The sequence below is a fragment of the Desulfurobacterium crinifex genome (assembly GCF_054656775.1).
In genome coordinates this window covers 1-56,161 of record NZ_BAAHXO010000004.1, presented here as the reverse complement: position 1 = coordinate 56,161, position 56,161 = coordinate 1, and the positions used below count along the sequence as shown (strand labels likewise).

The window sequence follows — 56,161 nt, the reverse complement described above, 5'->3', positions numbered from 1 at the left end:
TTCTACACGCTTAGCCCGTGCTTTATCCTCTCGCTCCAGGGTTAGCCCACGGGCAGGCGCCCTGGAGCCAGCCCTCTCTTTTCTCGGTTACCGCCCCGAGGGCGAGGGTGATAACCCAGCCCATCTCTCTGGCGCCCTACCCGGAGCCGATGGGCGGAGCTCCGGGGGACGTCGCTGCGTTAATTAGGCAGCGAGAGCAAGTTCTTCGTTGGCAACTATCTTGGGTGCCTTTTTTACGAGGTTGGCTCCTCGGCGTGCCACTACCTGAACCTCTGCATCCCCGTCGAAACCAGTCACCCCCATATTCTACTGTCCGAAGATTAAATATAGGCGTTAATTGCAAGTTTGCAAAATAAAAATCCCCCCACAAGGGGGGATTGAGGAAGGTTGGGAAATCAAAAGAGGAAGGGATTAATAAACTGTTATTTCTCCTTCAACGAGTTTTTTCCATGTGTTTTTCATATCAGAGAGGCAGTCTCTAACAATTTTTTCTATTGTAGGCTGGAAGGCTTCAGGTTTTTCTGAAGTCCTTACTTTAACATCAACAGCAAGTGGTTCGTTAACAGGTTTACCAATCTGGCTAACCATATAGCAGTATGCTTCTTCTATCTCTGGTATGTTTTCAACGACAGCTTTAGCTATTTCGTTCGCCGTGATATTGTAGAGCTTTCCGACGTGAGTGATTGGGTTTTTGCCGGCTGCTGCTTCAAGGCTCATCGGTCTGTAAGGAGTGATGAGACCATTTGCTCTGTTACCTCTTCCAACCTCTCCATCGTCTCCTGCTTCTGCTGAAGTTCCAGTAACTGTTATGTAAACATTTTGATTCTCAATGTCATCACCTGTGTTTATGTGGATTTCCACTTCTCTGTCTGTGAATTTCTTTGCTACATCATAGGCAATCTTTCTAACGTTTTCTCTCTTTTCTACGTAATCGTCTATATCCTTTACGTATCTGTCAACGAACGCGCAGGCAATTGTTATTTCCATCTTCTCGCCGATTCTTACACCCATTACCTTAATATCTTCTCCGATTTCAGGATGGACTTTTTTGAGTTCCTTGCTGTTCAACTTTTTCTCGATGTGATAGACAACGTTTTCAACATCATCAAATGGAGCAAATCCAACCCCAAAAGATGTATCGTTAGAAAGAGGTACTCCCTCTTTTAGCTGTCTCATGTAGATGTCTACAAGGTCAACAGAACCGGGTCTAATGTAGGTGTGAATTCTCACATCTTTTTCAGGATCTATAGCATGAATGTTTTCCTTTAGCCACTCTTTTGCACTTTCAACAGCAAGTTCATCTACAGGGACTTTTATTCCTTTGTATTCCTTGATTGCTCTACCAGAAAGAAAGATTTCTATAGGTTCTTTTACTTCTCCTCCACCAAATGCTGGTATAGCACTTCCACCAACAAGGAGGTTTTTATCAACGTTGTGGTGAAGAACGAATCCAAATTTTTCATAGTAGAATTTACAGAGTTCTGCTGATAGTTTTTCTGCCAGCGCATCGCATATTGTGTCAGGATGTCCAACTCCTTTTCTTTCAACAATTTCAATTTCAGCCTCGTAGACGGGCTGGGTGTCGAGAGGAGTAACCCTTATGTTCATTTAACTGCCTCCTACAAATTGATTTGGGATAGAGAAATATATCATCAAATTTTCAATTTGAGAAAATGTTTTGCTTGGAAAAAGAACAACTTCGGCAGGTTTCTTTTCGGGATTGTTTTAACGATTTTTGCATTTCAATACGAAAGGGATTGTGGGAGCAAAGCGATTAGTAAAACATCTTTGAGAATTATCCGTTAAGGAGCTTTTCAGCTTTTTCTATAACAATTTCCGGTTTCAGATCTCTCATACATCTGAAGTGTCCTTCCGGACACTTTTTACCGCCGTGAATTCCACAGGGACGACAGTAAAGGTTTTCGACTTCAGTGACAACTCCATTTCTGTAAGGGTAAAAACCGAACTCTGGAACGGTTGCTCCAAAAATGGCAACAACAGGTGTTTTAAAGCTGGTTGCCACGTGAACAGGGGATGAGTCGTTAGAGATGAGAAGTTCTGATTCTTTTATGACTGAAAAGAACTCTCTCAATGTAGTTTTTCCGCAGAGGTTGATTGTTCTCTTCTCTGCTATTTCGTGAACCTTCTGGCAGGCTTCGAGATCCCCTTTTGAACCGACCAGAACCACAGTTTTGCCTTTTCTCAGGAAGTATCTAGCAACGTCACCGTAATATTCGGGAATCCACATTTTGGTTTTCCATACTGAGCCCGGGGCAAGGACTACGTAGCCTTTTTTCAAATTGAACTTTTCGAGAGCAGATTTTGATTCGATGTCGGATATTGGGAGCTCCGGTTCTCTATCTATAACAATTGAAAATTCATCTTTTAAAGGCAATAACAGGTCGAGATTTCTATCAACTTCGTGAATTCCTTTTCTCTGTCTGTATTTAACTCTATCGGTGTAGAGGAAGCTGAATCCTGAAATGTTAAAGCCTATCCTTCTCTTTATTCTGGACAGGAAGAGAACTAAGGACGTCCTATGGGAACGATGGGGAGAGATCACAAGGTCAAAGTTTTTTTCTTTCAAAATCTTTGAAAACTCCAGAATTTTTTTCTTGTTATAGGGAATTATCTCTGAAACATAAGGAAATCCCCTAAAAACTGACTCAAAACCTTTTCTAACAACCAGAGAGACTTCCGATTCTGGAAAACTCTTCTTTACAGACTTTATGAGGGGAGATGTAAGTATTAGGTCACCTAAAAAAGCTGTCTGAAAAATGAGAATCTTCCTCAACTTCGCCTCTTTTAAAGTGGTCGGGGCAGGGGGATTTGAACCCCCGACCTCTTGCTCCCGAAGCAAGCGCGCTAACCAAGCTGCGCCATGCCCCGTTAGATTTAAAACTAAGGAACTTTTACGTTTTCTGGTTTTATTCTGGCAAATCTACGCTTTCCTACCTGGAGGATAACTTCATCCTTTAAAACATCAATTTTTGTATTTTCATCCAGAACCTTCTCCCCGTTTATCCTTACACCACCGCCCTTAATCTGCCTTCTTCCTTCCGATGTTGAGTTGACAAGACCAGCCTCTTTTAAAAGTCTTGGGAGCCATACAGGGTTTTCTGGAACTGTAACTTCCGGTTCTGGAATTTCCTCAGGTAGTTCTCTCTTTGAAAAGACCCTTTCGAAGTGTTCTCTTGCCTTTTTGGCGGCCTCTTCGCCGTGGAAGGTCTTGACGATTGTTTCTGCAAGTCTCTTCTTTACCTCCATTGGGTGGAGTTTTCCTTCTTTTACGGCTTTCTCCATTTCTTCTATTTCTTCCTCTGGAATCCTCGTAACGAGTCTGTAGTAACGCCACATGAGTTCGTCTGAGATTCTCATAACTTTGCCAAACTGCTCCTCCGGAGGCTCAAGGATACCGATGTAGTTTCCAAGGGATTTACTCATCTTCTGAACACCATCAAGCCCTTCAAGGATGGGCATCATTATGCAAACCTGCTCTTCCTGGCCATATTCCCTCTGTAGATGTCTTCCTATGAGGAGGTTAAATTTCTGGTCTGTTCCACCGAGCTCAACGTCTGCCTTTAGGACTACAGAGTCATATCCTTGAAGAAGTGGGTAAATGAACTCGTGAATGTGAATAGGTCTTTGTTCTTTGAACCTTTTGGCAAAGTCGTCCCTTTCGAGCATTCTTGCCACTGTGTATTTTGAAGCAAGCTTTATGAGGTCTGCAGCTGACATTTCGCCGAGCCATTCACTGTTAAAAACAACTACTGTTTTTTCTGGATCGAGTATTTTGAAAACCTGCTGGGCGTAAGTTTCAGCGTTTTTTAGGACTTCTTCTCTTGTAAGAGGAGGTCTTGTTTCAGACTTTCCTGTTGGGTCTCCAATCATTGCAGTGAAGTCACCAATTAGAAAGTAAACCTTGTGTCCAAGCTCCTGAAAGTCTCTCAACTTCCAGAGAAGAACTGTATGTCCAAGGTGGAGATCCGGAGCTGTAGGGTCGAAGCCTGCCTTTACGTGGAGAACTTCCTTTTTCTTGAGTTTCTCAAGGAGTTCCTCTTCTCCGATTATTTCTGCTGTTCCTCTCTTTATGACTTTAAGCTGTTCCTCTGGTGTCATCTTTCCCTCTCTTCCAAAAGGATTTCCATTGCTGTTTCATCACAGTTTGGAAACTTAACACAGTTTATGCAATCTCTCCAGATCTTATGTGGAAGCGAGTTTTTATCTATAACCCTGAACCCTAACTTTTCGAAAAACTTTACCTGATAAGTGAGTGTAAAAACTCTGTTTATTCCAAACTCTTTTGCTTCATCTAAGGCTTTTTTAACAAGTGCTGTTCCTATCCCTCTTCTTAGATGTCCTGGATCAACTGCAAGAGAGCGAACTTCTGCAAGGTCGTTCCAGAAAACTGTAAGAGCACAAGTACCAAGGACTTCCCCACTTTCCTCATAGACCCAGAAATCCCTTATGTGTTCATAGATACTATTTATTGATCTTGGAAGCATAAGCCCCTGCTTTGCGTACTCGTTTATGAGAAACTGGATTCTCTCAGCATCTTTCATCTTTGCCTTTCTAAGTGTACCTGTGAGCTCCGTTACCTTTTCCAATCTTAGCTCTCTCCCATTCTGAGAACTTTTACAGGCTCTGTCCTTGCTGCTTTCCTTGCAGGGTAAATGGTAGCAAGAACACTGATGATTATGGCTGCTACCGCTGCAACTATGCAGTCTGAAATATGGAGTTTAAATGGGAGATGGTCAATGTAATAAACGTCAGGAGGAAGAGGAATGAGTTTGTACTTTTCTCCCAAAATGGAGATTCCAAGTCCTATTGCTTCACCAATAACTGTTCCAACGATACCAATCATCAATCCCTGAAATATAAAAAGTTTCAAGATAAAGCTATCAAAAGCTCCAACTGTTTTCAGTATTGCTATATCCCTTGCCCTTGCGTTTACGTTCATCATTAAAAGGCTTGAGATATTGAAGGAGGCAACTATAACAATAAGTGTTAAAATCAGAAACATTGCGAGTTTTTCAAGCTTTAGAGCAGAAAAGAGGCTCTTGTTTAGACTTATCCAGTCCTGAGCTATAAAATCTTTGCCAAGGACTTCTTCTATTTTTGCCTCTACAAGCTTTGCATTTTCCGGGTCATCCAATCTCACCATTATTCCGGTTACAATGTCTCCAAGTCCAAACTTTTTCCTTACTTCATCTATGTGAGCAAGAATTAGTCCAGAATCAAACTGATACATTCCAACTTCAAAGATTCCAACAACTCTGAATGAGACACTCCTTGGAATGATTCCAAATGGTGTCTTTCTTCCCATTGGAGAGAGTAGGGTTATCCTGTCTCCTATGGTTACTCCCAGGTTGTCTGCCAAGATTCTTCCAATAACGACTCCGTCTTTTGCATTTTTGAAGAGCTGCCAATCGCCAATGAGTAGCTTCTTTGGAATGTCTGTAACTTCTGGTTCTTTATCTGGATCACAGCCTCTAAGGGATGCACTTGACGCTGAAGAAAACCCTGTTGATGTTGCCATAACAGGAATGTAGATAAAAGGTTCTGTCCCTTTGACGTGGGGTAGCTTTCTTATCTTTCTTTCAGCGTAGTCGTACTGGTAAAAAGCACCACTTCTTTTCATGACTATGATGTCGGCATTGCTTGAGAGAAGCCTTTCTTTTATTGCATCCTGAAATCCTGTCATGACAGCGTTGACTATTATCAGTGCTGCAACGCCGACAACAACTCCCAGAACTGCAATGAAAAGGGCAAAGGAGAGATAACCTTTCCTGGGTTTGAGTCCTCTAAGGACAAGCCATTTTATGAGAGTGTTCATATTCTGGAAGCCCCCTTAATCCCCCCTTTGCAAGGGGGGGAAATGAATAAAGTTCCCCCTTTTTTAAAGGGGGATAGGGGGATTTTAATACTTTATTTACTCGGTTTCGCAGATTTCTTCTCCACACTTCTTCTCAGGTCTCAATTGTGGGAAGAGGAGAACTTCTCTGATTGAATCTTTGTCTGTGAAGAGCATTACAAGTCTGTCAATTCCGATTCCTTCTCCAGCAGTTGGAGGCATTCCGTATTCAAGAGCTGTGATGAAGTCAGCATCGTATTCCATTGCTTCGTCGTCACCCTTTGCTTTCTCTTCAAGCTGCTGTTTGAACCTTGCTTCTTGCTCTGCAGGATTGTTGAGCTCACTGTAAGCATTGGCAATTTCCCTACCAAAGATGAAGAGTTCAAATCTCTCAACAAGTTCTGGATTTCCTCTTTTTTCCTTTGCAAGAGGTGAGATGGCCTTTGGAAAGTCAATAACGAACGTTGGTTGAATGAGCTCGGGTTCAACTAAGGCTTCGAAGAGCTCCTGAACTCTCTTAAAGTGGGAGAGTTTTTCAACATTTTCTATCCCAATTTCTTTTGCCTTCTGAAGTACTTTTTCCTCATCGTGGAGAAGTTCCTCTTCTGTCAGCCCTGTCTTCTTTGAGAGCTCTCCAAGGTAAGAGATCCTCCTGAAAGGTCTTTCAAATGAAATCTTTGTTCCCTGGTACTCTATCTCTCTAACTCCTTTTCCGAATATCTCGTCAAGGAGGTATTCAAAAAGCTCCTCAGTGAGTTCCATCAGGTCGTTGTAATCCGCATAAGCCATGTAGAACTCAACCATTGTGAATTCAGGGTTGTGTCTGGTGCTGATTCCCTCGTTTCTGAAGTTCTTGCCGAGCTCATAAACCCTTTCAAATCCACCGACAAGGAGCCTTTTGAGGTAGAGCTCCGGAGCAATCCTCAAGTAAACGTCTATATCGAGGGCGTTGTAGTGTGTGATAAACGGCTTGGCAGCAGCACCGGATGCTATCGGCTGCAGAACAGGAGTTTCAACTTCCATAAAGCCTTTGCTGTCTAAAAATTCCCTCAGTTTCTTTATTATCTTTGTTCTCGTTCTGAAGATTTCTCTTACTTCAGGGTTAACTATGAGGTCGAGGTATCTCTGTCTATACCTTTTCTCAACGTCCTTTAATCCGTGCCACTTCTCTGGAAGAGGTCTGAGGGATTTTGTTAGAGGTGTCATTTCAGAGACTTCAACTGTCAGTTCTCCAGTTTTTGTTCTGAAGAGTTTTCCCTTAATTCCAACGATGTCTCCAATGTCTATGAGCTTTTTGAATACCTTGTTGTAGAACTCTTCTCCAACAGTGTCTCTTCTGATGTAACACTGGATTCTCTCTGTGCCATCCTGGAGGTGGAAAAAGGCAGCTTTGCCCATGATTCTTATTGACATGATTCTTCCAGCGAGGGAAAACTCCTCAGCAGGGAGCTCTTCCTTTTCTCTCTCTTCTCCCTCTTTGTGTCTTCCAAACCTGTCAATGAGCTCTTTTGCAGTTGTAGTTACTTTATACTTATAGGCGTAAGGCTCGTAGCCAAACTCTTTCAGTTTTTCAGCTTTTTCTTTTCTCTGTTCTACTATTTTCTGTTCTAAGCTTTTTTCCTCTGCCATTCCTCTCTCCTTATACGTCCATTTTGTTCAGCCAAAGTTTACGAAAAAATTTCCTCAATGCTCAATTTTTAGACTCAAAGAAGTATAATTTCACAAAAGTTCATTGAAAATTAAATATATGGTGGAGTTTAAAATTGTTTAAGCTTTTGGAAGCTATCGGTCGAGCAACGATCAACTTCCTTGAATTCTGGGGTAATTGGCTGATTATCTCAGTAAAGGCAATAATGCTTGCCTTCAGGAAACCTATAAGATTTCAACACTACGTATATCATCTTGCTACCATTGGAACAGGTTCCCTTCCTGTAATTGCAATTACCTCTCTTTTCACTGGAGGCGTTATCGCCCTTGAAACGTACGAAGCTTTCCACAGGTTTAACGCCGAATACATGATTGGAGGGGTTGTGGCAATATCTATGGCAAGGGAGATGGGACCTGTTTTATCGGCACTCCTTGTTACCGCAAGGTCAGGTTCTGCAATGGCCGCAGAAATCGGAACTATGAAGGTTACAGAACAAATAGATGCACTTCAGATGATGGCAGTGAATCCAATCAAATACTTAATCACTCCAAGAGTTTATACATCGGTTATTGCTGTTACACTTCTAACGATCGTTTCCGATATTGTAGGTTACATCGGCGGTTATATTGTCAGCGTATTTGTTTTTGACATCAACAAAACCCTTTACATGAGGTATACCCAAAATCTTGCAGAGATGAATGATGTTTACCATGGGCTTATCAAAGCTGCTGTTTTTGGATTTCTCATTGCAACAATAAGCTGTCTCTACGGATACTCTACTCGAGGTGGTGCAAAAGGAGTAGGGGAGTCTACAACAAAAGCAGTCGTCGTTTCTTCCATAGCAATTCTCATATTTGACTACCTGATAACCTTTATCCTGAGGTTGTTCGATCTATGAAAGAGGTAATTGTTGTTGAAAATTTAAGGAAATCCTTTGGAACAAACGTTGTTCACGACGGTGTTTCATTTACCGTTTATGACGGTGAAATCTTTGTAGTAATGGGTCCATCTGGAACAGGAAAGAGTGTCTTACTAAAGCAGATTGCAGGACTTATGAAACCGGACAGTGGAAAAATCGTTGTATATGGAATGGACATCTTAAACCTTGACGGAAATGAACTTGTCAAATTTCGGGAAACTCTAACTTACGTTTTCCAGAATGGTGCTCTCTTTGACTCACTTCCGGTCTGGTACAACGTTGCTTTTTACTTGGTTGAAAAGAAGGGAGTTAAGGAAAAAGAGGCAAGGGAAAAAGCGAGACACTATCTTTCTCTTCTGGGACTCTCTGGAACAGAGGATCTCTATCCATCTGAACTCTCAGGAGGTATGAGAAAAAGAGTAGCACTTGCAAGGGCGCTCTGTATGAATCCAAAGTGTATCCTCTTTGACGAGCCAACCTCAGGTCTTGATCCCATTATGACGGTGGTTTTTGACAGGTTGATTTTGAGGTTAAAGAATGAATTTAAGAAAACGTGTGTTGTTGTCAGTCATGACATAAATAGCGCTTTCAGGATTGCAGATAGAATTGCTATTCTCTGGAACGGAAAGATAGTTCAGATTGGAACACCTGAAGAGATAAGAACTTCTGAAAATCCAGTTGTTAAACAGTTTATCAATGGAGAGCCGGAAGGTCCCATAACAGCAATGATGGAGCAGAATCATGGGGAAGTTTAGCTTTGAAGCGAAAGTGGGAGCATTTGTAGTCCTGAGCTTAGTGGGACTCGGAGTGATTGCTACGACCTTAGAACCTTTAAAGTTCAAAAGAGAGATTTCAAAAGATCGCTACTATCTTCAGTTTAAAAATGTAGCTGGGCTTGAGAAAGATGCGCCGGTCAGAGTTGCTGGTGTTACAGTTGGAAGGGTAGTAGATGTTAAAGTAAAAGGAAATGTAGCAATAGTTGAAATCCTTTTTCTGAAACCTGTCAAACTCTATAAAAACGCCACGGCAAGAATAGAAACAATGGGATTGATGGGAGAAAAGTATATTGAGCTTAATCCTGGATTTCCTCCAGCTCCTCCTCTCCCACCTGGAACAACTATAGAAAACACAAAGGGCACTGCTTCCATGGACGAATTGATGAGTGTTCTCTATGAGACTGTTGAGAAGTTTAACAACGCACTGATAACTCCCGATGGTAAGAACAGGCTTTCAATTATCATGGATAAAGTTTCCCATCTTACCTCAAGTATTGATAAAACGGTAAATACGCTAAACAGCATAATGGAGGAGAATAGAAAGACAATTAAAGAAGTGCTTGAGAATGCACTTGCCCTCTCAACAACTTTAAAGGAAGAATTACCACAGATTATGGACAACATAAACTCTCTCACCACCCAGCTTTCTGAGATGACTGTTGAAAACAGACAGGATATCAGGGAAACGATTGTTAGTTTGAAAAGGGCTTCAGAGAAGGTACCGGAAATTGCAAAGAGAATAAATAAGTTGACAGTCCAGCTACAGAAAATCCTCAGTGAAGATAACATTGAAAATATAGAGGAAATCACAGAAAACATCAAAGCGTCAACAGGAGAACTAAGAACACTCCTCGCCAAAGTGAATGAAGGTAAAGGAACAATTGGTAAGCTCTTTAACGATGAAAAGCTGTACGAGAACCTTTCAAAGACAACGGAAACGCTTGGCAAACTGGCAGGCAAATTTGAAAAAACGAAAACTTTCATAGGATTTAGCGGAGATGTAAATACCAGAACTGGAGATACAAGAGGGGTTCTCTCCTTTAAAATTGTTCCTTCAGGGGATCACTATTATCTTTTTGAAGTTGTTGGAGACTCTCAGGGAAGAATGGATAAGAAAGACTACTACATAACCTATGATGGTACAACTGAAAGAAAAGAAGAGATGGAAAGGAGCTACAAAACTGAGTTTACTCTTCAATATGCAAGGGTCTTTGATGACAACTGGATACATCCCGGGAGCAAGTTTGTTTTGAGAGGAGGACTCAAAGAGAGTACCGGTGGGATTGGTTTAGACTATATCTATAACGATAAGTACATGTTCTTCTCTGATCTGTGGGATACAGGAAGGGAAGAAGCTGATGGAGATAACATTCCACCACACCTCAGGATAGGTCTGAGATACAATTTAAATAAGAACTGGTACGTTTATTTTGGTGGAGATGAACTTTTCTATCACAAATATAGAGGATTTTTCTTTGGTACAGGTGTTCTGTTCGGTGATGATGATCTTAAGTATCTGCTCGGTTCTATTCCAGGAGGTATAAGGTGATTGCTGTAATCGATTACGGAATGGGAAACCTTAGAAGTGTTAGTAAGGCTTTAGAGCACGTTGGAGCAGACGTTGTTGTAACAGATGATCCACAGAAGATAAAGAGTGCAAAAGGATTGGTTCTTCCCGGAGTTGGTGCTTTTAGAGATGCTGTGAGAAACCTTAAAGAGAAAGGTTTATGGGAAGCCATAGTTGAAGAAGTTCATAAAGGAAAGCCGTTTTTGGGTATATGCCTTGGACTTCAGCTCCTCTTTGAGAAGAGCTACGAGTTTGGAGAAGCTGAAGGGTTTGGATTCATCAAAGGGGAGGTTGTAAAGTTTGAGCTTTCTGAAGAGTACAAAATTCCTCATATGGGGTGGAATCAAATCTACAAGAAAAAAGATTCTGTGCTTCTTGAAGGGATAAAAGAAGGAGAGTTTTTTTACTTTGTTCACTCCTACTACGTAAAGCCGGAAAGCGAAAAAGTGAAGCTGACAGAGACCGATTACGGAATCTGTTTTACCTCTTCAATCGAGAAGGAGAACATTTTTGCTACCCAGTTTCATCCGGAAAAGAGTCAGAAGGCGGGTTTGAAGGTCTTGGAGAACTTCTATAGATTTGTAGAGAGAGATTAGGAGGCTTAAGTATGGAAAGGCGCAGAAGAGGTTTTACCCTTATTGAGCTTATGGTGGTAATTGTAATTCTTGGTCTTCTTGTAGCGCTTGTTGCTCCCAAGTTTTTGAAAAGGGGAGAAGAGGCGAAGGTCACAACAACAGAAGTTCAGATGAAAAATATCGAACAGGCTTTAAAACTTTATAAACTTCACAACTCTTTCTATCCAACTACAGAGCAAGGTCTAAAGGCGCTTGTAGAAAAACCCGAGGAAGATCCTGTTCCTAAGAACTGGAAAGGACCTTACATAGAGAAAATTCCTAAGGATGCTTGGGAAAATGACTTTATTTATATTTCTGACGGTAAACAGTTTAATCTTATATCTCCTGGTCCTGACGGTGAAGAAGGAACAGAAGACGACCTGAAGGTTAACGGCTGATGGTTGTTTATGGGATCAATCCTGTAGCTGAAGCTTTAAGGGCTGGATATCCTGTTCTGAAGATATACGTTGAGGAGAACTTCAGAGACAGAGAGAGGATACTTCCTGTTGCAAGAAGAAAGGGAATCAAAGTAGTAAAAGCTCATAAGAAAAAGCTTTCGGAGATTGCAAAAACAGAGAAACATCAGGGTATAGTTGCTGTTATTTCACCTGTTGAACCTAAGGAGTTTGAAGAGCTGGTTCAGAGAACTATCGAAACCAATGGCTGTCTCCTTTTCCTTGACAGAATAGAAGATCCTCACAATCTCGGCGCAATCTTCAGGTCGGCGGATGCGTTTGGAGTTGCCGGAATTGTTCTTCCAAAGGATAGAAGTGTCACGGTAAATGATACAGTTGTTAAAGCCTCTACAGGAGCTGTTTTTTACGTTCCTTTTGCAATTGTTCCAAGCTTTTCAACAGCTCTCAAGAAGTTTAAAGAAGCAGGAGGCTGGCTTGTTGGACTTGAATCTGGGGGAAAAGATATAAGCAGATATTCTTTTCCATTTCCCTTAGGACTTGTTGCTGGTTCAGAAGGAAAAGGATTATCCAGGACCACAATCAAGCAGCTTGATGATATCGTTACGATTCCAATGAGAGGACACGTTAACTCTTTGAACGTTTCAAACGCAGTTGCGATCGGACTATATTTAGTATCTCAACAACAGAGCAAGTAGGGAGGAAGAATGGAGAACCTTAAAGGTAAGCTTGTTTTCATTCAAACAGCAGGAGGAGAGAGCATAATACCCTCTTCAGGGATTATAGGAGTTCTTGAAGAAATTGGTGAAAAGTATCTAAAGGTTAAAGATGCAGGAATTTTTGCACTTGTTCCTACAACGAAAGGAGCTCAAGCGACTATCATGCCACTCGATCCAACTGCAAACGAGCCTGTGGAAGCTTTTATCATGAAAGCTCAAGTAGTAGCAGTTGTTCCTGTAGGAGATAAGTCAAGGCTTAAAGAGTTTCATCAGCAGTTTAAGGCTGCTGCAGCAGGAATAGAACTTCCAAGCACTGGCTTTGACCTGTCAAAGATCAAGGAATTTCCAAAGGATGGCAAAGGAGGTTTTTCTATCACCTAAGCTATCCCCAATTAAGATAAGAGGAATCTTGTAGTCCTCATGGAAGAACTACAAGCTGGTTCAACAGGTACCCGATCATTGACTCTCCCTCTTACCCACTTGTAACGGTAGAGGGAGAGGTATTTACTACACCGTTTTCAGCGCAGTATCAGAAACAAAATTCTTGACACAATTAAGGAGCTACTTACGCATTTTTTACCTTTCCAGAAGGATTAAGTACTCTATTTTTTATACGTCGAAGATAGGCAAATGGAAGACGAAACCCATCTGCAGGAGGATACGCATGCTTTATGTAATTTGGATGGGGAAAGAGTAGATGGAAAAAATAGATCAATTTTTTATGCCATGGAGTGGATTTAGAAAAATGAAGTTTAACGAATTTTAAAAGATTTTTATAATCATTCGGTAAATTTTTATAAAAAAGGAATTCTTCTTCTGATGGTTTAGGATATGAAAAAATATTTTTATGCATTTCTGAGAGTTCCAGACTAAAGAACTTGCTGAGTATATGTAAAGAACTTATAACAGGAATTAACGTTTTCTGTTGTATACATCTATTCCATAGCCTATTCCAGTCCTCAGATGTTTTGAGAGCTTTTGTTAGTAGAAATAGGTCATACAGCCATATAATTCGTAGTGATTGGTTATCGTTTAAATAGATACTTAGTGCTCTATGGATTAGAGCATCTATTGAAGAAAATGCTTTGAATTCAATTAATCCTGTTTTTACATCAGTTGCAGATTCAAATAAATCATCTATATTTATACTTTCCTTTACGAATGAGAAATAATGTAAATGCCAGTGAAATTCTACCTTAAAATATTTTCTGGTTTTATGTAGAAATACTTCATCTTTTGAGAAATCTCTACAAAGAGAATATCTTTTATCAAGTCCCACATAACCAAGCTTCTCCATTATTCTTCTTGCTTTGGGAATGTCTTCAGGCCTTAATAGAAGGTCGATGTCTGAAAAAGGCCTTGTAGCAGGATGGGGATAATAGGTAAATGCAAGATGTACTCCCTTTAAAACTAAGACATCTATTCCTGAGTTTTTAAAAGAGTAGAGAATCTCTTTCAGTTGTTGTTCTGCAATGAGTATATTGATCTTGCTCATTAGAAAAGTTTTTTTCAGTTGTTCAATTACTTCTGGCTGTAGATTTTTTATCTTTCCTGAGTTTTTAAGTTTAAAGTAGACTAACGGAGATATCCAGTGGGATTTAAAAATTTTTGTTAGAACTCCCCAATTTTCAATAGACCATTCAGTTTCACTTTGTAAAGAAGCAATGATATCTTTAATAGTATTTTCAGATATATTATTAGCAAATGCGATTTCTGGATACGGATACTCCTGACCCATTATTACCTTCCTTTTTCAAATTTTTATCTAAAGCAGCAGTTATTTTTTTAAGGACGTTTTTATCTACGAAGAGTTTAAAGGGTGGGTATATTTTCCAGAAATTTTTATCAGGATAATAAGTGGCTACCTTCCACTTTTTGTAAAAAAGAACAATGTGGAACCTTTCTGTGTGTTGTTTCCCTACAGCAAATATTTTGATTCTTTTGTGGATAGAGAGTAAATGTCCAATACGGATCTTTGAAAAAAAACTGTAGATAGGACGGAAAAGTAGATAAAACATTCTTTTCATAAAACGTTGTATCCTGAAAATTCTTCTATGGATTCTTCCTTTAATACCACAGGCTATTTTTCTGCTGCCTGTTTTTACTATTTTACCTTTTATCATCTCGCAGGATATGAGCCAGGGATCAGGAGAAACGTTGTTGTCACCCATAGTGATAAATTTATCTTTTTTAATACCAACTATTCTGTGAACGATATAGAAGTTCTTATCAGGAATAGAAAAAATAACGATATCTCCTATCTGAGGTTTTTTACCATTGTAGGGAGTAACTATTAATCTGTCTCCTTCCTTAAGGGCAGGATACATACTCTTTCCTTTATAAACATAGCTTAAAAAGTCTTTTTCACTCATAACGTAATAACCTTATCTATTTCTTTCCAGAATTTACCTTCAAGGGAAATAAAAAGTTTAAAAGCAGGAATCCTTAGACTCAACTGACAAACATTATTGAAAATTTCTTGGTAGAGATTTCTTTTTTCTTCTTTTGGTATGCTGTCTATTATTACCTTGAATGCTTCTAATGTACGGGTGTATAGCAAAAGTGCTGATTTTCCATTCATTATAGGTAAAACTCTATCTTCTTTTGATTGTTCAAGGAAGAAAACAGCCTTTAATGAAACAGGTTTCTGTAATTTAGAGATTCTTCCATATAGAAGATACTCTCCCATATTTGCAACGGGATAGGCTTTATATCCTTTAAACGGTACCACCAAGGTTAAATCATCGCTTAAAGCCTGCCACGGATGGGGTATTCTTCTGCAGGCCGTCGATTTTCCTATACCACTTCTTCCAGCAAGCAAAAATCCCTGATCACTTTTCTTGATTAAGGCAGAATGCACAAGTAAAGCTCCTTCCGATATTAGTTTTTCATAAAGAATAAGTGCTGCCAGGAAGATGGATGTACGTTTATAAATATCTTCTATCCCTTGCACCTGAAAGACAATATCTTTATTTTTTTTATTGATCCAGGCTTTTAAGGTTTTGAATTTTCTCTCTGACCAGTCAGAATTAGCATGGAACTTTTCTTGTAAACTAAAATCTATTTTTGAGAATTTATATTGCTCTTTGCTGTGCCCAAGTAAGTGTAAAAATTCGTTTGCCCATTCCTTAGGTTCTTTACAGAGAATGATTAAATTAGACAACGTATCCTCCTCTATAAGGCAAATTTTACATCAATTCTGTTATAGCACACTAAATCATTGGACGATATTGATTAAACTTAAGACAATCTTCAAAGGAGGCTATAATGGGAAAGAGGAAGATTTGTTGTGTCAATGATTTTGTGTAAGTCAAACATTTTCCTTAGTTTCCAGAAACCCATTTACTACCTTGTTAGACAATCTGTCATTTAACATTGCTACTTTTAGGTAAACAAACTTCTCAACGTGAAGGTAAGGCACCTATTGCCTTCACCTTTTTCCTGATTTCCTTTATTGTCCTCTTTATCAGATTAGTAACGGACTCAGGATATTTGAGAAATGTTAAAAGCTTATAAAACGCATGTTCCCAGACTTTACCACCTTTGGGTACTTGCCTTTCCACTTGAACTAATTGAAAGCACTCAAAGCTTTTTCTTCTGAAATGGACTGATATATCCTTTTCAAGTCCTTGGCTATTTTCTTCTTATTCTTTGCCCTTACTTTGTTAAGGGTGTTCCTCACTTTATGAACTACACATGACTAAAAATCAGTTTTGGGAAAGTAATCCTTTATCTTATCCTCAAGTCCGGGTACTTCATCAGCTACAAATACTCTCCTTTCGTAGAGCTTCTTTACCACCTCTTCCCAGCTCTTCGCCCCTTCTCTAGGGTTAACTTCAAAATCAAGGATTTCTCTGTATCTGTCTTCATCTATACCAAGGGCAAAAAGGACAACTTCTTTTTCAACTGTGTTTCTTCTCACTAAAAGATGCATCCATCAAGAATTATGACTGAGTATCTCTTCTTGAGTATCCTCTGTTTCCATTTGTTTATTTCCTCTATTAAGTTCAAACACAGATTCAAGGGCTTGTGCAACAGATCTTACACTCATGCCGGAGGTAAAATTCCAAGGACTAAGTCTTCAATGTTTATGTCTTTCGTTTTGTAGGTATCAGTTTCGTTCTAAAGTTTCCTTCTCTATCTCTTGGAATCTTCAGATTCTCAAGCTTTCCAAGGGCTATATCAATATTCCTTTTATAAAAGCCGTTCTTTGCTCCGCCGTTTTCTTTCAGCAATCATTACAGTTTCCAGTGTTTGTTTTACTACTTCTTTGGTCAGGTCTGGTAAAATCTTCTGTAATTCCAACTCTCATCTTCTGGGGATTGAATTTCTTTAGTGTTGTTTCCCAGGAGGTTATCCCAATTTTTTAGCTTACACAAAATATCGTACACTATCCTAAGGTATGTGGAAAAATTGTGGATAATTAAGACCTTACTAAATGGAGGTGTAGTATGAGAAAATTGCTAATACTTGGACTAATAACATTGACATCCTTTTCTATTCTTCCTTTTGCTTACGGAAAGGGTATTAAGCAGGGCAAACAACTAAACATTGCTCATATCCGTATTTTCTTCAATGATGGAACATTACTTACCACATGTAACAAGATAGAACATTCTATACCCTCACAATCTATTACCTGCTACACAAGGGATAAAAAACTGATAATTCCAACTACATCTATCAAATACATAGAAATTCCTTTAAAGAACGGCCTAAAAAATGAGAATTAATCTTGGAGGACTTCTTTTAGCGGATTATCTATCTTTTTCCATCCCATGTTTTTCTACTGGTAAATATAAAGTTTTTGAATGTCCCTTGTTGTAATTCCCTTTGAATACAGAGTTACTGTTTTGTTTTCAAGGAAGTCTAACATTTCTTAACTATTTGAGGTTCAGATTTCCATTTTTTGTTCCTGGTGGGTCTATTTCTGCTTCTTCTACTGATGTTTTACAGTCTTTTGGATGGTTTCATTCCTGGCAGTCGTTTGAGTTTGAAGTCTATATAAGAAACCTTCTATTTTCTCCTAAGTATCACTAACTCCACTAACACATGTTTTTGTAGCTATTCCACCAGAGAGACATTGAAGTGCATCAGAAAGTCCACTTGTGCACGTGCCTACTGCTTCTTCCTCATTATCTATTTCGAAAAGTTTTGGTGGTTCATAGACAGGTTTTTGTTGCTCTTTTTTCATGGCTTTCCTCATTCCTGTATTCTTAATATTTAATATATTAATCTTGTTTCTGGAAACAAGCCTTTTTTATATGCTTCTTCACAAAACCAGAATGGAGAAAATATATCTTTTCCATGATGATAATTTGCTGCGATACAGGTACCAAGACAAATAGATTTCATAATACAGCCGCTACAGACACCTTTTAATTGAGACGGGAGTCCTGTACGAATCTGGTTTAAAAATTCGGAGTTTAACCAGACATCTTTTAGCCTATCTTTGGAAGCATGTCCGAAATTAAGTTCAGGTAAGATTTTTCCTATACCACAGATACTGTATGAACCATCTGCTAAAACTCCAATAATGTTTTTTATCTTGCAGATACCAATATTTTTTCTTTTGAAAATTGAACTGAGAGGTTTGAAAGCTAAAGGATAATCATAATAGAGTTTTACTTTTTTAACAGAATGCGAAAGTTCATTTTCAATCCATCTTCCAATAGATATCAATTCTTCTATTGATAAACTTTGAGAAGAATCACTTGCAGATCCTACAGGTTGAAGTATGTTAAATTTAAGAGTAGCTACTCCGAGTGTTTCTGACAGATTTATCAGAGGTTCAATTTGATCTCTGTTTTTTTTCATAACGGTCATAATAATTTGAACTTTTATTCCAGCTTCTATCAATTTAGTAACATTTTCAACTATAGTCTGAAAGATTTCTTTTTTGCCTCTGATTTTTTCATGAACTTCTGAAGTTGCACTATCGAGACTTACAGAAACCCGTACACCTGGGAAGTTGGCAAGCAATTCCACAATTTCAGACGATATAAGAGTACCATTTGTTTCAAGAAATAGGGAGAGATTTCTATTTTTGATAAAAACGATCATATCCTCAATTGAAGGATGTAATAGAGGTTCTCCACCAGTAAGCTTTACAGATGAAAGACCGAGAGGAATTGCCTGTTCTATGATGGATTTAAAAAGTTCAAAATCGAGAAAAAGTGGATTATCTTTTTCTCTATTAGCTGAAATCCAGCAATGAATACAGTTCAAATTACAACCTGATGTAACATAAAAGTAAATTGTTCTAAGGGGATAAGATCTTTCTCTTAACATATCTCTGGTAGCCTCCCACCATTTTCAAGAAAAAGTCTCAGACAAGAGCTTGGATCTGGATGAAAAACACTACCTGTCAGGTTAAAAGCAGTAGCCGGACACCCACCTGTACAGTAATCTATATAAGGACAGTCCTTGCAAAAATCAAATTCCCTAAGGGAAATATTAATCCTTTCTCTTAGTTCTTTAAGCAATGGGTGTTCATTCCAAATTTCTTTAAGGTCATCCTGATTGATTTTCCCAAGTTCAATGTGAGCCAGCTGAGTACACGGGATAATTACTCCATCGGAACGAACTGCTATGCTTTTGAATACGCCACCACAACCGGTAAGACAACCACCATTAGGAAAATTTTTTAATCCTTTCTTTCTTGCCTCTTCCATTCGTAACCACTGAATGGCTTCGGCTAAAGGACCAGCCAGTGCTTTTATTCTTCCATTATACTTTTTGTGAAGTCTTAGAAGGGTTTCCATAGCCTTAGTTCTATCGTCAGTATCTAATTGAATTTCCTCGGCATTCTGGCGACACATTCCCATATAAGAGGCAGCATTGGTTGAAAAATTTTTTAACCTGAGTTTAGATAAAAGCAGTTCAGAAATAGCTTCAAGATTATTAAGATTGTATTTATTAATAGTTACTCTAACTGTTACTGGAACATTATATTTTGAAAGTAATTTGATACCTTCTATGGCAGATTTAAAAGTACCCTTTCCTCGTACTTTATCATGCATTTCAGAGGTAGAACCATCTATAGAAACTTGAACAAAATTTAAACGATTGGTGGAACCAAGGAAGATGGATATATCTTCTTTAATTAGGGTTCCATTCGTTAATATACTGAACCGCATATTGTTTTTAATAATACCTTCTAATATCTCTCTTATATCTTTTCTTAAAAAAGGTTCACCACCTCCAAGAGTTACACTTAAAACAGTATATTTATTTAACTCTTTGAAGAAAATTAGCCATTCTTCTGCTGGAAGATCTGTGTCTACATCAGAATAACTTGTAAAGTGAGAGCAATATTTACACCTTAAATTACAGCTGCTTGTTATAGCAATTTCCACTTCTCTTGGTGTAGACATAAGGCGTATCATTACTAATCTTCTCCTGACAGTTCATAAACCACTAATCCATTTTCAGAAAGAGCTGCTATAAATCTTTTTACCTCTTCATCTACATTGTCAGGTACATTTCTGAAATTTTTCCTAACTTCTTCAACAATATCATTTACACTGTGCTTTCCATCCAGTAGTTTCCATACAAAAACTCCTACAGGATTAATGCCGAATCCTTTTCCGGTATTAGGATTAAAAAGAAGTGCCCAATCGTCAAACTCTTCCCTTAGCAAAACATCAGGATTAGCTATAGGTTTCTCCATTATTTACCCCTCCCGGAAAAAACGTAAATTCATAATAAAACTTAATCATTTTTCTAGATACACTTAAGTTTAAAAGTAATCGAGGTAGCTTATATGCATAATTATAAACATTCTTTTCGCCTCGCAAAGTCTGGAAGATTACAACAAATTCTGTTCAAAAGATGCTATAACATGCATAGTTTCTTCCTCCCTACGTTAAGGCTATAGCTATGTGGCAGCTTAACGCCTTTTCGCTCTTACTGTAATTCCTTGTTCTCCTTTTTAAAACCCTGTCCCTTAAAACCGCATGTAAACTCTCGTTTTTGTTCACTCTCCCACCTTTTTCCCTTTCTATCCTCGCCTCAGGTAAGTTCTCTACGTACACTTTGTACCCATCACAATAGTACTTCTCAGCAGAAGGTATCTTTTTCCATAACTTTTAAAAAAGTTACTTCATCCCTGTCTCCAATTTCATACGTAACTATCTCTTGGTCTCCATCTCTTATAACTGCAGTCCAAATGTACTTCGAATTTCTTTTCTCTCCTCTTCGAACTCCTACATACGTCCACATCTTATCAAAAGAGATACTCTCTACACCTTTAAAACCTTTCCTTTCCCCTACTGCACTAAACCTCTTTTCATTTAAATTTTTCAATCTCTCTCCTTTTCTGTGAAGCCAACAGGATATAGTTCCTTCTGGAATATTCAGCGTCCTTGCTACTGTACTTATACTCATTCCCTCGGCAAGCATCTTTAATGCCAGCAGTTTGGTTTCTGGAGGATAGTATTTTCTTTCTGCGTTTGGTGTGAAGGTTCTTCCACAATCATTACAACGGTATCTTTGCTTGCCCTTTTGATGACCGTTTTTCTTGCACCAATTAGATCCGAATCTGGACATCTAATGTCGTGTCTGTACTCTCTCGGTCTTCCTTTCTTTCCTCTCTTGGCTAAATCATTTTAGCATCTATTGCACTGAATCCCGATTACAAAGGAAAAAGTTTGAACCCTCCCCCTCTCAGGGGGAGAGGAAGGAGGTCCAAAAAATTAAGGAGGAATCTTCAAACACCCCCCAGAATATCATTTCAACTTTCTGACAAAGTAGTAGGTCTCAACTCCATTGGACGGCTCTAAATCAACCTCTTCATAGGCTTTGTAGATGTAGTTAAGTCGCTCTCCATGCTGTGGTGGAGAAAGCAGGATGTCCCTTCCCCTCGTTATTCCTATCCTGCGGTCGTCAAGATGTCCAAAGAAGTACTCTTTCTTTTCTGGATGCTTGGCAGCTTCCGATGCGTCTATCCCATAGGTGTAACCTTTTGGAAATGCAAGCACCCAGCAGTGGTAACCTTTTATCTCTCCATCTTTATTTACCGGAAGTCCTATCTCAAAAACCGCCGGAACATTAACAGCCCTTGAAAGGGCAATGAAGAGTGAGTGAAAGTCTGTACAGTTTCCTCTCTTAGCATCGCAAGCCCAGATGGCGTCTCCCCTTCCCCAGCCCTTTCCAGACTTGTCGTACTTCATGTTGGAGACAACATAGTTGTAAATTGCTTTTACTTTTTTGAGGTCTGTCTTCTCTCCCTTAGTTATTGAAAATGCCATCTTCTTAAACTTTGAAACCGGAACCAATCTATCTGAAAGGTAGTATCTGAGAGGAACAGGGTATTCCATTTCCTTAGGTTTTACCTCTTCTCTTTCTACTACAGCCGTGATCTTTATCTCAACCGGCTCTTTCAGTCCTCCCTCTTTTCTAATGTAGATAAATCTGTTTCCGTATTCGTCATCCCTGTAAAGAAGATACGTAAATGGTGATTCCACCTTTAAATCTCTTACCTTCTGCCACTCATTCTCATAGGGAACGGGAATCCAGACTTCAACAAGCTTTGCATCTAGCTGAGGCTTTAAGACTACCCTCTCTGTGAGTTCATAGGTTGCTCCAAAACTCTGAGAAGCAAGCAGAACAAAAATAGCAATTAAAAGTTTCCTCATAATTCTATTCCTCCTAAACCTTTTCTATTCTAACCCTTGTACTGCTGAAGTCAGGAATTCCTCCAAGAGGCTCTACTAAAGGCAGATTGTGCATCTTTTCATCCAACCTTGTCAGTTTGTTTGGAGTGATTCCAATACCTCTTTTTGGATCCGGAATGATTCTGTCCCCTTTAACCACTTTCCTGCCACCAAGAAAGACATCCTCACCATCAACTACAGAAATTGGAGATGCCCCGTGCTGCCAGTGGCCAAAGTGGTGGGAATAAGCAACTGTCCCGGGACGAACGAGGTTTGTAACTTTCACAGTTGTGATAAGACCCTCCGGATATGACCTTGAGTAGATTTTCACTCTATCACCGTCTTTGAGTCCAAACCTCTCGGCATCTTCAGGGTTCACCTTTAGGCTGAAATCCGATTCATAGATGAGAGCCTGCTTGTAACAGATGGTTCTTGACTGGGTGTGAAGTGCCGATTTGTAGGTAATTATTGTAAATGGATAGTTCCTATCCAGTTCCTCTATCGGTATTCCGAAGTAGTCGGTAGATGGTTGATATTTAACAGTTCCCCAGAATCTCTCTCCCGTCAGACTGTTCTTGCTTGTTCCAAGCTTTTCATTCCAGATGCAGATCCTTGGAATGCCGAAGATGAAGTTCCCATTTTCATCAAAGACCTTATCTGTTGGCTTAAATACACCTCCTCTTGCAAGAACTGTACAGACTTTTCTCCACTCTTTTTCAGATAAGATGTCTTTGTGCTTTGAAACAGGATAGTTTCTCTCAATGTACTCTATCTCTTCCTCTGGAGCATCCTTTACTTTAGCGTTAGAGGCAAGATTTGCAATGCCTCTCAGGTAATAGTCCTCCGGCTTTATAAGAGGATAGAGCTTTCCATCTTTTCCGGGAATAGCTTTCTCTCCATAGCCTGGAAGATTGAGGTATCTTGCAACGTCGATGAGGAAAGTCTCCATGCAGAAAGGTCTTCCATCTTCCGTCCTTCCAGTCATTGGTTCTAAGATTGGAGTCCTAACCGCTGTGAACCAGCAGCCTGGAGCATGGGGAGTAAGAAATCCGTAGTGTCCCTCAAGGTATGTAATGTCTGGAACGATGTAATCGGCATAGATGTTAGACTCGTTTATGGTTGTATCTATTGAAATGTGGAGTGGAACTTTATCGTGGTCTTTCAGGGTTTCAATAAACCTTCTTCCACCCGGCATGCTGTAGACAATGTTAGAGAAGTAGGTTATGAGAACCTTTATTGGATATGGGTACTTCTGGTCGATTCCGGAGATTGCGGAAACAGAGAGGCCACCTTTTGTGAAACTGAACCAAGGAAGTTTTGAAGGATAACCTTTCTTCTTAAACTCAGTTGACTTTTCATACTTTGCCCTTTCCCTTGAAATCTTAACACCCATAGGTTTTCTTGCACCGGGGAAGCTCTTGAGGTCGTAAAGTCCTTTTTGCCAGTTTGCAGCTCCTTTACCTTTACCAAGATAACCACCTTTCCTGTTTATGTTACCGACTAAGACGTTTAGCATCGAAAGGGAGTAACTTGCATACGTTCCTCCAACGTAGTTTCCACCACCGTGGTAGGCAAAGGCTGCAGCGTATGGGGCATGTTCCCAGAACTCCTTAGCAATCTTTTTAATCTTTTCGGCAGGAATTCCACACTCTCTTGAGTAGAAATCAAGAGAGTGTGTAAATACGCTCTCTTTCATCAGCTTAAAGGCTGTCTTGACCTTAATTCCGTTAACCTCCCCTTCCCACTCGAGAAGAGCTCTACTGGTAGTGTCTGTAGGAACCGGTCTTAGGGTTTCCGGGTCTATAACGATTTCTGTATCAGGCTTTCCTTTCAAGCCCTTAACGTCCTTAACTCTTAGCATTCTCCCAGCTTCAGGATGTTTTTCATCAACGATTACAAGATGTGTGGCGTTTGTATAGACATTTCTCTTTGCTTTCTTTGCTGCCTTCATTGATGGAATGGAGAGGAAATCCTTATCGTACCAGCCGTTTTCAAGCATTACTCTTAGTAGTCCAAGGGCTAAGCTTCCGTCTTTTGTCGGTTTTACAGGAAGCCAGTCGTGGGCATGAGCAACTGCTTTTGGAGCTCTTGGATCTATGAGAACAATTTTCAAATCCTTAGATGCAATTCTCCTTGCAATTATTGAACCTGATGTGTTTACACCCGGCTGAAGTGCTGAATAAATGTTGGCTCCAAATATCAGCATATACTTGCAGTTCCAGAAGTCTGCCTTTAGCTCAACCTCTTTTCCATCTGTAAGGGCGTAGTTGCCCATTCTAAACCCAATTCCACAGATGTCTGTATGGCCTATGTAATTCTTTGAGCCAATAGATTTAAACAACCACCTCTTTATGAAGTGACTCCTTCCTCCTTGAGACCTTCCTGTAAACCAGACAATCTGATTCCTCTTTGGACCAAGCTCTGGTGCTTCTGGATTGATCAGATCATCTGAAAGGACGTCTTTTATACCGGGATAGTACCTGTTATCGCCAATCTCCTTAAAGAGGTATCCTCCTTCGCTGACTTCCCTTATCAACTGCTCCCAGCTTATCGGTTTGAACTTTCCAGAACCCCTTGGACCTACTCTCTTGAGAGGCTGGGTTATCCTATAAGGGTTGTGGAGATAGTCGTTATCCATCTGTGGTTTTGCACACGTTGTTGCAACAGAGTTAAAACTCTTTTCAACTGAGGTATCATAAGGAATCTCTTTCCCCGCCCTGTTGTAAGGGTGATATGGATTTCCATCAATCTGAACAAGCCTATCTCCCTTGACCGTCACTCTCAGTCCACACCTTGCGTTGCAGGCAAGACAAACTGTGTTAACAACTCTTCCCCCTTCAGGTTTTCTTGTTTCAGGGAAAACAAAAACGTTCGCCTCCTTAGGTCTAAAGACAAGCTCTGCCTGAAGGTGTTTGAGAAGTAGTTTCCTCGCTTCAGGTCTTGATTCAAGAAGTTCTGCAAGTTGTCCTTCTGGCTTTAAGATGTTTCCAAATACAAGAGCTCCACTTGGACAAACAGAAACACACCTTGGAACATCTCCTTTTTTCAAAATCCTTTCAAAACAAAGGTCACACTTCTTAGCTTTATCATTTTCATCAAAGGTTATAGCGTCGTAAGGGCAAACATCTACACAATTTTTGCACCCCGTACATTTCTCTTCTTCTATGTAAACAATCCCACCTTTCTTAACGGAAATCGCATCAAACGGACAGGCTGAAACACAGGGATGATCAATACATTCCTTACAGATGTTCTCCTGATAGAACGTTAATTTTACCTTTGGATATCTACCTATTTCCTTTTCCTTTATCCAGAAGAGATTTACTTCAGGTTCTGTTTCAAGTCCGTGTTCAAGTTGACAAGCTGCCATACAGGCTTTACAGCTCATACACTTTGTCTGATCAAATATGAGAACAGGCTTAAAAAACTCTTCTCCCCTTGAGGTTTTAATTTTGAACGTTCCACTAAACAGAACTGTAAGACCGGCAATCTTCAGGAACTCTCTCCTCTTCATAGATTTAACCTCTTCCGGCTTTTTTTTCTTAATCTTAACAAGATTTTAACTATCAAACAAATAGTATTTTTCTATTGTATTGTGGCTTTAAATTGAAAAAAACGATATACATCTCTCATCGCGTATTTTCTGAACACCATTTGATAAAATTGAAGAAATCCCCGAAAAACAAAGGAGAGTGCGATGAAAAAAGGCTTGGTTCTCTTAACTTTCCTCCTCTCCGCAACTGTAGCTCTGTCAGGTTGTGGTAAAAAAGAGGAAACCAAAAGTGAAGTTGAAAGCAAAGCTCCAAAGCCAATTACAGAGCTTGCCCACGAAAACATGGGAGATCATGAACATCACCCATCTATGAACAAGCTGCCTGAAGGACATCCTCCAATAAACAACCAACTACCTCCCGGTCATCCACCTATGAACAATCAAATGCCACCAGGCCATCCTCCTATGGGAGCTGAAAAAGAGCTTGCAGCAATGCATTCAGGAAAACACCTTACTAAGTTTGACAGACCAATTAACATTCCTGAAGAAGTTGTTAAAACCTGGAAATACGCAACAGTTAAGATCGTCGACAAGACAACAGGAAAAGCAGTAAAAACAGAAAAAGTCACAAAAGGAGCAGAAATAAAGTACGACGGTCTCGACATCAAGGTTCTCTATATCGTTCCGCACCTTGTTCTTGATCAGGGATACACTTCTGGTTCGAACGAACCGAATAACCCTGCCATACTCATCGAAGTTAAGTCAAATGGAAAGGTTATATACGCAGGTCCTATCTACCAGAAATTTCCAACAATGTACAACATTAACCACCCAAAGTATGAGTTGAGACTCGCAGGTATATCAAAGAATTAATCACTTTTTCAGCTCCCTCCTTTCTATTTGAAAGGAAAGGCTTTAAATTTAAGCTTAGAAACAAGGAAAGGAGGGAGCCATGCCTGTTAAAGACCTAATTCAGAGAAAAGTTGTTACAATTGAACCCGACGACACCGTAATGCTTGCCGCTCAAAGAATGAAGGACAAAATGGTCGGAAGTCTTGTTGTCCTGGACGGAGACAAACCAGCAGGAATAATAACCGACAGGGACATAGCGATAAGGGTTGTAGGAGCAGGTAAGGATCCGACCACCCCTGTTAGAGAAGTAATGACAAGAGATCCAATAACCATAAGGGATGATGCAAGCTTCTTTGATCTTACAAAAGCCTTTAGAGAGGCAGCAGTTAGAAGGCTGATTGTTGTAGATAAGGATGGAAAGCTTGTAGGTCTAATTTCTATTGACGACATACTTGAACTTCTCACAACTGAATTTGCAAATCTCATAGTAGCCATAAGGGGATAGAAGCTGTAGATGAACATAAAAGTTGAAACAGAGGTATTTGAAGGACCATTAGATCTGCTGGTTTATCTGATAAAGAAACGGGAAGTCAGCATCTACGACATCCCTATTGCAGAGATTACCGAAGAGTTTCTCAACTACATATACAGCATGCAGGAGCTAAACATTCCTCTTGCCTCTGAGTTTCTTGTAATGGCTGCAACCTTAGCGAAGATAAAGTCGGAGCTCCTGATTCCACGAGAAGACGATGAGGACCCAAGAGAAACAATTGTTCAGATAATAGAGGAGTACCTCAAATCTAAACGGGCTGCTAAGGAACTGGAAAGGTTAGAAGAAAAAGCATCGAAATACTTTACAAACGACCCTTCAGACTTGATATTTCAGTTTCAGGACAAAATAAAGATAGCCAATACGGTAGAAGACCTAAGAAGAGCTTTTGAAAACATCCTGACAGAGAAGTTTCAGCCACAGATCAAAGTTGGAATAAACATATCCAGCGAAGCCTTCAAAGTTTCAGTAAAGATAGAAGAAATCCGATCCTTGATGAAAGAAAAATACCTGATTCCTTTCTCAGATTTTGTAAAGAAAAGCTCCTGTAAGCTCGAGCTAATTACTTACTTCCTTGCAATTTTAGAACTATCAAAGCTTGGAGAAATCTCAACCTTCACAGATGGTGAAGAGATATTCATCTCAAGACTCTTTAAGATTAGCCTCAATAATATCCGCCTTGCTCCGCAAGAAGAGAACTCTACCTATGTAGGCAACTCTATCAAGACTACATCCTGAATACTCAACCACAATATCCTGCGGAAGTTCCTTCCTCAAAAGTTCTGCAACATAGTTATCCCTGAAATCTGACACTTTTAAATTCAATCCCAGTTTCTTCATTATTCGATGAAAAGTAACCTTCACAGTCCCTGGTGAAACACCTAAAAGTTTATCTTCAGGCAGTTTTCTTCCCTTCAACTCCTTCAGCTTCTTGTTGATTTTCTCCTCCAGAACAAATCTTTTCACCCTCCCCTCTTCAAGGATAGGAACTCCTAAAAAAGAGCCGTAGGATGATACTTTAAGAAGTGAAATTTCTGAGGGAGCCAAACCGAGATGAATAATGAGAAGTAAAGAAAGTTTTAACTCATCAGACCTTAGAGTTTTCACCTCATTTTCAATATTGTTTATCGTCTCCTCTCCTATTTCTCTAAATTCTCTAAATTCACCAGATAGAGGAAACTCAATCTTTAAATCCAATCTTACATTCCGAAACTTCAGAAAACGTTGAATGGCTGAAACTGCCGTTCTGAAACTTCTCTTAGTTCTATATCGGGTAGAAAGGAAAGACTGCAACTTATTCTGATCAAAGTTCTCTTCAGAAAAACCGTAGAACTCCAGAAATCTCTGGAAATATCCAATTACCCGTCTGTAAGTCTGGATCGTGTTTTCCGAGTAACCTTCATCTTTGAGTCTCTGGAGAAAACGTTCCATTCTTCACCTGTTCCGTAGAGATAGTTGTAGAAGAAATAATTTGTTAGAACCTTCTTAACATAACCTCTGGTTTCCTCAAAGGGAATATAAAAGTCGGTGAAAATAATCAAATCGTAAGGTGTCTTCACAGTTCCAAACTTCTTTAAGGCTCTCTTAATCCTTGTAGGTCCAGCGTTGTAGGATGCTGCTGCAAGAGGAAACAACTCAAACTGATCTATTAATTCTCGGATATAAAAAGAACCAAACCTATAGTTTGTTTCTGCATCAAACAGATAATCTACCTTAAAATCTTCAACATTTAGCTTCTTAGCTATGTACTCTCCGGTAAAAGGCATTATCTGCATCAATCCTATGGCTCCAGATCTTGAAAGGGCAAACTGGTCAAAAAGGCTTTCCTGCCTTGCAAGGGAAAGAGAGATAACATCATCCCTAAAAACTGGATGTTTTGGATAGAGAACATAGAGAAGATAAGGGTACTTCTCCAGCTTTTTTCTACGAGAATACGCCTCCTTTATAGCTCTTCTATAATCGCCACAGAAATAATGAGCAAGCGCGACAGATGGTGATTTCCTGCCAATAAAGTCTATTATGTCGCATCTGTTCTCTTCATAGAGATATCTGATTCCTTCATCGGCAATGTCCTTTTTGTCTGGAGGAGAAGAAGGAAGAAGTTTTATTCCTTTCGAATTGAGAAGTAATGAGTAGAAATCAGGCTTGGTGTATTTGAACCTTTTCTGCTTTCCGAAAAACTTTCTTGAGAGAGCTACCTCCCATGCTCTGTACTTCTCTCCTCTAAGAGTGGAGAGCTCTTTAAGAGCTCTATTAATATTGCCATTTAAAACGTAGTACTTAACCCTATACTCTTTAAAGAGTTTTTTATCAAACTTTTTTACAACATTTAAAGCCTTTCTAAAAAATCCCTGATCAGTGTAGAGAAATTTATCGAGAATATAAACAGAAATTCTCCTTTTTAAACCTGGAGAAATATTAGAGTTAATAGCTTTTTCAAAGTAGTAAAACTTCTCTACAGGAGATCTTGAAAGGTAAGTTAAATAAAAGAATCTTTCAGGTCGCAGTGAAGCCTCAAATTCTTTTTTTGCAAGATTATTCTTTCTCTGTTTCATAAAGAAAATTCCCTTCAAAAGATGGTAAAACTCATCTCCTTCAAGATATTCAAGGTAGATTTCTGCAATTTCAAAATCCCTCTCCTTAAGAGCAGTCCGGACTTTCTTTCTTAGAATTTTCGGTGTGAAGAGATAGCCTGTTCTTCCTGCATTCAGTGTCAGTATCCACTCATCAAGCCGATTTGTTTTTGAAAAGACAGATTTGAAAATCTTTTTCGCCTCTTCTTCATTTCCTGTTTTCTGATAAGCAATTGCTTTTTCAATTGCAGCAAAAACGTTTTCAGGGATTTCTTTTATCTTGGTAATTTTTTCAAATTCCCCTTTTTCAAAACAGGAATCCACAAACAGGAGAACTGCCAGTTTTTTCAGCTCGGTGTCCTTAAAACTTTCATAGAAGTGTAGGGAACAGATTTTATCAGGATTACCAAGAAAGTTGAGAAATTCCTCTGCCTTTCCCTTAGAGAGGGCAAAAGCGTTAGATACAGAAATTAGCAAAAGTATAATTACCCATACACTTTTCATGTCATTCAAAATTATAGCCTTTCTGGAGAGAGAATGGAGTTTCAAGTTCTGGCTACAGACGGTAGAGCAAGATATGGAAAACTCAAGGGAACACATGGAGAAACCGAAACTCCCTGTTTTATGCCAGTTGGCACACTGGGAGCGGTTAAAGGTGTTACATGGAACAGAATATCTGAAATGGGATACTCTCTTGTTTTATCCAACGTTTATCACCTTTACCTGAGACCTGGAATAGATCTTGTTGAGAAGGCTGGAGGACTTCACAGGTTCGTAAATTGGAATGGTCTAATACTAACAGATAGCGGCGGCTTCCAGGTTTTTAGCTTAGGAAAGCTGATGAAAATTACAGAGGATGGTATTTACTTCAAATCTCACATCGACGGCTCTGAACACTTCTTCTCTCCTGAACTGGTTGTTCAGTTTGAAGAGAGGATGGGAGTCGATATCGGTATGGTTCTTGATGAATGCACACCTTATCCTGCAACTTACGAATATGCAAAACACTCGATGGAAAGAACTGTAAGGTGGGCATTACGAAGTGTCAGGGCAAGGACAACAGATAAAACTGCCATTTTTGGAATTGTTCAGGGTGGCGTCTATGATGATTTGAGGATAAAGTGTGTAGAACTCCTGAAAGATCTTCCATTTGAAGGCTTTGCAATAGGTGGATTAAGTGTTGGAGAACCAAAGGAGGAAATGTACAGAATTACAGAACTTGTAGCTCCTCTCCTTCCAGAGGAAAAACCAAGATATCTGATGGGTGTTGGAAAACCAGAAGACATCATAAAGGCTGTTGAAGCCGGTGTTGACATGTTCGACTGCGTAATCCCAACAAGAAACGCAAGAAACGGAACTCTCTTCACTTCAAGAGGAAAGATAAACATTAAGAGTGCAAAGTACAAAAATGATTTTTCTCCACTCGATCCAGAGTGCGACTGTTACACTTGCAGAAACTTTACAAAAGCCTATCTGAGACACCTTTACATCTCAAAGGAAATAAACTCTGCCATTTTAAATACAATTCACAATCTCCACTTCTACAACAACCTAATGAAGAGAATAAGGGAAGCAATAAAAAACGGTAAATTCCAAGAATTTAAAAAAGAATTTTTCTCTAAGTACTCCATAGGAGGATAAAGGTTTTTATCCTCCACCTTTTAAATAATCCAGAACTTTCTTCATACCTTCAGGTAGTGGAATCTCAAACTCCATCCACTCTCCAGTTGTAGGATGCTTAAAACCAAGGTAGTATGCACAGAGGGCATGCATCCCCATTTCTTCAATAAGTTCTCTCAAGGTTTCATCTTTTATACGAGAAGGTTTATAACCATAGGTTCTATCACCGAGCAATGGATGACCTATATGGGACATGTGAACTCTGATCTGATGGGTTCTGCCAGTTTCAAGTTTACACTTGATATCTGAAACGTTGTGTTCAGGAAATTTCTCTAAAACCCAGTAGTTGGTTATTGCCTCCTTTGGAGATGTTGTGTTTGGTGAAAATTTCTTCCTGTCAAACTTGTCCCTTCCTATCGGAACAACTATTCGATCATGGTCTCTCTCTGGAATACCAAGAATTAAAGCCCTGTAAAACCTTCCAACGGTTCTATTTTTAAACTGTTCAATCAATGATTGCTGCGCCACATCGTTTTTTGCAACAACTAAAAGACCTGCTGTGTCTTTATCAAGTCTATGGACAATTCCTGGTCTCAGCGTTCCGTTAATTCCTTGAAAATCTTTAACGTGATAGAGAAGAGCATTTACAAGAGTTCCTGAGTAGTGGCCGGGAGCCGGATGAACCACAAGCCCTGCAGGTTTATTTATAACTATTACGTCCTTATCTTCATAAACTACATCAAGAGGAATATCTTCAGGTTGCAAGTCTAAAGGAACAGGTTCCGGGATTTCAAAGGAGACAGTTTCTCCTTCTTTAACTTTGTAAGAAGGTTTCTTAACGATTTTCCCATCAATACTGACTTCACCGTCTTCTATGAGGTTCTTTGCTTGAGAACGTGAAATATCGGCAACAGAAGCTATAAACTGGTCAAGCCTCGTTCCTTTCTTTTCACTATCAACTACAATTTCCGGCATAACTTCTCCTTCAGAGGTTTTGAAGTCTTTAATTTAGGCTTTTAGAAGCTATATTTAGTCTAAATCAATTAGAGGAGTACTCCTTGAAAAAGGTTAAATGTCCAAACTGCGGAAAAGAAACTACCTGGGAAAACAACCCATTTAGACCTTTCTGTAGCGAAAAGTGTAAGCTGGCAGACCTCTCAAAGTGGCTTAACGAAGAATATGCTCTTGTTTCGGAGGAGCCTGTAGTTGAAGAAGAAACTGACTCCCGCCCTTAAACAATATCTGGAACTAAAAGAAAAGTACAAAGATGCCATCCTTATGTTCAGAATGGGCGATTTCTACGAGATGTTTTTTGAAGATGCAGAGATTGCTGCAAGAGAGCTGGAAATCGCCCTCACATCAAGAGCCTTCGGAAAATCATCAGAAAGAGCTCCCATGTGTGGAGTTCCATACCATGCAGTTGAGAGCTACATAGGAAAGCTGGTCAGAAAAGGCTACAAAGTTGCAATCTGTGAACAGTTAGAAGAACCGAAACCTGGAAAAAAAGTCGTTGATAGAGGCGTTGTAAGGGTTATAACTCCCGGAACCTACTTTGAGGATGAGAGTGAAGACAGATTTCTCCTCTCTGTCTATCCTTTCAGAGAGAAGTTCAGTATTGCCTGGACAGAGCTCTCAACAGGAGACCTCTACTTTACAACGGTGGATTCAGAAGGTTTCAAATCGATACTTTCAAAGTTTAAGCCAAGGGAAATTATCGTCCCTGCGGGCTTTTCAAACTACAACTTGATAAAAGAAGTTATCCTCGAAAGTTTAATCCAGGAAAAGGAAAGAGAATATTTTGAAATAAAAGAGGTAACTTCCCCTGAAATAGAGAACGAAACCGAGAAGAAGGCACTTTCAGGGCTTCTTGAGTTCATTGAAGAGACCCAGCTCGAATTCACGCCAAAAATTAAACACCCGAAAAGGTACACCGGCGAAAAGTACATCTACCTTGATCCCCAGACCCAGAAAAACCTTGAACTGGTTGAGCCAATAAATGGAAAACTGGAGAATGCCTCCCTCTTTGGCGTTCTGAACAAAACAAAAACTGGAATGGGAAGAAGACTTTTAAAGTTCTGGATTCTCCATCCATTGAAAGAGAAAAGAGAAATTGAACAGAGACTTGATGCTGTAGAAGAGCTGAAAAACAGTTTCCTTGTGGCAGATGAGATTTCTGAACTTCTTTCTAAGGTTTACGACATAGAAAGGCTCCTCTCCAAGATAACTTCTGGAATCGCCAGCCCGAAAGATCTGGCATCTCTAAGGAACTCGCTGAAAGTATTACCTGACCTGAAAAAACTATTATCAGACTTTAAATCCCAACTTCTTTCACGGATTTACAAAAACTTTGATGACCTATACGACATCTACTGCGAGCTTGAAAGGGTTCTCGTTGAAAATCCACCATACACATCCCGAGAGGGAGGATTAATCAAAGAAGGAGTAAACCAAGAGCTTGATGAACTGAGGAAGATAAAGAGTGAAGCTGAAAAAATTCTTAAAGAGATTGAAGAGAGAGAGCGGAAGAGAACAGGCATTACAAGTCTAAAAGTGGGATTCAACAACGTCTTCGGTTATTACATAGAAGTATCAAAACCCAACCTCCACCTTGTTCCGGAAGACTACATCAGGAGACAGACCCTTGTAAATGCAGAAAGGTTTATAACTCCGGAGCTCAAAGAGTTCGAAGAAAAGATCCTCTCAGCACAGGAAAGGATAGAGAAAATAGAATACCAGCTGTTTGTTGAACTTCGGAAATTCGTTTCTAGGAATGCAGAGAGAATCTCAGAAACCGCGGAAAAGATCGCCACAATTGACGTTCTTCTCTCTTTCTCGAAAGTAGCAAACGAAAGAGGATATACAAAGCCAAAGATAACGAACAACTATTCTATAAGAATCAAAAATGGAAAACATCCGGTTCTGGAAAAGTTCTTAGAAGAAGATTTCATTCCAAACGACACAGAATTAACAGAAGAGAACTTCATCCTCATAGTCACAGGACCAAACATGGGCGGAAAGTCCGTATTCTTGCGTCAGACTGCACTGATAACTGTTATGGCTCAGATAGGTTCTTTTGTTCCAGCAGAAGAAGCGGAAATCGGGATAGTTGACAGAATCTTCTCTAGAGTCGGTGCAGCCGATAATCTGAGCAAGGGACTCTCCACCTTTATGATGGAGATGGTAGAAACTGCCAACATCCTTCACAATGCAGGCAGAAAAAGCCTTGTTATCCTTGACGAAATAGGCAGAGGAACAAGCACCTACGATGGAATGAGCATAGCGAAAGCTGTTGTTGAGTACATCTCAAGGAGAATCGGTGCTAAAACCCTCTTTGCAACTCACTACCACGAGTTAACAGAGCTGGAAGGAAAGGTCAAAGGAGTGAAGAACTTACACGTTACAGTTGAAGAAATTGATGGAAAAATCATCTTTACGCATAAAGTCTATCCTGGAGCCTCTGAAAAATCCTACGGAATCCATGTTGCAGAACTTGCAGGTATCCCGAAAGATGTCATAAACAGGGCAAAAGAGATTCTTCACCAGCTTGAAGGAAGGAATGAAACGAAAAAAATAGAAAAACCGGTCGAAGAGCTCCCTCTCCTCAAGCTTGCAGAGAAAAAAGAAATCACCTGGAATTCAGAACTTGAAGAAAAACTGATAGAAGAACTTGAATCAATAGAAATCTCAACAACCACACCCTTAGAAGCTCTTATGATCTTATCCAGGCTAAAAGAACTCGCAAAGACGATAAAAAGAAGAAACTAATTTCACTTTGTGTAATGATATAATCAATACATAATTGCTCTTTGAAAAGTGAATACAGTTTCCGAATGTTTTGTGTAAGAAGTTATATTAGTTTATTTTGAATAACCGATGAACAGCGTATTGTGTTTCAAAGGTTTAAAGCCTGTATTGACGAAACAAACTTGTTTCAAGGTTTATTAGATTTATACACAAAACTCAACTTTCAGAGCGATTGAAACACAATACTTCATTTTTGCACCTGTTGAAATGCCCTAAAAAGTGAAAGGGATTGCGACCCGCCCCACATAACTGGAAATTCAATTGCTATCCCGGTTCTAGTTGAAATGCCCTAAAAAAATGATAGGGATTGCAACACAAAAATAGGATTCTTTTTTATAACCTTGTTGACCGCGTTGAAATACCCTGAAAAGTGAGAGGGATTCTCTTCCTTTTTCAGGGGGGAGTCTGAGGGGGGAAGTCTGTTCCCCCCTCACGGTTGTCTGCCCTAAAAAGTGAAAGAGATGAGCTGAAGGGATGGAAGGTTTTCAATCCAGAAAAGAACTATACTTTTTATCCACTTCTTCGGTATAAATCCTCTTTTTTGCGTCTTTGTAAACAACAAGAGGGGATTCCACAACAATTCCCTTTCCACTATTCTTCCTTCCCTCTAAAAGAAAAAGGTTCGCCTCTTTGCCAGGTTCAGGATGGATAAATCTCAATCTCTTTGGTTCAAGTTTTTTCTCCCTCATCAGAGAGATTGCATCAACAAATCTCTGAACAGGAAGAATTATGTAGAACCTGCCTTTATTTTTCAGTAGATAAGATGCTGCCTCAATGAAATCCTCTAACTTAGCAGTTATTTCCTGTCTTGCTATTGCTCTATGGTCCTTCTCGGCAATATCTCCTCTTCCTACCTCAATAAAGGGAGGATTTGTTATAACAACGTCAAACTCTCCCGATTTGAAAACCTTTTTTACTTCTTTTACATTTAGGTGCAGAGCAGAAAACCTTTCAGAAACTCCATTAATTTCGGCGTTTTTCTCTGAAATCTCTATGTTCTCTTCAAGTACATCTATAGCGTAAGCTTTGATCCTCGAATACTTCTTCAGGAGAAGAATAGGAATTACACCACACCCTGTTCCTAAGTCTATTATTCTTTCGCTGCCCTTCAGTTTAACAAAATCCGCAAGCAAAAACGTATCCGTTCCAAAACGAAAACCGTCTTTTCGTTGAATAAAGCAAGTTTGTTCGTTTAAGAAAGTTGAAACGTCATAAAGCTCCTTATCAATCACCTTCTTTTCTTCCTCAGCCACACAGCTTATTCTTTAAAGAAAGAATGTATCTCTTAATCTGCTCTATCCATCTCAGAAAATCATCGGTATCGTCAAAGTAATAGTTTGCAACGTCTCCAACAACATGCTCAAAGTCGGCTGGTCTATTCTTCAGGAAGTCTTCTATCTCTAAAAGAAGTGCCTTTGCGTTTTCGCAATCAGTGATCTCCTCTCTCACCACATCCCATTCAGATCTTCCTTCCTCCACACCATAAGCCAAGGAAGAAAGTAGAGAATAGAAAGAAGGATATCTCTCCTCAAAGAGCTTTTCCTTCTCGAAATCCACCATTTCCTCCCCTATTAAATAGTAGCTAACTAAAATTTTATTTCACTTTCCATCCTTTAGACCTGTTGATTTCATAGTGGTAAATCTCTAACTTTCCATAATGTCCTAAACATTTCAGGAGGAAATTATGGCACAGTTTATAGATAGAGCAAAGATATTTGTTCAGGGTGGACACGGTGGGAATGGCTGTGTTGCATTTAGAAGAGAAAAGTTTGTTCCCAAAGGGGGTCCTTCCGGCGGAAACGGTGGAAAAGGAGGAGATGTTATTTTAGAAGCAGACAGGAATGTTCACACACTTCTTGACTTCAAATACAAGCGTCACTACAAAGCCGAAAGAGGAAGACACGGAGAGGGGAACAAGCGAACAGGAAGAAGCGGGGATGATTTGATAATAAAAGTTCCTGTTGGAACAGTTATCAGGGATGTTGAGACAGGAGAGGTTCTTGGTGATCTGACTGAGCATGGACAAAGGCTTGTAGTTGCAAAAGGTGGAAGAGGTGGAAGAGGAAATGCAGAATTTGCAACTCCAACAAGAAGAGCTCCCGACTTTGCAGAGCCCGGCGAACCTGGAGAAGAGAGGTGGATTGAGCTTGAACTAAAACTCCTTGCAGATGTTGGACTTGTTGGATTTCCAAATGCAGGAAAATCAACATTCCTTTCAAGAGTTACGGCGGCAAGACCGGAAATTGCAGACTACCCATTTACAACTCTCAGACCAATCCTCGGCGTTGCTAAGGTTGGAGATTTCTCTTTTGTTATTGCAGACATTCCAGGACTGATAGAGGGAGCTCACGCAGGAAAGGGTCTGGGGCATGAGTTTTTGAGACACGTTGAAAGAACAAAGCTTCTCCTCCATCTTATAGACCTTACAGATCTAACAAGAGATCCAAAAGAAGCCTTTGAGAAGATTAATAAGGAACTGGAGCTCTACTCTCCTGAACTTGCAAAGAAGCCCCAGATAGTTGTAGGAACGAAAATCGACGCCCTTGTAGATAGGAGTAAAATAGAAGAGCTGAAGAAGTACTTTGAGGAGAAAGGTTATCCTTTCTTTGCAGTTTCAGCAGTAACCGGTGAAGGAATGGATGAACTCATGTGGTTTGTTGCAAAAAAGCTAAAGGAACTGGAAGTTGAAGATGTTGAGTAGTGTTAAAAGAATTGTAGTAAAGGTCGGTTCACAACTCCTTTCAGGAAAAGAAGGGATAGACAGGAATTTCATTAAAGAGCTTGCCAGACAAATTTCAACCCTCACTAAAAGCGGAAAAGAAGTTGTCCTGGTAAGCTCCGGTGCTGTCCTTGCAGGAATAAAGGCATTGAAACTTAACAGAAAGCCCTTTTCTCTTCAGGAAAAACAGGCTCTCTCAGCCATTGGACAACCCTACTTGATGGCTGAATACAGGGAAGCTTTCAAAGATCATGGAATTGAAATTGCCCAAGTGCTCCTAACAGCAGAAGATCTGAGGTCAAAAGAGCGATTTATAAACGCTAAAAACACGTTAAATGCCCTTATGAAATTTGGAGCTCTTCCGATAGTCAACGAAAATGACACCGTTTCTGTAGAGGAGATAAAGATCGGAGACAACGACAATCTCTCTGCTCACGTTTCTGTTGTTTTCGACGCAGATCTTCTAATAATGCTCACTGTAACAAACGGTCTTTACGACAAAGATCCAAATAAATATCCCGATGCAAAACTGATTCCTGTTGTTGAAAATCTGGAAGAGCTTAAAAAAATCTGTGATTTCACGGGAAAGACCAGTTTTGGTACAGGTGGAATGTGGACAAAGGTTGAAGCAGCAGCCAAGGCTTCTAAAAAAGGAATTCCAGTCATAATAGCCGGCGGTAAGGAGAAAGACGCCATCTTGAGGATTCTCAAAGGAGAAAAAATCGGAACCTTCTTCATGCCTGCAAAGAAGTTAAGGGCAAAGAGCTACAGAATCCTATACCTGATGAAACCAACAGGTAAACTCTACATAGACGAAGGAGCTGTTAAGGCAATAGTTGAAAACGGTAAAAGCCTCCTTCCAAGGGGAGTAAAAAGAGTGGAAGGAAATTTCAGAAAAGGAGATGCTGTAGAAATCTTTGACACCTACGGTAATCTCATTGGAAAAGGAATAGTAAGGTGCAGTTCAGATGAGATTGGTTCTTTTAGAAAAACATGTGTTCACAGGGATGATCTGGTGATTTTGAAGGAGGGATAGATGAAAGCAGGTGAATATGTGAAATCAGGATTGAAAAACTTTGTGGAAGAAATACCGCCAACGTATGAAAACCTTGGTAGCGCGAAGGAAGGATGCCACAGAGTAGAATTCTACGGAAGGGTTGAAAATGATATTCTCAAAGACGTTAAGTACAACTCTTCAAAGAGGTGTAAAAAACTGTTAGCAATCGCAGACCTTGTAGCCGAAAAGCTAAAAGGTCAAAAGGTAGATAACTTAAAATTTAATGACGATGATATTCTGGAGTTTTTTGACGAAGAGAAAGACAAAAAGAAGATGGAAGATAGACTCTCAATAATCAAGAAGGCTCTGAACATTTGATATAGGAGATTATCTCCGCCAAAAAATCAAGGAAGAGAAAGAGTTTTAAGAAGTTTCCCTTTGTTCCAAACCCAACCGCCACACCGTGCTGAATTGCATGGCGGTTTAAAGATCCCTCTCTATAGTCAACAAACCTCACCCAGTCCAGAAATCCGGGGATCTCACCCTTACCGAAAATATTTTCAATTATGAGTTTCATTGCATATTGAATCGTTACAAACTTCCTGTTTCTTTTTCTAATTAAACTTTCAAGATCTGCTTCAATTACGTTACCTTTAACAATCGTATCCCATATAACCCCTTCAGTCTGTGGAAACAGACCGTAAATTCCAAGCTCAATGCAGTTAAGCTGATAAGCTTTGAGGATGTCTCTCAATATTTTTTCCCGTTTTCTGAAAGCTTCCAGTTTAAGCCAGTTTTCAAGTCTTGAGGTTAAGAATTTTTCATCGGATCTTTTTGATATCCAGCTTGAAAACTCCTTAGGTTCTCCGGGAAACTCCTGAACGATGTCAGAAGGAACTATCCAATCAAGCAAAAAGAGTTCCTTTAAGAATCCTCTATTTCCCGCTTCCAGCAAATATCTTACAGAAGCTTTTTTAATGACATCCTCAAACTGCGACCGCCAGTCAGACAGTCTCCTTTCCCACTCCTTTTCAGTTTCAGACAATTTCTTTTTTCTGAAGGCTCTTCTCAGAGCACTGTAGATATTCTTTGCTTCTCCCGGAGAGAAGAATTCATCAAGCTGGTTCTCTTTAACTATTCTGTATATTATCCTTTCCTGCTCTTCCTTTGGTATTTTCTTGATTTCCCTTCTTTTCAGTTTCCTTTCAGATAAAAGCTCGAGAAGTTTAAAGAAAAACTCCCTCGCACTCCCCTCCCTCTCCGCTTCTGATAGTATCTCTTCTGGAACCTTGAAATCCATCACCTGTCCAGAACGTGCTTTGGAAGAACAAAGCAGATAAACTCTCCTTTAAAAACCTCTTCATCTTCTCTTTTTACAACAACATCAACTATTCTCTTCTTTCCTTCTTCTGAAATAACCTTTGCTATGGCCAGAACTCTTTCTCCAACTTTTACAGGCTTTAAGAATCTTACGTTTGCTCCACCGAGCACAACGTTAGGATGATTAACAGCTAACATTGCCGCATAATCTGCCTGCCCAAAGATGAAACCACCGTGGACAAGTCCCTTTTCATCTGCTGCCATTTCCTCTGTTGTCTCAAGCTCCACCTCAGCGTAGTTTTCCCCCAGCTTTACAGGTTTTCCACACAACCTCTGATCGATTTTCTCATGGGTTTTGATTTCCATCACACCTCCTACTTACAGTTTTCCACACAGAACTTCTCAGGGTAAAGTTTACCTCCACACGATACAAAGCAATTATCATAGATCCTCTGACATCCACAATTACTGAGACACTTCAAAGACAATCTGTTAACCAGTCTGTCAAGATCTGGCTTAACTGGTCTTACAGGCTTTCGGGGCTTTTCTCTTTCCATAGCATTTAGTTCTTTTTCTAAATCCCTTTTTCTGCGACAGGCATATTTGTCGTGATCCCTATTACAGACCTTTTTAAAGAAGAGATAATCCCGATAGATTTTCCTATATCTGCCGTTCCATGAAGAGAGTTCTTCACTGTAAACGCGACACTCCTCAGCATAGGCTTTTAGTTCCACGTTGTATGACTTGAGGAGCTCCTGATAGAGCTTTGTTGCGCTATTATAAGCCCCTTTCAGGCACTCATTGTAGAGCTTTCTGCAATTCATCTGGCACTTATTGAATTTCTCTTCACAACTCCTCAAACAATTTTGAGCGTTATGGTTCTCTGGAGGAATGTATCTATACTTGACTACAAACTTCGGACTTCCACAGCCCGCAAAAACAAACAGAAACAGAACAACGATCAAAAACATTTCTCTTTTTCCAGCCATGATCCAATTCTAATACTTACATGTGAAAGTTGTCAAAATCGCCATTTTGACTATCCTTATCACTGAAACCCTAAACTTTATGTACGGAGTAGTTCTTATGGAAAGGGCAATTATCGAAAGACTTGAAAAGATAGCAGAAAAGTTCAAAGAGATAGAAGAGAGCCTGGGAAAACCAGAGATCATTGCTGACCAGAAGAAGTTTCAGGCTCTGGCAAAAGAACATAAAGAGCTCCAGCCAATTTATGAAACATATATGGAGTACAAAAATACAAAGCAGGGAATAGAGGAAGCCATTGAGATAATAGACATGGGTGAAGAACCCGAGCTGGTTGAACTTGCAAAAGAAGAGAAGAAGGAATTAGAAGAGAGGCTGGAGCAGTTAGAAACCGAGCTTAAGAAACTCTTGATTCCAAAAGATCCAAACGATGAGAAAAACGTTATTCTTGAGATAAGGGCTGGAACAGGCGGAGAGGAAGCAGCTCTCTTTGCACAGGATCTCTTCAGGATGTACATAAGGTATGCAGAAAAGAAGGGCTGGAAGGTTGAAATCCTCTCTCTCAACGAGACAGGACTTGGTGGAATCAAGGAAGTTATCGCAACAATCTCTGGAAAAGGTGCCTACAGCAGACTCAAGTATGAAAGCGGTGTCCACAGGGTTCAGAGGATTCCTGTAACAGAGTCCGGTGGAAGGATTCACACATCCGCTGCAACTGTTGCAATTCTGCCAGAAGCTGAAGAGGTTGACATCCAGATCGATGAAAAAGACCTGAAGATAGATACATATCGTGCATCTGGTGCCGGTGGACAGCACGTAAACACAACAGACTCTGCCGTGAGAATTACTCACATTCCTACTGGAATCGTTGTAACCTGCTCCAACGAACGTTCTCAGATCCAGAACCGTATTAAAGCAATGAAGATACTGAGAGCAAGGCTCAAAGAGTTTTACGAGAGACAACAGAAAGAGCAGCTTGACTCGGCAAGGCGTTCACAGGTTGGAAGCGGTGATAGAAGTGAGAAAATCAGAACCTACAACTTTCCCGAAAACAGGGTTACTGATCACAGGATTAAACTCACCCTCTACAACCTTGAAGAATTCCTCGACGGTGAGCTCGACGAGATGATAGACGCTCTGGCAGCAGCAGAGCAGGCTGAAAAGATTGAAGCTCTTGCAAAGGAGTAATTTTCCTCTGGCGTGCTTGTCACGCCTCTTCATTATTTCCTTTCTACCATTACTTTAATCCCAACTTAACATCTATCAATTTCCTCTTTCCCGATACACGCCAAAAACCGAAAATCTTCCTTACATCACTCTGTCAACAAAGCAACTGACACAACTTCTTGAATACACCACACTCCAGAGTTAGATTCCAGACTTAAAATACTATTTTGATAAACTTTCTTTTCCAGAACATTCTAAAGGGGCTACTATGGCAGTAAAAGAGGAATTCCTTCCAAAGTGGATAGCATGGGAAATTACAAGAAGATGTAATCTTAACTGTATTCACTGCCGTTCTGCTTCAACAATGGAGTCAGAACAGGGAGACTTTTCCCTTGAAGACGGAAAGAAGTTGATGGACGACATAGCAAAGATATCGAAACCAACAATTGTCCTGACTGGTGGTGAACCACTGCTCAGAAGCGACATTTGGGACTTAGCAGCTTACGGAACTGAAAAAGGCTTCAGAATGTGTATAGCAACAAATGGAACCCTCGTTGATGATGAAGTTTGCAAGGAAATGAAGAGGGTTGGAATAAGAATGGTTTCCCTTTCTCTTGATGGTTCGACCCCTGAAATCCACGATGATTTCAGGAAGCAGCCTGGAGCTTATGAAGGTGTAATGAAAGCTGCAGAACTTTTTAGGAAACACGATATTCCATTCCTCATCAACTCCTCCTTTACAAAGAGAAACGCCTTTGACATCCCAAACGTCTATAAGAAAGCAAGAGAAATTGGAGCAAAGGCGTGGTACATGTTCTTGGTTCTTCCAGTTGGAAGGGGTGAAGAAGCAAATGCCGAGCTTCTCAACGCTGAGGAATCTGAATACTGGCTCAACTGGCACTACGAACTGGAAAAAGAGCTAATACTCAAGGGAGACAACACAATTCTCGTTCGTCCAACCTGTGCCCCTCACTACTACAGAATTTTCTATCAGAACGCTAAAAGAGACGGTCTTGACCTTAAAAGGCGTAACCTCGTATTTGGAACAGGTGGTGGAAAGGGTTGCGTTGCAGGTCAGTCAATCGCCTATATTGACTGTCACGGATGGCTCAGACCTTGCAGCTACTTTCCAATCTCTGACATAAACGTGTTTGATGTACCTTTTGACCGTGCCTGGTTTGAATCAAAGATCATGCAGGACATGAGGAAGATTGAGGAGTACAAAGGAAGGTGTGGTGTTTGCGAATACGTTAAAATCTGTAATGGCTGTAGAGTAAGGGCTTACTGGGAGCATAACGATTACATGCATGAAGACCCAATCTGTAAGTACATACCTGTGAGAATGAAGGTCGGAGTTAAGCACAAAGGACTTCTTAATAAGACGCCAGAAAAAGGAGCTTAAGATGAAAAACCATCCGATTTTAAAAGCGGCAAGAGGAGAAAAGACCAACTACACTCCTATCTGGATTATGCGACAGGCTGGAAGGTATTCTGAGCGTTACAGAAAGATAAGAGAGCAAGCTGGCAGTTTTATGGATCTATGCAGGAATCCTGAGCTTGCAGCAGAGGTTACTCTTATCCCAATTGAAGAAATTGGCGTTGATGCAGCAATTCTCTTTTCAGATATCTTAGTTCCCGTTGAGAAAATGGGAATAAATGTTAGCTTTGTTGAAGGAAAAGGACCTGTCCTTGAACCAAAGATTGAAAAGCTCGAAGACATTGAAAAGCTGAGAGTTCCAGAGCCTGAAAAAGATCTTCCCTACGTCCTTGAAACAATCCAACTAATAAAGAAAAGACTTACAGATAGACCTCTAATTGGGTTTTCTGGAGCTCCATTCACCTTAGCGAGCTATATGTTAGAGGGTGGGAGCTCTAAAAACTACATAGCTGCAAAGTCAACAATGTGGAACAATCTGGAGCTCTGGGATGCTCTTATGTCAAAGCTTACAGAAACGGTTACAGAATACCTTTCATCCCAGATAAAAGCAGGTGTTGATCTTGTTCAGATCTTTGACTCATGGATGGGAGTTCTTGCAAAAGACGATTATGAAAGATTTGTCTTCCCATACACAGAAAAAATTGTCAATGAGTTAAAGAAAAGGCATCCTGAAACTCCGATAATCCACTTTGGAGTCAATGCAAGCCACCTCCTTGAAGTTAATAACAGGCTGAACGTTGATGTCATTGGTCTTGACTGGAAAACAGAGATTCCCTTTGCCCTTGAAAGAATAGACAAATCAATTCAGGGTAACCTCGATCCTGTAGCTCTCTTTGCTGACGAAAAAACAATAGAAGAAAAGGTAAGAAAGATCCTCACAGAAGGAATTAAAGCAAGAGGGCACATCTTTAATCTTGGGCACGGAATCTTGCCACCAACAGATCCTAAGAAGGCAAAGTTTTTAGTTGATACGGTTCACAGAATAAGCAGGGAGCTGAGAGAATAGAACGATGAAGTTAAGGTGGTTTCTCACACTCATTCTTTTTGTTGCTGCTGTTGTCTCTTCCTATTTTGCACTTGAAAGTTATGCAGAAGCAAAACTGAGAGAGAAACTTGATAGGAAAATAACTTCACTACCCATCAACGTTTCCTATTCAGATCTAAAATACCAGCTTCTGGAAAACAGGATAACGATTGAAAACCTCAAAGCATCCGAACTGGGATACAGCATTTCTACAGAAAAAATTACTGTTGACCTTCCCATTACTGCAAGAAAGAAGGAACTACCAGAAAGCCTTCAGCTCAAAATGGAAGGACTTTCAATACCAACCAATTTACCGTTCATTAAAAACTTCTTTAAGATCATTGGATTAAATGGTGAAAAACTGATATTAAACTTAAATACAGAGTATTCTTTTGACGGCAATGTTCTCTCAACCTACTTAGCTACCTCATCCCCAGCCCTCGGAGATTTGGTGATCTCCTCCTATTTCACAAACATCACAAAGGAAAAACTTCAAATGGCACTTAATGGCATTGCAGATGAAAAAGACACATTGAAAAGAATAGCATTAGCATATCTCAACATCAGATATAGAGACCGCGGACTTCTTCAAAACTTCTTCAATCAAGAAGCAAAACAGGAAGGAATCTCTGTAGAAGAATTGAAAAGGAGGCTCATCCAAACTATTGAAAGAAATGTTCAAAACAACCAGGTGGTCAGAGAGAAAATAGCATATCCACTCATAAGCTTTACAAAAAATCCTTCATGCTTAGAAATAACTCTAAAACCAACCCAACCTATCTCTCTTAGAGAGGTAAAACGCCTTTTGAAGGACAATCCTAATATATCTCAAATTATTAAAACAGCAGGTCTGAGTCTAAAAACATGTGATTAAAACGCTCTGCCCTGCTCTTTTTTTCTCTCTCTGACTCTTCTTATCATCTCTTCCAACGGAATAGGAGTAGCTTTTATACCCTTTGATGGACATATATTGACGCAGTGACCACAACCGTTGCATAATCCTGGAAATGCTGGAATGACATTTCCTTCTTCATCAATATCCCTTGTCTCACACATTTCGAGACATTTCTCACAGTTTTGACAAATGTTCCTGTCTATGGTTTCAAAAAAACTTGGAGTATAGAGATAACCGCCAAAAGTCAGATAGGCATAGTTACCTTTTTCATCAGACAGAAGATCTTTCTCATTAACTTCAATATCCTCCACACTGGAGGAACAACTGATGCCTCATAAAAAAGCATCTTCAGGACAAACGATTTTACACATTCCATCGCCAATGCAGAACTCCACTTTAGTGAGAACAGCAACCAACTTTCCATCTATCTCCTGAAGTTCGATACACCCCTGAGGGCAGACTTTAACACACTTTCCACAGCCTGTACACTTAAAAAAATTTATACCCCCGGGATATTGAGGAACAAAAGGAGAACCATCCTGACACAGGATTATCTGATTTCTCACTCTATCAGAAACTCTCTGTCTCATCATTTGACCTACCTAATATAGAGTAAATTATCAACCTTTATCTATAGAGCATCTGTAATGTTACATTATAGGCATAATCAAATGAAAAGCAATTGAGACAAATCAATTGGAATAGTCTAACTGGAAGTTTCTATATTCAGCTCTCTTATTTTTCTTCTGAGAGTGTTTCTGTGAATTCCGAGGACTTTTGCAGCTTTAACCTGATTGTAATTGCAGTATCTCAAAACCTCCGAAATGAGGATTCTCTCAGCACTCTTTACAACCAGATCATAAAGGTTGTTCTTTTCCTTTTGCTCAACCGTGAAAACCTCAACTACAAAGTTTCTTATCGCTTCTTCAAAGGAAGGTTCTTTAGTAGTAGCAGCAGTTGGCTTTAAATCCTTTACATCTATGACATCAACGGGCGAAAGGAGCATTGCTCTCAAAATCATGTTTTCCAGCTCTCTTACATTCCCAGGAAAATCGTAACCAAGTAACCATTCAACAGCACTTTCTGAAAGTTCTTTCACTGGTAGTTTAAACTCCCTTGAAAACTTCTTGATGAAATAGACAGCTAAGGGAATTATGTCTTCTCTTCTTTCCCTCAGTGGAGGAATCTCTACATTTACAACGTTGAGACGGAAAAACAGATCTTCCCGAAAGTTTCCCTTTTTAACTTCTTGCTCTAAGTTTCTGTTCGTTGCAGCAACAATTCTGACATCCACCTTGATGGTTTTATTGCCTCCAATCCTCCTAATTTCTTTCTCCTGCAAAACTCTCAAAAGCTTCGACTGCAGAGAGAGCTCAAGTTCCCCAATCTCATCCAGAAAAATCGTCCCACCGTTTGCCTGTTCAAAGATCCCTTTCTTGCTGGAAACTGCCCCAGTAAAAGCTCCCTTTTCATATCCAAAAAGCTCTGCTTCAAGGAGATTTGGAGGAAGTGCTGCACAGTTAATTGCTAAGAATGGCTTATTTCTTCTATGAGAGTATCTATGAATCGCTTTTGCAATGAGCTCTTTTCCTGTACCACTCTCTCCCGTTATCAGCACCGTAACATCACTCTTTGCAACTCTCCCTATAAGCTTGAAAACTTCTTGCATTTTTCTGCTTGTTCCAACAATCTCATCTTCCACTGGAAGAATATCCTCTTCTTCTCTCTCATGAGAAATCAAAACTTTGTCAAGGATTGATTTTATTTCTTCAAACGAGAAAGGTTTGGTTATGTATTCAACAGCCCCTTTTTCCATAGCCTTTACTGTGTAATCCATCGTACCGTAAGCAGTTAAAATAACAATTGGTACATTTTTCACTTCATCTAATATCTCAAGCCCCGTTTTTCCCGGCATTTTTATGTCAACAAAGGCAATATCAACTCCCTTCTCTTTTAGAACACCAATAGCCTCTATCCCATCTGAAGCTTCGATAACTTCATGTCCTAAGGAAGAGAGATACTTCCTGAGAACAACCCTTATGCTTTTCTCGTCATCAGCTATCAGAACCTTTGCCATCGCTCCTCTTCATTGGAAGAAGTACTGTTACCTCTGTTCCATATCCCTTCCTGCTTTTTACCTTTAACTCTCCACCGTGTCTCTTCACTATCTCAGCAGCTATGAATGTACCAAGTCCCATTCCTTTCTCTTTCGTTGAGAAAAATGGAAGTAAGAATTTTTTGAGTTCCTCCTCATCCATTCCTGCACCAGAATCTTTTATCCGAAGAAATATAAAGCCAGAAGGCTGAATAGCATACCCAGTCTCTATCTTGATGACCTTTTCACCGGAATCTGAGAAAGCCTCCATTGCATTTCTAAGAATATTCATAATAGCCTGTGTCATTCTATCTGAATCAAGGGGAATTTCAGGTAAAGAGGGATCAAAGTCATAGACAATCAATATCTCTTTTTCCCTTATTTCTGATTCAAAAAGCTTGACCACACTCTGAAGAATCCTGTGTATATTCGTTTTCTCAAAGTTCAAAAGGGAAAAGTCAAAACTCTTTGTAACGTTGTCCAGCAAACGCTCTATCCTTTCAGTTTCTTCAAGGAGAACCGTAACCAGCTCTTCATCATACTCCTTTAGTTGGGAAAAGAGTTTCGCAGCACCTTTAATTCCGCTAAGAGGATTTCTTATCTCGTGAGAAAGACCTTTGAGTAGCAACAAGATATCCTCATCAAATGGATTATCTTCTGCAGGTTGAACGATAACAATGACACCTTCAACCTTTGAAGCTACATAAAGGGGAGAGAAACTCAAATAATAGTTGTTATCTCTGAAACCAAAAATTTCAAGGAGATCAGTGTAAGATTTCTTTAACTGTTCTTCTATCTCCTCTCTATTTTTGAAGAATTCTGAAAGCTTTTTCCCTTTTAGATATTTAAAAGATTTATTCAGAAGAAATTCAAACTTCTGATTTGTATATGTTATCCTCCCTTCCCCATCGGTGATTGCAACGGGAAGGGGAAGAGAAAAAAGAAGATCCTCTACTTTCACAATTCCTCCCACAGGACGTCACCTTCTTTAGAAGGGCGAGGAATGCGGTTAAAGTCTTGCTTGATATTAAGACAGTCCAGCAATAAATTAACCCTATGAGACGGATAATCAAGGTTAAACTGTATCCAACAAAAGAACAGAAAGGGTAATATACGGTATTTTGTGTAAGTGAGAAAAATGAAGTGAGGGTGTTTGAAAAATCAAGAGTACAAAAACAAAAGCAAGTTGAATAGAGCAAATTTTGCAAGTGCAAACAGTACATTTAGTCCTCTCATAACTACCAAGAGCCTGTTTTACTTCCCCGAACAACCCCTCAATCCTCTCTCTTTGCCTATAAAGTTCATAGCTCATAAGCCAACTTCCTAAATTCACTTCTAATAACTCTTTTATTTTTAATTTAGTCTCAACAACAAGAGAGATAAATTCATCACTGTCATATCCCTTATCAGCCAGAAGAGCTTTACCCTCTTCAATCTGATTGAAGGCTTCTTCAAAACCAATCTAATGAAGAATCCTTTCTCCGTGTTTAACTTCGTTTGAGTATCCTTTTCTTGCTGTTGCGCTGACAACAAGCCTCTCCCCATTTTTGAAATGAACACTGAGGACTACTACTTTTACATGACCTCGAACTTTCTTTATCTTTGTTCCTCTCAACAGTTTTAGAGGATAAAGCCCTTCATATCTGAAACCTGTTCCATCTTTTTTCTTTTTGACTTCTATCTAGAAAAGGTAGTCAATGAAATTTTCAAGGAGTAATGGAGGAAGTTGTTTCAGACGGTAATAATAGGTTGAATAATCAGGAATGTTTCCCTTATTGAAAATGGCTTTTGCAAAGTCTTCAGTTTCTCTGAATGAAAGTTTCCAGGCTTTCTATAGAAAGAGCATTGTAAGGATGATCTAGTCGGAATATTCTTTGGATCTTCCTCTTTTTATTGGTGAACATAAATTTATTAGCGCCTGTTCTCTTTCCTTGAAGTACTCTTTTATATCTTCTTGGGGTTTAGCTTTTTCGATCTCATGAGGAGAGAGGATAGGCCTTTTTATTTCATTTGGCAATTTTCAAACAGCCTCTAGAATTAATAGTGCCTGTCCTCTTTTCTGCATGTAGTCTTTGACCAGTTTTAGGATCCTCTTGAAGTCGAGTTTTTGGCTTTCATAGAAGGAGAGGATAGGCTTTTTCATTGCTTTTGGCAATTTTTAAACACCCTCGGAGACTAACATCAGTCATTGAAGTTTTGATTTCAAATAGGTATAACGGGGCACAAAAGGCAAGGTAGGGTGGGCTTTACCCACCCATTTAAGAATTAAGAATAAAGCTCTGCAATTTCATTGTAAAGTGGATGCTTGCCACAGATTTCGAGAACTTCTGCCTTAACCTTTCCAATTACTGAGTCATCATTGATATTCTTCAGAACTTCAGCTATGAGCTGAGCAATTCTCCTTGCTTCGTCCTCTTTTATTCCCCTTGTTGTTATCGCTGGAGTTCCGATTCTGATACCGCTTGTTACAAATGGACTTCTTGTGTCAAATGGGATTGTGTTCTTGTTCACTGTAATGTTTGCTTTTCCAAGTGCAGCTTCAGCCTCTTTTCCAGTAATTCCCTTGTCTGTGAGGTCAACAAGCATGAGGTGGTTGTCAGTTCCTCCAGACACAAGTCTAAAGCCTTGCCTCTGGAGCTCCTCAGCCATTACTTTGGCGTTCTTCACTATCTGTTCCTGATACTTTCTAAATTCTTCTGTTTGAGCTTCTTTAAATGCTACAGCCTTTGCTGCAATAACGTGCATTAGAGGTCCACCCTGAAGTCCTGGGAATACAGCTTTGTCTATCTCCTTAGCAAACTCAGCTTTACACATTGTTACACCGCCACGAGGACCTCTCAGAGTCTTATGGGTTGTTGTGGTAACAAAATGGCAGGCTTCAACTGGAGATGGATGGAGTCCAGCTACTACAAGCCCTGCAATGTGGGCAATGTCAGCTAAGAGCAGAGCTCCAACTTCGTCTGCTATCTCTCTAAACTTATCAAAGTCAATAACCCTTGGATAAGCAGAAGCACCACAGATTATGAGCTTTGGCTTGTGCTCTTTTGCAAGCTGGTAAACCTGATCAAAGTCTATTGTCTCTGTGTCTTTTCTTACACCATATTGAACGACATTAAAGTACTTACCTGTCATGTTGACAGGAGAACCGTGGGAGAGGTGTCCACCGTGGGAAAGGTTCATTGAGAGAATCGTGTCTCCAGGTTTTAATACTGCAAGGTAAACTGCCTGGTTAGCCTGAGAACCAGAGTGAGGCTGAACGTTTACGTGCTCAGCTCCAAAGAGTTCTTTACACCTCTCAATTGCAAGCCTCTCAACAATGTCAACACACTCACAACCACCGTAGTACCTCTTTCCAGGGTAACCTTCGGCGTACTTGTTTGTGAGAACAGATCCTTGAGCCTCCATCACAGCTTCGCTTGTAAAGTTCTCAGAAGCAATAAGCTCAAGGTGTTCGTTCTGTCTCTTGTACTCACACTTTAGTGCTTCAAAAACTTCTGGGTCAACTCCTCTAAGGTGTTTCATCTATTACCTCCAAATTCGTTTTCTTCAATTTCAGAAATCTTGTTTACCCTTCTTTCGTGTCTTCCACCATCAAAAGGAGTCTCAAGCCATACTTTTACGATAGCCTTTGCCAGTTCCTCTCCCAAAACCCTTCCTCCGAAACACAGAACATTTGCATCGTTGTGTCTCCTGCTCATCTCAGCAGCAAAGATGTTGTAGCAAAGTGCAGCTCTTATACCTTTAACTTTATTTGCTGCAATTGAGATTCCAATTCCTGTTCCACAGATGAAGATTCCTCTATCCGCTTCACCGTTTACTATCCCTTTAGCTGCTTTGTATGCAAAGTCCGGATAATCAACAGATTCCTCTGAATAGGTTCCATAGTCGATATACTCTATACCAAGCTCTTCGAGGTAAGCCTTAATAACTTCCTTTAAACGAAAACCACCGTGGTCACAAGCAAGGGCTACTTTCATCTTCAGCCTCCAGAGTCAGTTTGGAAGCCAAATTATACTTTAATGGAACTCAACAGTCTGGTAGAGCTCTGGAATTATCGGCTCCACTCCAAAATTTTCCTCTACAATTGGCTTGAACTTTTTCATAACTGGAGCTTCGCCGTGAACAAAAACAAGTTTTGAATCGGGTTTTAGCGCCCCTTCAAGCCATTCAACAATTTGCAGTTGATCTGCATGAGATGAAAAGCCATTTATTGTATAAACCTCAGATTTTACTGCTATTAGCTCATTGAAAACCTTTACTTTTTTAGCTCCTTCTATTATCTTCCTTCCTGTCGTCCCTTCGGCCTGAAAGCCAACAAAGATTATTGTGTTCTTTTCATCCCATAGCCTATGTTTCAGGTGGTGTAGAATCCTTCCACCCGTACACATTCCATTTCCAGCAATGATTATTGCCCTTTCTTTTACGTCGTTAATTTTCATCGACTCTCTGACAGTCCTTGTAAACTTCAAATAGGGAAAAGAAAAGAGATCTCTTCTTTTAAACTCTTTCAGTACTTCTTCTTCAAGACATTCTGGATGTCTTCTAAAAGTTTGCGTTATAGAAATTGCTAAAGGAGAATCTAAAAAGACTTTACACTCTGGGAGTTCCCCATCATCATACATCTTTTTAAGGATATAGAGAATGTCCTGAGCTCTCTCGAGGGCAAAGGTTGGAATGAGGACAACCCCTCTTCTTTCAAAGGTTTTTAAAATGGCTTCCTTAAACTCTCTAACAGAATCCTCAAAACTCCTGTGTCTTCTGTTTGCGTAAGTTGTTTCAATAAGGACAATATCCCCTTTTGGTGGTTTCTCAGGATCTCTAATCAACGGTTTGTCGTGGTTTCCAATGTCTCCACTGAAAATCAATCTTTTTCCTTCAATCTCCAGCTCAACAAATTCAGAGCAAAGGATGTGTCCAGCGTCATAGAATTTGAACCTGATTCCGTCAACCTCATACCACTGGTAATATCCAACAGGTCTGAAGTGGTCAAAGGTATCAAAGACGTCATCAAGGGTATAGAGAAGTTCTTTTAACTCCTTCCCTTCCCTCAATCTTTTCCTGTTCTCTGTTCTTAAATGCTCCTCTTGAACCTGAGCAGAATCCATCAGAATGAGCCTTGAAATGTCTATCGTTCCAGAAGTGGCAAATATCTTTCCTCTAAAACCTCTCTTTACGAGATACGGAAGCCTTCCACAATGGTCAAGATGGCCGTGGGAAAGAATTACAAAGTCTATTTCTCGTGGGTCAAAGGTAAATTTTGGATTTAGATCTTCAAGCTCCTCTTTACCCTGAAACATACCGCAATCAAGGAGAAACTTCGTTCTCCCGGTCTCTATCAGATGACAACTTCCAGTAACAACCTGTGCAGCACCGTTAAAGGTTATTCTCACTTCAATTTCTCCCTCAAAGTCCCTTCAGTAACAGGTCCCATCAGGACTTCCTCTATATGGCCATCTTTCGTGATGATAATTGATGGTGTTGCAAGGATTCCAAATTTTCTTGCAAGCTCCGGGGTTTCTGCTATGTTAACTTTGACAAAGGAAACCTTCTTCAACTCTTTTGAGAGCTTCTTTATCACAGGATCAACCATCTTACATGGACGGCAGTTTGGAGCGTGGAAATAAATTACTCCTTTCCCTTTCTTAAGTCTTGAAAACTCTCCCTCCAAAACAGGAAGCTCCTGTCCCTTCATCTTTTTTGACTTAAACTTCCAGTAAATTCTCAAACCAAAAATGAAAACGATGTAAGCAACAAAGAGAACAAAGATAATGTCAAAGAAAATTGCCGCTATCTTGTAGAGTGTTTCCAAGACCTACCTCCCTTTGTAATCAAATTCTCCCTTTCTAAATAGGATTAGGGAGATTCAATTCTATCTCAAGTTTATTATACTTCGCATCGCAATGAAAAAGATTAGAGAGTTCCTAATAAAGGAATGGCTCTTCTCACTATCATTTCTAAGCTTTTTCCTGACGAGTCTCTGCTTTTTCAGAATTCCTCACTACTCAACTGATGATTTTAAGGTTCTATTTACACTATTTGTCTTTCTTATCCTTACCAAAGGACTTGAGAAAAGTAATCTACTGAAATATCTTGCAATAAAAGTTGAAAGAGGCAGGTTTGTTCCTCTAAAGCTTGTTCTCTTTACAGCTTTCATCTCTGCCTTTATTACAAACGATGTTGCACTGATAATCGTCGTCCCTCTTACGCTCTTAATGAAGATACCAAAAGTAGAACTCCTCGTTGTTCTTGAAGCAATGGCTGCAAATGGCGGCTCAGCACTGAGTCCCTTTGGAAATCCACAAAATATCTTTATCTACTACCACTACAACCTTCACTTCAAAGAATTCGTTGAAGCGATATTTCCTCTCGTTCTTGTTTCACTTATCCTACTCATATTCCTGACACCAAAAGGAAAAGAAAAAGTAAAAACTGTGGAAGAAGAGGTTAAGTACTCACGGGAATCTTATTTACTACTGCTTTTCTTCGTAATCTTCATCTTAAGCGTTTTAAATTTCATCCCATTGTGGGCTGGTGCTCCACCCATCATTTATGCACTCTTTTTCAATAGAAAAATCTTGAAGATTGACTACTTTCTCCTTCTCACTTTCTTTTTCTTCTTTGGACTCACCGACAACTTAGTCCATATTCTGAACGTAAAATTTGAGAACCCAACAGAAGTCTTCCTCTACTCAGCTATTGGAAGCCAGATAATGAGCAACGTTCCAGCAACTCTTTTCTTTGCAGACTTCACAAACCAGTGGAAACCTCTCCTCTGGGGAGCAAACGTTGGGGGATTTGGAAATTTGATAGGCTCTCTTGCAAATCTAATTGCCTATAAACTTTACGTTGAAAGGTTTGAAAACAGCAGAAAACTTCTTATCAAGTTTCACGTAATTGGCTATCTTTTCTTCATAGCTGGAATTCTCACTTTTTTTATAGTAATTAGTTGAGAATAAGAACTGCAAGTAGAGAGATAACAACGGCAAAGGCTACATTCAGAATAAACCCTACCCTTATCATATCCCTCTGTCTAACCACTCCAGTTCCATAGACTATCGCATTTGGAGGAGTTGCAACTGGAAGCATAAATGCACAGGAAGCTGCAATTCCGGCAGGTAGAGCAAGCTCCTGAGGTGGTAAATTCATCTGTGAAGCAGCAGTTATGAGAATCGGAACAAAGATTGCAGCCGTTGCAGTGTTGCTCATAAGCTCGGTCAGGAAGATCATAAAAATGGTAACTGAAAGAACAACCAGAATCTGGGGCAGACCACCAACATTCTCTGTCAAAATCCTCGCTATAAACTTGCTCGTTCCTGTGACTTTCAAAACGTGAGATAGTGCAAGACCGCCACCAAATAGATAGAGGGTTCCCCAGTCAGTGCCTTTGTCAATTTCCTCCCAGTTTACAAGTCTGAAAGCAAAGAGAAGAATAACAGCAAAGGCAGCTATAACCGCATCAAAGTACTTGTGAACTCCTATGAAAGCAGCAACCTTCTTGCTGAAGAGCCACAGAGTAACAGTAATAAGGAAAACCAGTAAAACTCCTATTCTTTCCTTTGTCATCTCAAGGGTAAAGTTCTCAATCGTTACTTTCCTTTTCAGATCAGGTCTGAAGTAGAGATAGAGAATGAGAAATAGAAGAGGGAAAAGGATAAAAACTGCTGGTAAGCCCGCCTTTAACCAGTCAGTAAATTCCATTCCAAGATTTGCAGCAGTTATTCCGTTTGGGGGACTTCCAACAAGAGTTCCTATTCCCCCAACGCTTGCAGAGTAAGCAATTCCTAAAAGGAGAAAAGTTTTGAGTCTACTATCTGCAGAAACTGTTACAGCTATTCCAAGAGCAAGTGGAAGCATCATTGCCGTTGTGGATGTATTACTAATCCACATGGAGATGAAAGCAGTTGCAGCAAAGAGAAGAATTGCCGTTCCAAAAAGAGAACCTTTTGAGACTGAAACTATCTTGAAAGCAAGGAATTTATCTAACCCGTACTTCGTAAGAGCCGTTGCAAGTGCAAATCCACCAAAGAAAAGGAAAATAATTGGATGGGCAAAAGAGGAAAAGGCAGCCTTAACGTCTAAAATCCCAAGAAGAACTGCCAGAACAGGAATTGAGAGGGAAGTAATCGCTAAAGGGATCGCCTCGGTTATCCAGAGAACCGCTGCAAATGTTAGGACTGCAAGCCCTTTTCTTATTTCAAGAGGAATTGATGGAATCAGGAGAATCATGGCTAACAGAAAGAGAGCAAAAATCAAAATTGCAGAACGTCTCATTTCAATCCCCCTATCTCACCGTTACAACCCTCAAAAGGTTTGTCGTTCCCGGAATTCCTGTTGGAGCTCCAGCAAGAACTATTATCCTATCTCCTTTCTTTGCAAGTTTTTTCTCTTTTGCCACTTTTAGAGATTCTTCAATAATCCTGTCCGTTGACTGGGCTGGAAGTGTCAGGAATGGCTCAACACCCCA

General features: G+C 39.8%; 58 protein-coding genes, 1 tRNA gene, 1 other RNA gene and 2 pseudogenes (1 of these 62 cut by a window edge). 22 read left to right on the top strand and 40 right to left on the bottom strand.

Going from position 1 to position 56,161, the window contains the following annotated elements; all coding sequences use genetic code 11:
- The 8 genes from ssrA to lysS all read right to left on the bottom strand — a co-directional run.
- Positions 1-301: a transfer-messenger RNA gene (gene ssrA, locus ACYQ3A_RS01980) on the bottom strand (it extends 52 nt beyond the left edge of the window).
- Positions 302-411: 110 nt separating this feature from the next.
- Complete coding sequence (locus ACYQ3A_RS01975) at positions 412-1,608, bottom strand: methionine adenosyltransferase (protein WP_459895195.1); 1,197 nt, start codon at positions 1,606-1,608, stop codon at positions 412-414.
- 187 nt (positions 1,609-1,795) lie between these two features.
- Positions 1,796-2,794: a lipopolysaccharide heptosyltransferase II gene (waaF, locus tag ACYQ3A_RS01970; protein WP_459895193.1), complete on the bottom strand. Its 999-nt coding sequence runs from the start codon at positions 2,792-2,794 to the stop codon at positions 1,796-1,798.
- 17 nt (positions 2,795-2,811) lie between these two features.
- Positions 2,812-2,889, bottom strand: a tRNA-Pro gene (locus ACYQ3A_RS01965).
- 12 nt (positions 2,890-2,901) lie between these two features.
- A complete protein-coding gene (gene tyrS, locus ACYQ3A_RS01960) occupies positions 2,902-4,119 on the bottom strand; it encodes a tyrosine--tRNA ligase (RefSeq protein ID WP_459895191.1) in 1,218 nt (405 codons plus the stop codon).
- The gene (locus ACYQ3A_RS01955) at positions 4,116-4,607 is read right to left on the bottom strand and encodes an N-acetyltransferase (RefSeq protein WP_459895189.1); all 492 of its coding nucleotides are present in this window, start codon (positions 4,605-4,607) and stop codon (positions 4,116-4,118) included. Before ACYQ3A_RS01955 ends, tyrS begins: the two co-directional genes overlap by 4 nt.
- A 2-nt stretch (positions 4,608-4,609) precedes the next feature.
- A complete protein-coding gene (locus ACYQ3A_RS01950; RefSeq protein ID WP_459895187.1) occupies positions 4,610-5,836 on the bottom strand; it encodes an ABC transporter permease in 1,227 nt (408 codons plus the stop codon).
- Between the two features lie 96 nt (positions 5,837-5,932).
- The gene (lysS, locus tag ACYQ3A_RS01945) at positions 5,933-7,483 is read right to left on the bottom strand and encodes a lysine--tRNA ligase (protein WP_459895185.1); all 1,551 of its coding nucleotides are present in this window, start codon (positions 7,481-7,483) and stop codon (positions 5,933-5,935) included.
- Positions 7,484-7,617: 134 nt separating this feature from the next.
- Between lysS and ACYQ3A_RS01940 the strand changes: the two genes are divergently transcribed.
- From ACYQ3A_RS01940 to ACYQ3A_RS01910, 7 genes are read left to right on the top strand one after another with little or no spacing between them, the layout of a single operon-like run.
- A complete protein-coding gene (locus ACYQ3A_RS01940) occupies positions 7,618-8,400 on the top strand; it encodes an MlaE family ABC transporter permease (protein ID WP_459895183.1) in 783 nt (260 codons plus the stop codon).
- Positions 8,397-9,176: an ABC transporter ATP-binding protein gene (locus ACYQ3A_RS01935; protein WP_459895181.1), complete on the top strand. Its 780-nt coding sequence runs from the start codon at positions 8,397-8,399 to the stop codon at positions 9,174-9,176. Before ACYQ3A_RS01940 ends, ACYQ3A_RS01935 begins: the two co-directional genes overlap by 4 nt.
- Positions 9,163-10,746 carry an MlaD family protein gene (locus ACYQ3A_RS01930; protein ID WP_459895178.1) on the top strand — a complete coding sequence of 528 codons (1,584 nt, stop codon included), beginning with the start codon at positions 9,163-9,165 and terminating at the stop codon, positions 10,744-10,746. Before ACYQ3A_RS01935 ends, ACYQ3A_RS01930 begins: the two co-directional genes overlap by 14 nt.
- A complete protein-coding gene (gene hisH, locus ACYQ3A_RS01925) occupies positions 10,743-11,360 on the top strand; it encodes an imidazole glycerol phosphate synthase subunit HisH (RefSeq protein WP_459895176.1) in 618 nt (205 codons plus the stop codon). Before ACYQ3A_RS01930 ends, hisH begins: the two co-directional genes overlap by 4 nt.
- Before the next feature lie 11 nt (positions 11,361-11,371).
- Positions 11,372-11,776 carry a type II secretion system major pseudopilin GspG gene (gene gspG, locus ACYQ3A_RS01920; protein WP_459895173.1) on the top strand — a complete coding sequence of 135 codons (405 nt, stop codon included), beginning with the start codon at positions 11,372-11,374 and terminating at the stop codon, positions 11,774-11,776.
- Positions 11,776-12,489 (top strand): 23S rRNA (guanosine(2251)-2'-O)-methyltransferase RlmB, encoded by a 714-nt coding sequence (rlmB, locus tag ACYQ3A_RS01915; protein ID WP_459895170.1) that lies wholly within the window; start codon positions 11,776-11,778, stop codon positions 12,487-12,489. The genes gspG and rlmB overlap by 1 nt, the downstream gene beginning before the upstream one ends.
- Before the next feature lie 9 nt (positions 12,490-12,498).
- Entirely contained in the window at positions 12,499-12,891 is a 393-nt protein-coding gene (locus ACYQ3A_RS01910; RefSeq protein ID WP_459895167.1) for a hypothetical protein, read from the top strand.
- Between the two features lie 184 nt (positions 12,892-13,075).
- Here the strand turns inward: ACYQ3A_RS01910 and ACYQ3A_RS01905 are convergent, their stop codons facing one another.
- The 5 genes and pseudogenes from ACYQ3A_RS01905 to ACYQ3A_RS01885 form a co-directional block, all read right to left on the bottom strand.
- Positions 13,076-14,248 (bottom strand): nucleotidyltransferase domain-containing protein, encoded by a 1,173-nt coding sequence (locus ACYQ3A_RS01905; RefSeq protein WP_459895165.1) that lies wholly within the window; start codon positions 14,246-14,248, stop codon positions 13,076-13,078.
- Entirely contained in the window at positions 14,208-14,882 is a 675-nt protein-coding gene (locus tag ACYQ3A_RS01900) for a signal peptidase I (RefSeq protein ID WP_459895163.1), read from the bottom strand. Before ACYQ3A_RS01900 ends, ACYQ3A_RS01905 begins: the two co-directional genes overlap by 41 nt.
- Complete coding sequence (gene scmC, locus ACYQ3A_RS01895) at positions 14,879-15,673, bottom strand: SynChlorMet cassette protein ScmC (protein ID WP_459895160.1); 795 nt, start codon at positions 15,671-15,673, stop codon at positions 14,879-14,881. Before scmC ends, ACYQ3A_RS01900 begins: the two co-directional genes overlap by 4 nt.
- A gap of 405 nt (positions 15,674-16,078) precedes the next feature.
- Positions 16,079-16,432: pseudogene (locus tag ACYQ3A_RS01890) on the bottom strand (transposase).
- Positions 16,433-16,598: 166 nt separating this feature from the next.
- A complete protein-coding gene (locus ACYQ3A_RS01885) occupies positions 16,599-16,745 on the bottom strand; it encodes a transposase (RefSeq protein WP_459895158.1) in 147 nt (48 codons plus the stop codon).
- A 216-nt stretch (positions 16,746-16,961) separates the two neighbouring features.
- On the opposite strand from ACYQ3A_RS01885, the gene ACYQ3A_RS01880 reads away from it, so the two are divergent.
- A complete protein-coding gene (locus tag ACYQ3A_RS01880) occupies positions 16,962-17,243 on the top strand; it encodes a hypothetical protein (RefSeq protein WP_459895155.1) in 282 nt (93 codons plus the stop codon).
- Positions 17,244-17,536: 293 nt separating this feature from the next.
- Here ACYQ3A_RS01880 and ACYQ3A_RS01875 read toward each other — a convergent pair whose 3' ends face one another.
- The 7 genes from ACYQ3A_RS01875 to ACYQ3A_RS01845 form a co-directional block, all read right to left on the bottom strand.
- Entirely contained in the window at positions 17,537-17,704 is a 168-nt protein-coding gene (locus ACYQ3A_RS01875) for a hypothetical protein (protein ID WP_459895153.1), read from the bottom strand.
- 29 nt (positions 17,705-17,733) lie between these two features.
- Entirely contained in the window at positions 17,734-18,801 is a 1,068-nt protein-coding gene (gene scmF / locus ACYQ3A_RS01870; protein ID WP_459895150.1) for a SynChlorMet cassette radical SAM/SPASM protein ScmF, read from the bottom strand.
- Positions 18,795-19,886 carry a SynChlorMet cassette radical SAM/SPASM protein ScmE gene (scmE, locus tag ACYQ3A_RS01865; protein ID WP_459897422.1) on the bottom strand — a complete coding sequence of 364 codons (1,092 nt, stop codon included), beginning with the start codon at positions 19,884-19,886 and terminating at the stop codon, positions 18,795-18,797. The genes scmF and scmE overlap by 7 nt, the downstream gene beginning before the upstream one ends.
- A gap of 14 nt (positions 19,887-19,900) precedes the next feature.
- Positions 19,901-20,182, bottom strand: coding sequence for a SynChlorMet cassette protein ScmD (gene scmD, locus ACYQ3A_RS01860; RefSeq protein WP_459895147.1), 282 nt, complete (start codon positions 20,180-20,182; stop codon positions 19,901-19,903).
- A 389-nt stretch (positions 20,183-20,571) separates the two neighbouring features.
- Positions 20,572-21,060 (bottom strand): IS1/IS1595 family N-terminal zinc-binding domain-containing protein, encoded by a 489-nt coding sequence (locus tag ACYQ3A_RS01855; RefSeq protein ID WP_459895144.1) that lies wholly within the window; start codon positions 21,058-21,060, stop codon positions 20,572-20,574.
- Between the two features lie 179 nt (positions 21,061-21,239).
- A complete protein-coding gene (locus ACYQ3A_RS01850; RefSeq protein ID WP_459895142.1) occupies positions 21,240-22,148 on the bottom strand; it encodes a transglutaminase-like domain-containing protein in 909 nt (302 codons plus the stop codon).
- 13 nt (positions 22,149-22,161) lie between these two features.
- Complete coding sequence (locus ACYQ3A_RS01845) at positions 22,162-25,680, bottom strand: 4Fe-4S dicluster domain-containing protein (RefSeq protein ID WP_459895139.1); 3,519 nt, start codon at positions 25,678-25,680, stop codon at positions 22,162-22,164.
- A 183-nt stretch (positions 25,681-25,863) separates the two neighbouring features.
- Here ACYQ3A_RS01845 and ACYQ3A_RS01840 point away from each other — a divergent pair, with 183 nt between their 5' ends.
- The 3 genes from ACYQ3A_RS01840 (at position 25,864) to ACYQ3A_RS01830 (ending at position 27,799) form a co-directional block, all read left to right on the top strand.
- Positions 25,864-26,532 (top strand): DUF2155 domain-containing protein, encoded by a 669-nt coding sequence (locus ACYQ3A_RS01840; RefSeq protein ID WP_459895137.1) that lies wholly within the window; start codon positions 25,864-25,866, stop codon positions 26,530-26,532.
- 79 nt (positions 26,533-26,611) lie between these two features.
- Entirely contained in the window at positions 26,612-27,016 is a 405-nt protein-coding gene (locus tag ACYQ3A_RS01835; RefSeq protein ID WP_459895135.1) for a CBS domain-containing protein, read from the top strand.
- A 9-nt stretch (positions 27,017-27,025) separates the two neighbouring features.
- On the top strand, positions 27,026-27,799 hold the full coding sequence (locus ACYQ3A_RS01830) for a segregation and condensation protein A (protein ID WP_459895133.1): 774 nt from the start codon (positions 27,026-27,028) through the stop codon (positions 27,797-27,799).
- Here the strand turns inward: ACYQ3A_RS01830 and ACYQ3A_RS01825 are convergent.
- Positions 27,704-28,492: a site-specific integrase gene (locus ACYQ3A_RS01825; protein WP_459895131.1), complete on the bottom strand. Its 789-nt coding sequence runs from the start codon at positions 28,490-28,492 to the stop codon at positions 27,704-27,706. The genes ACYQ3A_RS01830 and ACYQ3A_RS01825 overlap by 96 nt on opposite strands.
- Positions 28,420-30,138, bottom strand: coding sequence for a lytic transglycosylase domain-containing protein (locus ACYQ3A_RS01820; RefSeq protein WP_459897421.1), 1,719 nt, complete (start codon positions 30,136-30,138; stop codon positions 28,420-28,422). Before ACYQ3A_RS01820 ends, ACYQ3A_RS01825 begins: the two co-directional genes overlap by 73 nt.
- 33 nt (positions 30,139-30,171) lie before the next feature.
- Between ACYQ3A_RS01820 and tgt the strand changes: the two genes are divergently transcribed.
- Entirely contained in the window at positions 30,172-31,275 is a 1,104-nt protein-coding gene (tgt, locus tag ACYQ3A_RS01815; protein WP_459895128.1) for a tRNA guanosine(34) transglycosylase Tgt, read from the top strand.
- 6 nt (positions 31,276-31,281) lie between these two features.
- Here the strand turns inward: tgt and ACYQ3A_RS01810 are convergent, their stop codons facing one another.
- Positions 31,282-32,229, bottom strand: a complete 948-nt coding sequence (locus ACYQ3A_RS01810; RefSeq protein WP_459895125.1) for an RluA family pseudouridine synthase — start codon at positions 32,227-32,229, stop codon at positions 31,282-31,284.
- Positions 32,230-32,312: 83 nt separating this feature from the next.
- Between ACYQ3A_RS01810 and ACYQ3A_RS01805 the strand changes: the two genes are divergently transcribed.
- The gene (locus ACYQ3A_RS01805) at positions 32,313-32,489 is read left to right on the top strand and encodes a DNA gyrase inhibitor YacG (RefSeq protein ID WP_459895122.1); all 177 of its coding nucleotides are present in this window, start codon (positions 32,313-32,315) and stop codon (positions 32,487-32,489) included.
- On the top strand, positions 32,461-35,019 hold the full coding sequence (gene mutS, locus ACYQ3A_RS01800; RefSeq protein WP_459895119.1) for a DNA mismatch repair protein MutS: 2,559 nt from the start codon (positions 32,461-32,463) through the stop codon (positions 35,017-35,019). Before ACYQ3A_RS01805 ends, mutS begins: the two co-directional genes overlap by 29 nt.
- A gap of 524 nt (positions 35,020-35,543) precedes the next feature.
- Here the strand turns inward: mutS and ACYQ3A_RS01795 are convergent.
- Complete coding sequence (locus ACYQ3A_RS01795) at positions 35,544-36,290, bottom strand: tRNA1(Val) (adenine(37)-N6)-methyltransferase (RefSeq protein WP_459895117.1); 747 nt, start codon at positions 36,288-36,290, stop codon at positions 35,544-35,546.
- Positions 36,291-36,303: 13 nt separating this feature from the next.
- Positions 36,304-36,615 carry a hypothetical protein gene (locus ACYQ3A_RS01790; RefSeq protein WP_459895115.1) on the bottom strand — a complete coding sequence of 104 codons (312 nt, stop codon included), beginning with the start codon at positions 36,613-36,615 and terminating at the stop codon, positions 36,304-36,306.
- Between the two features lie 127 nt (positions 36,616-36,742).
- Between ACYQ3A_RS01790 and obgE the strand changes: the two genes are divergently transcribed.
- The 3 genes from obgE to ACYQ3A_RS01775 are packed head-to-tail and all read left to right on the top strand — an operon-like array spanning position 36,743 to position 39,152.
- Entirely contained in the window at positions 36,743-37,759 is a 1,017-nt protein-coding gene (gene obgE, locus ACYQ3A_RS01785) for a GTPase ObgE (RefSeq protein ID WP_459895112.1), read from the top strand.
- Positions 37,749-38,813, top strand: a complete 1,065-nt coding sequence (gene proB, locus ACYQ3A_RS01780) for a glutamate 5-kinase (RefSeq protein ID WP_459895109.1) — start codon at positions 37,749-37,751, stop codon at positions 38,811-38,813. Before obgE ends, proB begins: the two co-directional genes overlap by 11 nt.
- The gene (locus ACYQ3A_RS01775; RefSeq protein WP_459895107.1) at positions 38,814-39,152 is read left to right on the top strand and encodes a nicotinate phosphoribosyltransferase; all 339 of its coding nucleotides are present in this window, start codon (positions 38,814-38,816) and stop codon (positions 39,150-39,152) included.
- On the opposite strand, the gene ACYQ3A_RS01770 is transcribed toward ACYQ3A_RS01775, so the two are convergent.
- The 3 genes from ACYQ3A_RS01770 to ACYQ3A_RS01760 are packed head-to-tail and all read right to left on the bottom strand — an operon-like array spanning position 39,130 to position 41,083.
- Positions 39,130-40,074, bottom strand: coding sequence for a hypothetical protein (locus ACYQ3A_RS01770; protein ID WP_459895104.1), 945 nt, complete (start codon positions 40,072-40,074; stop codon positions 39,130-39,132). The two genes, ACYQ3A_RS01775 and ACYQ3A_RS01770, sit on opposite strands and share 23 nt — an antisense overlap.
- Complete coding sequence (locus ACYQ3A_RS01765) at positions 40,074-40,460, bottom strand: hotdog domain-containing protein (protein ID WP_459895102.1); 387 nt, start codon at positions 40,458-40,460, stop codon at positions 40,074-40,076. Before ACYQ3A_RS01765 ends, ACYQ3A_RS01770 begins: the two co-directional genes overlap by 1 nt.
- Positions 40,461-40,468: 8 nt before the next feature.
- Positions 40,469-41,083, bottom strand: coding sequence for a hypothetical protein (locus ACYQ3A_RS01760; protein WP_459895099.1), 615 nt, complete (start codon positions 41,081-41,083; stop codon positions 40,469-40,471).
- A gap of 97 nt (positions 41,084-41,180) precedes the next feature.
- Between ACYQ3A_RS01760 and prfA the strand changes: the two genes are divergently transcribed.
- The 4 genes from prfA (at position 41,181) to ACYQ3A_RS01740 (ending at position 45,581) form a co-directional block, all read left to right on the top strand.
- Positions 41,181-42,266, top strand: coding sequence for a peptide chain release factor 1 (prfA, locus tag ACYQ3A_RS01755; RefSeq protein ID WP_459895096.1), 1,086 nt, complete (start codon positions 41,181-41,183; stop codon positions 42,264-42,266).
- 247 nt (positions 42,267-42,513) lie between these two features.
- On the top strand, positions 42,514-43,647 hold the full coding sequence (locus tag ACYQ3A_RS01750) for a radical SAM protein (protein ID WP_459895094.1): 1,134 nt from the start codon (positions 42,514-42,516) through the stop codon (positions 43,645-43,647).
- Position 43,648: 1 nt separating this feature from the next.
- Positions 43,649-44,689: a uroporphyrinogen decarboxylase gene (gene hemE / locus ACYQ3A_RS01745; protein WP_459895091.1), complete on the top strand. Its 1,041-nt coding sequence runs from the start codon at positions 43,649-43,651 to the stop codon at positions 44,687-44,689.
- 4 nt (positions 44,690-44,693) lie between these two features.
- Positions 44,694-45,581: a hypothetical protein gene (locus ACYQ3A_RS01740; RefSeq protein WP_459895089.1), complete on the top strand. Its 888-nt coding sequence runs from the start codon at positions 44,694-44,696 to the stop codon at positions 45,579-45,581.
- Here the strand turns inward: ACYQ3A_RS01740 and ACYQ3A_RS01735 are convergent.
- The 10 genes and pseudogenes from ACYQ3A_RS01735 to ACYQ3A_RS01690 all read right to left on the bottom strand — a co-directional run bounded on the left by ACYQ3A_RS01735 (position 45,578) and on the right by ACYQ3A_RS01690 (position 53,506).
- A complete protein-coding gene (locus ACYQ3A_RS01735; protein WP_459895086.1) occupies positions 45,578-45,913 on the bottom strand; it encodes a 4Fe-4S dicluster domain-containing protein in 336 nt (111 codons plus the stop codon). The genes ACYQ3A_RS01740 and ACYQ3A_RS01735 overlap by 4 nt on opposite strands.
- 21 nt (positions 45,914-45,934) lie before the next feature.
- A complete protein-coding gene (locus tag ACYQ3A_RS01730; RefSeq protein WP_459895083.1) occupies positions 45,935-46,195 on the bottom strand; it encodes a 4Fe-4S binding protein in 261 nt (86 codons plus the stop codon).
- A gap of 113 nt (positions 46,196-46,308) precedes the next feature.
- Positions 46,309-47,679 carry a sigma-54-dependent transcriptional regulator gene (locus tag ACYQ3A_RS01725; RefSeq protein ID WP_459895080.1) on the bottom strand — a complete coding sequence of 457 codons (1,371 nt, stop codon included), beginning with the start codon at positions 47,677-47,679 and terminating at the stop codon, positions 46,309-46,311.
- A complete protein-coding gene (locus ACYQ3A_RS01720) occupies positions 47,657-48,658 on the bottom strand; it encodes a two-component system sensor histidine kinase NtrB (RefSeq protein WP_459895077.1) in 1,002 nt (333 codons plus the stop codon). Before ACYQ3A_RS01720 ends, ACYQ3A_RS01725 begins: the two co-directional genes overlap by 23 nt.
- A gap of 114 nt (positions 48,659-48,772) precedes the next feature.
- Positions 48,773-49,672 (bottom strand): annotated as a pseudogene (locus ACYQ3A_RS01715) (transposase).
- A 45-nt stretch (positions 49,673-49,717) separates the two neighbouring features.
- Positions 49,718-49,852: a hypothetical protein gene (locus ACYQ3A_RS01710; RefSeq protein ID WP_459895074.1), complete on the bottom strand. Its 135-nt coding sequence runs from the start codon at positions 49,850-49,852 to the stop codon at positions 49,718-49,720.
- A 110-nt stretch (positions 49,853-49,962) separates the two neighbouring features.
- A complete protein-coding gene (locus tag ACYQ3A_RS01705; RefSeq protein WP_459895072.1) occupies positions 49,963-51,219 on the bottom strand; it encodes a serine hydroxymethyltransferase in 1,257 nt (418 codons plus the stop codon).
- Positions 51,216-51,674, bottom strand: coding sequence for a ribose 5-phosphate isomerase B (rpiB, locus tag ACYQ3A_RS01700; RefSeq protein ID WP_459895069.1), 459 nt, complete (start codon positions 51,672-51,674; stop codon positions 51,216-51,218). The genes ACYQ3A_RS01705 and rpiB overlap by 4 nt, the downstream gene beginning before the upstream one ends.
- 39 nt (positions 51,675-51,713) lie before the next feature.
- The gene (locus tag ACYQ3A_RS01695) at positions 51,714-53,087 is read right to left on the bottom strand and encodes an MBL fold metallo-hydrolase (RefSeq protein ID WP_459895067.1); all 1,374 of its coding nucleotides are present in this window, start codon (positions 53,085-53,087) and stop codon (positions 51,714-51,716) included.
- Positions 53,084-53,506 (bottom strand): thioredoxin family protein, encoded by a 423-nt coding sequence (locus ACYQ3A_RS01690; protein ID WP_459895064.1) that lies wholly within the window; start codon positions 53,504-53,506, stop codon positions 53,084-53,086. The genes ACYQ3A_RS01695 and ACYQ3A_RS01690 overlap by 4 nt, the downstream gene beginning before the upstream one ends.
- Before the next feature lie 91 nt (positions 53,507-53,597).
- Here ACYQ3A_RS01690 and ACYQ3A_RS01685 point away from each other — a divergent pair, with 91 nt between their 5' ends.
- Positions 53,598-54,647 carry an SLC13 family permease gene (locus ACYQ3A_RS01685; protein WP_459895062.1) on the top strand — a complete coding sequence of 350 codons (1,050 nt, stop codon included), beginning with the start codon at positions 53,598-53,600 and terminating at the stop codon, positions 54,645-54,647.
- Here the strand turns inward: ACYQ3A_RS01685 and ACYQ3A_RS01680 are convergent.
- The gene (locus tag ACYQ3A_RS01680; RefSeq protein WP_459895060.1) at positions 54,640-55,968 is read right to left on the bottom strand and encodes a DASS family sodium-coupled anion symporter; all 1,329 of its coding nucleotides are present in this window, start codon (positions 55,966-55,968) and stop codon (positions 54,640-54,642) included. The two genes, ACYQ3A_RS01685 and ACYQ3A_RS01680, sit on opposite strands and share 8 nt — an antisense overlap.
- A gap of 10 nt (positions 55,969-55,978) precedes the next feature.
- A partial coding sequence (locus ACYQ3A_RS01675) for a pyruvate kinase alpha/beta domain-containing protein (protein ID WP_459895057.1) occupies positions 55,979-56,161 on the bottom strand: 183 nt, incomplete at its 5' end.

Excerpts from the sequence above, each read along its gene's own strand:
- ACYQ3A_RS01830 (WP_459895133.1), top strand. The coding sequence starts at position 27,026 with ATGAACATAAAAGTTGAAACAGAGGTATTTGAAGGACCATTAGATCTG.
- hemE (WP_459895091.1), top strand. The coding sequence starts at position 43,649 with ATGAAAAACCATCCGATTTTAAAAGCGGCAAGAGGAGAAAAGACCAAC.
- ACYQ3A_RS01900 (WP_459895163.1), bottom strand. The coding sequence starts at position 14,882 with ATGAGTGAAAAAGACTTTTTAAGCTATGTTTATAAAGGAAAGAGTATG.
- proB (WP_459895109.1), top strand. The coding sequence starts at position 37,749 with ATGTTGAGTAGTGTTAAAAGAATTGTAGTAAAGGTCGGTTCACAACTC.
- ACYQ3A_RS01875 (WP_459895153.1), bottom strand. The coding sequence starts at position 17,704 with ATGAAAAAAGAGCAACAAAAACCTGTCTATGAACCACCAAAACTTTTC.
- obgE (WP_459895112.1), top strand. The coding sequence starts at position 36,743 with ATGGCACAGTTTATAGATAGAGCAAAGATATTTGTTCAGGGTGGACAC.
- rpiB (WP_459895069.1), bottom strand. The coding sequence starts at position 51,674 with ATGAAAGTAGCCCTTGCTTGTGACCACGGTGGTTTTCGTTTAAAGGAA.
- ACYQ3A_RS01740 (WP_459895089.1), top strand. The coding sequence starts at position 44,694 with ATGAAGTTAAGGTGGTTTCTCACACTCATTCTTTTTGTTGCTGCTGTT.
- ACYQ3A_RS01685 (WP_459895062.1), top strand. The coding sequence starts at position 53,598 with ATGAAAAAGATTAGAGAGTTCCTAATAAAGGAATGGCTCTTCTCACTA.
- ACYQ3A_RS01880 (WP_459895155.1), top strand. The coding sequence starts at position 16,962 with ATGAGAAAATTGCTAATACTTGGACTAATAACATTGACATCCTTTTCT.
- ACYQ3A_RS01950 (WP_459895187.1), bottom strand. The coding sequence starts at position 5,836 with ATGAACACTCTCATAAAATGGCTTGTCCTTAGAGGACTCAAACCCAGG.
- ACYQ3A_RS01680 (WP_459895060.1), bottom strand. The coding sequence starts at position 55,968 with ATGAGACGTTCTGCAATTTTGATTTTTGCTCTCTTTCTGTTAGCCATG.
- tgt (WP_459895128.1), top strand. The coding sequence starts at position 30,172 with ATGGAGTTTCAAGTTCTGGCTACAGACGGTAGAGCAAGATATGGAAAA.
- ACYQ3A_RS01760 (WP_459895099.1), bottom strand. The coding sequence starts at position 41,083 with ATGGCTGGAAAAAGAGAAATGTTTTTGATCGTTGTTCTGTTTCTGTTT.
- ACYQ3A_RS01935 (WP_459895181.1), top strand. The coding sequence starts at position 8,397 with ATGAAAGAGGTAATTGTTGTTGAAAATTTAAGGAAATCCTTTGGAACA.
- lysS (WP_459895185.1), bottom strand. The coding sequence starts at position 7,483 with ATGGCAGAGGAAAAAAGCTTAGAACAGAAAATAGTAGAACAGAGAAAA.
- tyrS (WP_459895191.1), bottom strand. The coding sequence starts at position 4,119 with ATGACACCAGAGGAACAGCTTAAAGTCATAAAGAGAGGAACAGCAGAA.
- prfA (WP_459895096.1), top strand. The coding sequence starts at position 41,181 with ATGGAAAGGGCAATTATCGAAAGACTTGAAAAGATAGCAGAAAAGTTC.
- ACYQ3A_RS01910 (WP_459895167.1), top strand. The coding sequence starts at position 12,499 with ATGGAGAACCTTAAAGGTAAGCTTGTTTTCATTCAAACAGCAGGAGGA.
- ACYQ3A_RS01930 (WP_459895178.1), top strand. The coding sequence starts at position 9,163 with ATGGGGAAGTTTAGCTTTGAAGCGAAAGTGGGAGCATTTGTAGTCCTG.
- ACYQ3A_RS01975 (WP_459895195.1), bottom strand. The coding sequence starts at position 1,608 with ATGAACATAAGGGTTACTCCTCTCGACACCCAGCCCGTCTACGAGGCT.
- ACYQ3A_RS01775 (WP_459895107.1), top strand. The coding sequence starts at position 38,814 with ATGAAAGCAGGTGAATATGTGAAATCAGGATTGAAAAACTTTGTGGAA.
- ACYQ3A_RS01905 (WP_459895165.1), bottom strand. The coding sequence starts at position 14,248 with ATGGGTCAGGAGTATCCGTATCCAGAAATCGCATTTGCTAATAATATA.
- scmF (WP_459895150.1), bottom strand. The coding sequence starts at position 18,801 with ATGTTAAGAGAAAGATCTTATCCCCTTAGAACAATTTACTTTTATGTT.
- ACYQ3A_RS01810 (WP_459895125.1), bottom strand. The coding sequence starts at position 32,229 with ATGCCGGAAATTGTAGTTGATAGTGAAAAGAAAGGAACGAGGCTTGAC.
- ACYQ3A_RS01840 (WP_459895137.1), top strand. The coding sequence starts at position 25,864 with ATGAAAAAAGGCTTGGTTCTCTTAACTTTCCTCCTCTCCGCAACTGTA.
- ACYQ3A_RS01820 (WP_459897421.1), bottom strand. The coding sequence starts at position 30,138 with ATGAAAAGTGTATGGGTAATTATACTTTTGCTAATTTCTGTATCTAAC.
- ACYQ3A_RS01750 (WP_459895094.1), top strand. The coding sequence starts at position 42,514 with ATGGCAGTAAAAGAGGAATTCCTTCCAAAGTGGATAGCATGGGAAATT.
- ACYQ3A_RS01765 (WP_459895102.1), bottom strand. The coding sequence starts at position 40,460 with ATGGAAATCAAAACCCATGAGAAAATCGATCAGAGGTTGTGTGGAAAA.
- scmD (WP_459895147.1), bottom strand. The coding sequence starts at position 20,182 with ATGGAGAAACCTATAGCTAATCCTGATGTTTTGCTAAGGGAAGAGTTT.
- ACYQ3A_RS01770 (WP_459895104.1), bottom strand. The coding sequence starts at position 40,074 with ATGGATTTCAAGGTTCCAGAAGAGATACTATCAGAAGCGGAGAGGGAG.
- gspG (WP_459895173.1), top strand. The coding sequence starts at position 11,372 with ATGGAAAGGCGCAGAAGAGGTTTTACCCTTATTGAGCTTATGGTGGTA.
- ACYQ3A_RS01845 (WP_459895139.1), bottom strand. The coding sequence starts at position 25,680 with ATGAAGAGGAGAGAGTTCCTGAAGATTGCCGGTCTTACAGTTCTGTTT.
- ACYQ3A_RS01855 (WP_459895144.1), bottom strand. The coding sequence starts at position 21,060 with ATGTCCAGATTCGGATCTAATTGGTGCAAGAAAAACGGTCATCAAAAG.
- ACYQ3A_RS01730 (WP_459895083.1), bottom strand. The coding sequence starts at position 46,195 with ATGATGAGACAGAGAGTTTCTGATAGAGTGAGAAATCAGATAATCCTG.
- ACYQ3A_RS01825 (WP_459895131.1), bottom strand. The coding sequence starts at position 28,492 with ATGGAACGTTTTCTCCAGAGACTCAAAGATGAAGGTTACTCGGAAAAC.
- ACYQ3A_RS01835 (WP_459895135.1), top strand. The coding sequence starts at position 26,612 with ATGCCTGTTAAAGACCTAATTCAGAGAAAAGTTGTTACAATTGAACCC.
- ACYQ3A_RS01725 (WP_459895080.1), bottom strand. The coding sequence starts at position 47,679 with ATGGCAAAGGTTCTGATAGCTGATGACGAGAAAAGCATAAGGGTTGTT.
- ACYQ3A_RS01705 (WP_459895072.1), bottom strand. The coding sequence starts at position 51,219 with ATGAAACACCTTAGAGGAGTTGACCCAGAAGTTTTTGAAGCACTAAAG.
- ACYQ3A_RS01850 (WP_459895142.1), bottom strand. The coding sequence starts at position 22,148 with ATGAGGAAACTTTTAATTGCTATTTTTGTTCTGCTTGCTTCTCAGAGT.
- rlmB (WP_459895170.1), top strand. The coding sequence starts at position 11,776 with ATGGTTGTTTATGGGATCAATCCTGTAGCTGAAGCTTTAAGGGCTGGA.
- scmE (WP_459897422.1), bottom strand. The coding sequence starts at position 19,886 with ATGTCTACACCAAGAGAAGTGGAAATTGCTATAACAAGCAGCTGTAAT.